The organism is Streptomyces sp. NPDC043427 (assembly GCF_056436655.1).
Map to the genome: position 1 here is coordinate 114,254 of NZ_JBWKCC010000021.1, position 54,693 is coordinate 168,946.

Consider the following 54,693-nt stretch of genomic DNA (forward strand, 5'->3'; position numbering starts at 1 on the left):
ATGCTCACGCCACCTTTCGGGTGACCTGCGGCACACCTGCTGATCAGCGCTCTTTACGACGCCCTTAACCTACGGCTTCGTAACCTACGGGTTCGTAGCCTACGATCCCGTAAGTTCCCGCGCCCCCAGCCGGGTTTGTTCCGCTCTGCTAGACGTCCCCCTGGAGTACCACGTGACGATCGCCACCCCTCACCTTGGCAGCCCCGCCGTCTGGACCGACGCCAAACTGCTGTACGCGCTGGAGGAAGTGGTCGAGAACGAACTCAATCGGCATCTGAAGGTCACCAAGGACTGGATGCCGCACGAGTACGTGCCGTGGAGCGACGCCCGCAACTTCCCCGGCTTCTTCGAGGACGGCGAGGCCTGGGACAAGGAGCAGTCCAAGGTCACCGAGATCGGCCGTATCGCCCTCGTCGTGAACCTGCTCACCGAGGACAACCTCCCCAGCTACCACCACGAGATCGCCAGCCTCTTCGGCCGTGACGGCGCCTGGGGCACCTGGGTGCACCGCTGGACCGCGGAGGAGGGCCGGCACGGCATCGTGATGCGCGACTACCTGCTCGCCTCGCGCGCGGTGGACCCGGACAAGCTGGAGCAGTTCCGCATGTCCCACATGAGCGAGGGCTTCGAGTCCGACAACCGCCACTCGATGCTGCACTCGATCGCCTACGTCTCCTTCCAGGAGCTGGCGACCCGCATCTCCCACCGCAACACTGGCCACCAGTCCGGCGACCCGGTCTGCGACCGCATGCTGGCGCGCATCGCGACCGACGAGAACCTGCACATGGTGTTCTACCGGAACCTGCTGAAGGCCGCCTTCGAGCTCGCCCCCGACCTCACCATGCAGGCGGTGCGGGACGTCGTCGTGAACTTCCGCATGCCCGGCCACGGCATCCCCGGCTTCGAGCGGGCCGCCGCGCAGATGGCGATCGGCGAGGTCTACAACCTGCGCATCCACCACGACGACGTGCTCCAGCCCGTCCTGCGCTTCCTGAAGGTCTTGGAGATCGACGGTCTCGGCCCCGAGGGGCGGCAGGCGCAGGAGGAGCTCGGTCTGTTCATGGGCGGTCTGGACGCGGAGGCCCTGAAGTTCGACGAGAAGCTGGCCGCGCGCAAGGCGCGGATGGCGGCACGCGCCGGCGCGTGATCGCTCCGCTCGCGGCGAGCGAGCGGACGGACAGGCGGACGGACCGTCAGACAGACGGACGTGCAGCCGCAGTTCGCGAGTGACGCGGGCCGCGGGCCACGGGCGGGCCGCGGCTCAGTGTGAGGTGCGCCGGAGTTGCAGGCGCTCCTTCTCGGAGAGGCCGCCCCAGACTCCGAAACGCTCGTCGTTGGCCAGGGCGTACTCGAGGCAGGCGGGGCGGATCTCGCACATGCCGCAGATGAGCTTCGCCTCGCGCACCGAGCTGCCCGGCTCGGGAAAGAAGAAGTCCGCCCCGGTCTGCGCGCACAGGGCCTCGGCCTGCCAGGCGGGGGCGGTCGGGGTGATCGGGGTGATCGTGTCGATGTGCATGGTCGAAATCGTGCCCGGCGCCGAAAAACGTTCGATCAACGCGGGATCAACGCCGTCGTCCCGGTGTTTCGCTCGCGGGCTCCTGCGGTCGCTCGATGATGCCTTTGCCCTACCGGCCGGCGCACGGCGGCGCGCGGGGACGGATCGCGGACGGCGGGAAGCCCGCCGTGACGGAGGGCGCCTCCGGCGCGTGGCCGCACTCCGGCGGCGATTGTCAGTGGGCGGTGCGAGACTCGGCAGTGCTGCGGAATTCGGCAGTGCAGGCAACGGGACCCTTCCGAGGAGGGCGAAGATGCTCACCACCCGTTTCGTCAACGGCGCCCCGAACTGGATCGACGTCGGCACCTCCGACATCGAGGGCGCGACCGCCTTCTACAACGCCCTCTTCGGCTGGCAGTTCCAGTCGGCGGGGCCCGAGGCCGGCGGCTACGGCTTCTTCCAGTTGCACGGGAAGACCGTGGCGGGCGGCATGCAGACCGCCCCGGACCAGGGCCCGCCGTCCTGGACGGTGTACTTCCAGACCCCGGACGCGGAAGCCACCGCCAAGGCCGCCGAGCAGGCGCACGGCAGGGTGCTCATGCCTCCGATGGACGTGATGGGCCAGGGCACCATGGCGATCCTCGCCGACCAGGCGGGCGTGCCCTTCGGCATCTGGCAGCCGGCGCAGACCAAGGGCGTGGACGTGGCGGGCGATCCCGGCTCCCTGTGCTGGGTCGAGCTCTACACGCCGGACATCGCGGCCGCGGCCGCCTTCTACAACACCGTGCTGGGCCTGGAGACCTCCGCCGTCCCCTTCCCCGGCGGCACCTACACCTGCCTCAATCCCGCCGGTGCCGGGGAGGACGCCATGTTCGGCGGCCTCGTCCCCCTGGCCGACGACCCGACGGAGGCGGCCTCCGGCCCGTACTGGCTGCCGTACTTCGAGGTCACCGGCCCGGACGTGATCGCCGGCAAGACCCAGGCCCTGGACGGCACGGTCCGCATGCCCCCGACGGACATGGAGGGCGTCGGCACGATCACCAAGCTCACCGACCCTTACGGCGCCCGCTTCGCGGCGATCAAGAGCGCGCCACAGCAGGGCTGAGGGACGGGGCGAGGCGCTCGCCTGTGCGAGGGCCGGGGGCGGCGGGAGGAGGCGCCCAGGGCCCTCTGAGCGACGGTGAGCACGGGGTTGGGCCGATCTTGACGAGCGTGCCGCAGCGAAGACGCAGGGTGCCGCGCGCCCGCAGGCGGTACGAACTGGAATCAGCGCCGACGACACACCCGCCGACGGCCAGGCACAGTCCCGAGAGCGCTCCGCCACCAGCCCGGGGTGACGGCACCGGCCTCACGTCCGCCGCGCTGCGGCTACGCCGAGGCGCGGCGCACCAGCGTCGTCGGCAGAACCACGCCCGCCGGCATGCCGACCGCACCCGCCGACGCCTCGCCCGTACGCCCCGATGCTTGGCCCACACCCGCCGGCACCTCACCCGTGGGCGCCGATACCGCACCCCCACCCGCCGACGCCTCGCCCGTACACCGCGAGCCCTGGCCCGTCGGCACGGCACCCGCACGCCCCGACACCTCGCCCGTACCCACCGACCCCTCGTCCAGAAGGCCGCTCGCACCCGCATCCGCACCCAGCGCGTGCCCGCCCCCGCCACTGAGGCGGCGCAACAACAGGCGGGCCATCAGGCGGCCCGCCTCCTCGATGTCCTGGCGGATGGTGGTCAGGGGCGGGTCGGTCTGTTCGGCGACGGCGAGCATGTCGTCGAAGCCGATGACGGCCACGTCGTCGGGCACGCGGCGCCCGTGTTCGCGCAGGACGCGCAGGGCGCCCGCGGCGGTGAGGTCGTTGGCGGCGAACACGGCGTCCAGGTCGGGGCAGCGGTCGAGGAGTTCACGCATCGCGCGCTCCCCACCGGCCGGGGTGAAGTCACCATCGGCGACGAGCCGCGGGTCGGCGTCGGGCAGCACGTCCCGGTAGCCGTCGAGCCGGTCCACCGCGGACGTCTGGTCGAGCGCCCCGGTGATGTGCGCGACGCGCCCGCGGCCGAGGCCGAGGAGGTGGCGCACGGCCTCGCGGGCGCCGCCGCGGTTGTCGCTGTCGACGTAGGTCACCCCTCCCCCGCTGCCGTCGCTCCAGCCGGGTCGCCCGCCGAACACGGTCGGCACCCCCGCGCCCTGGATCAGTCCGGGCAGCGGGTCGTCGAGGTGGAGGGAGAACACGAGGGCACCATCGACGTGGCCACCGGCGAGGTAGCGGCCGACGCGGGCGTGGTCGTCGCGCCCCTCGGTCAGCAGCAGCACGAGTTGGTTGTCGTGGGCCGTCAACTCCTTGCTGATCCCGCGCAGTTGCAGCGCGAAGAAGGGGTCGGCGAAGACGCGGGTCTCCGGTTCGGCGATGACGACGGCCACGGCGTCGTGCCGCCTCGTCACCAGACTGCGGGCGGCCTGGTTGGGGACGTACCCGAGCTCTTCCACCGCCCGCCGGACGCGCTGGACGAGAGGCTCCCTGACGCCGTCCCCACCGTTGACCACCCGGGACACGGTGGCTCGCGACACGCCCGCCCGCGCGGCCACGGCCTCCAGGGTGGGTCGCGGGGCTGTGTCGGTCACTTCGGGGCTCCTCATCGATGGGTGCGGATCAGGATAACTCTGGCAACGCGGGTGAGGTGAGAGCGCTCTCCGAGCATCGAAATCCGGTTGCGCGCGGGGCCGGACGCCCTGAGGATCACCGTATGACCATGCGAAAGGCTCATGGCCGCTGACCGCCGCCTCGCCCCGTACGCCCGCCTTCCCCGCGCCCACCACGGCCGGACCGTCCTGCACAGCACGGTCGACGCGTTCGGGCGAGCGCATTGGCTGCTGCGCGGGACGCCTGTCCTGGCCGACCTGTACGACGCGGTGGTCGTCACGGTCGACGACGACGGATCGCAGGAGACGCACCTCAGCTCCGTACGCGCGCGCTTCCCGCTGATCGACGCGCTGCCCGACGGCGGCTTCGTCGTCGCGGACGCGCGCAGCCGCGCCGACGCTGATCAGGTGCAGGTCTTCGACGCGTTGGGCCGTCCGACGTGGGGCTTCACGGTCGGCGACGCCGTCGAGCACCTGCTGACCGACGAGTCGGGCGACCTCTGGGTGGGCCACTTCGACGAGGGCGTCATCACCGACCCGCTCAGCGAGCCGGGCGTCCGGCGCTGGAGCAGCACGGGCACACCGGTGTGGCAGTACGGTCCACCGCCCGGGACCGGCGGGTGCCTGTGCTGCTACGCCCTCAACGTGGACCGGCGCGCGACCTGGGTGTATCCGTACACGGACTTCCCGCTGGTGGAGGTGCGCGACGGCCGACCCGCGCAGGTGCGCAGCACCCCGGTCGACGGGGCGTCCGGCGTGGCCGTGCACGGCGAGCGTGTCGCCTTCTACGGCGGGTACGGGGAGGACGGCGACCGGCTCGTCCTCGGCAAGCTGACCGACTCGGCGGTCGAGCCCGAGGAGGAGGTCCGTGTGCTGCGCCCCGACGGCAGCCGATCGGACGGCAGGAGACGGGTCGTCAGCCGGGGATCACGCCTCTACGTCCAGGAGGAGCCCTTCACCGAGTGGGCCCTCCTCGACATCGGTTGAGGCCGACGCGCCCTCTCAGTGCTCGTGTGTGCCATGTGGACCGTGCGGCTCGTACCCCGGGATGGTTCCGTCCGGCTTCTTCACCAGGAACAGGCCCACCATCCCCATGTCGGAGTGGCTCTGCACATGGCAGTGGTACATCCACGCCCCGGCGCCCACCCCCTCCCCCGCGATCACCTGGAAGCCGAAGGAGTCCGCCGGGCCGACGATCTTGTTGTCGACCACCTGGCTGGGGTCGTCGGGGCCGGTGAGCAGGCCCGTGCGGTTGTCGGCCCAGCGGTGACCGTGCAGATGGAAGGTGTGGTAGTACTCACCGTGCGTGATCATCACGAACTCGACGCGGTCGCCCACGGTGGCCTCGAAGTTCGGGCCGGAGTGCGCGGGCCTGTTGTTGATCGTCATGTCGTTGAAGACGACGGTGTGGGTGCGGTCGGGCAGGACGTCGCCCTTGCGGCGGACGATCACCGGGCCGTAGAGGCCCTTGCGGATGCCGCCCGTTCCGTGTTCCGTGCCGACGACGTGGTCGTGGTAGTGCCAGTAGCCCGCGCTGCCCGCCCGCCAGGTGCCGTCCGCGCGTCGGCCGGGGGCGTGGGTGCGCCACGTGTAGGTGCGGGTGCCGCCGGGTGCGACGTCGCTCTTGTTCAGCTTCGTGCCGTCGCTGGAGATCTCGTAGTCCAGGCCGTGGACATGCAGACTCGCGGCCACGTCCATCGTGTTCTCGACCTCGATGTGCAGGGTGTCACCCTCGTTGAGCTCGATCAGCGGCCCTGGGACCGTGGCCGCGCCCTTCTCGAGGCCGTACCCCATCTGCCCGTCGGGGAGCTTCTCGGCGTACAGCTTGAGGTGCCTGACCGCACCCCCGGCCGGTGCGGTCCGGGCCGGTGCGGCGGCGCTCACGGCCTCGGAACTCAGGGACAGCGATGTCGCTGCGACCGCCCCACCCAGCAGCACCCGCCGGTTGAACCCGCGTCTGTCCATGCGGAACTCCCCACCCTGGTACGGATTTCGCGGAGACGGACCTGTGATGAACCTGTGAGACCGTACCGGCCCCACGGCCGTTTCTCCACTCCCTGGACAAAGTTCGTGCCATTCCAGCTATAGGTATTGGCGCGCCGGTCCTTGGGGTCTAGCTTCCTTGGCGCTGCCGCTGTGACCGAGGAGGTGCCCATGCACTTACGAGGGTTGAGCACGACAAGCGCGAGAAGACGGGCCTGGGTGACGGCCCTGACCAGCGGGGTCCTCGCCGCCGGACTGGTGTCCGGCCCGCCCGCCGGGGCACTCCCGGCGCCGGACCCGTCCGGGACAACGATGTCCGTAGAGTCGCCACCGGGCGGCGCGAACGTACGGGTGCTGATCTTCCACGGCTCCGCCGCGGCCGGGGACGAGTCGCCGGTCGTGAACGCCGGTATCGAGACGATCGAGCGGATCGGCCTGTCCGGCCCGGAGAACCAGCGCTTCGACGTGGCGGCCACGGACGACGCCTCGGTCTTCACCGACGACACGGAGTTGGGCCGCTACAACGCCATCGTGTTCCTCACCGGCGGTGGCGATGTCCTCGACCCCGAGCAGGAGGCCGGCCTGGAGGCGTACATGGAGGCGGGCGGCGGTTTCGTCGGCATCCATGACGCGGCCCGAGCGGAACCGTACTCGGACTGGTTCACCGGACTCGTCGGCGCCCGCCCGGCCGCCTCCAGCCCGACGGCCGTGCAACGGGCGACCGTTGAGGTCGGCGACCGACGGCATCCGGCCACCAGGGACCTCCCGGTGCAGTGGAAGCGGCCCGACCAGTGGTTCAACTGGGTGAAGAACCCGTCGGGCGACGTGCACACCGTCGCCCGGGTCCGCGAGTCGACGTACCAGCCGGGCACGAGCAAGAACGGCTGGGACCACCCGGTCAGTTGGTGCCGGGACTACGACGGCGGCCGCTCCTTCTACACCGGCATGGGCGGCACGGTGTCGTCCTACGACGAGACCGAGTTCCGTCAGCATCTGCGCGGCGCCCTGCTGTGGACCACCCGGCTCGTGCGGGCCGACTGCAAGGCGACGATCACCGGCAACTACAAGGCGGAGCGGCTCACCCCTCCCAACCAGCCGGGGCTGAACGACCAGATCGGCGAGCCGCACGGCCTGGTCACCGCACCCGACGGGCGCGTGTTCTCCATCGGCCGGGGTGGCGCCGACTCCTCGCAGCCCGTGATCACCGACTGGAACAACCCCGACGTCGGCAAGGGCAAGGGCCAGGTCCACGTCTACGACCCGAAGACCAAGAAGGTGACTCTGGCAGGCGAGTTGACCGTCTTCGGCAACAAGGGCGGCGGCGACGAGCTGGTCAAGGTCGAGGAGGGCCTGCTCGGCATCGAGCTCGACCCGCGGTTCGAGCAGAACGGCTGGGTGTACCTGCACTACACCCCGCACGCGCGGATCAACCGCGACACCCGTATGGCCGAGCGGCGCGTCTCCCGCTTCACGCTCGACCCCGCGACGAACAAGCTCGACCTCGGCAGCGAGAAGGTACTGCTCAAGTGGCCGGTTCAGGTTCACAGTTGCTGCCATGCGGGCGGCGGGATGGCCTGGGACTCGAAGGGCAACCTGTACATCGCGACCGGCGACAACAACTCCAGCCGCTTCAGCGACGGTTACTCCGGCAACAACCCCGAACCGAACTACAAGGGCGTCTCGTTCGCCGACGCGCGCCGCACCGCCGGCAACACCAACAACCTCAACGGCAAGATCCTGCGCATCCACCCGGAGCCCGACGGCACCTACACCCTCCCGGAGGGCAATCTCTTCACCGGCAGGGAGACCGCCGAGGGCGGTGGCAAGACCCGCGGCGAGATCTACGTCATGGGCGTCCGCAACCCCGCGCGGATCTCCGTCGACAAGAAGACGGACGTCCTGTACGCGGGCTGGGTCGGCCCGGACGCGAGCGCGCCGTCGACGACCTGGGGCCCGGCGAAGTACGACACCTTCGCGGTCATCACCAAGGCGAGCAACCGGGGCTGGCCGTACTGCATGGGCAACAAGCAGCCCTACCGGGACCGGAACCTGCCGGATCCGTCGAAGCCGCTGGGCTGGTACGACTGCGACCACCCGAAGAACGAGTCGCCGAACAACGACGGCCTGGTCGACCTCCCGCCGGTCACGGGCAACAACATCTGGTACTCCCCGCAGGGCGGCGCCCCGGACTACCCGCGCGACGCCGGCGGCGTCCCCTCCTACAAGCAGGAGGAAGCCACCTATCTGCTGCCGTGGCTCAAGGGCGGTGGACAGGCCGCCATGAACGGGCCCGTCTACCGCTACGACACGACAGCCGCCGGTGCGTCCGCGTGGCCCGCGTACTGGGACGGCAAGTGGTTCGTCGGCGACTTCTACGACGCCGACCAGCCGCGCAACGCCGTGCTCACCGACCCGAGAACACAGGGCGACGGCGGCCTGCCGGTGCACGCGGAATCACTGAAGAAGATCGTGCCGATCGGCAACGACGGCATCAAGAACCTCATGGACTGGAAGTTCGGCCCGGACGGCACCCTGTACGTCCTCGACTACGGCCGAGGCTTCTTCACGTCGGACGCCAAGTCGGCGCTGTGGCGGGTGACTTATCAGGGCGGCGGGGCGACACCAGCGGCCGCCCAACTGGCGAGGGGGATCCAGTGAGACGCCAACGCGCAGTCTGGTCGACTCTGTTGGCCGTTCTGCTCATGACGCTCGGCATGCAGGCGACGACGCCGGCCGCAGCGGATCAGCCGGCCGCCGCGCAGGTGCTCACCTGGACCGCGGGGGACGACATCACCAAGTACACCTCGGCCCCCACGACAGCGGTGGCGGGCAGGGCAACGATCGTCTTCGAGAACAGCACGGCGACCGGCAACACCACCGGCATGCCGCACACGTTGACGTTCGAGACCTCCGACCCCGAGTTCAACGACGACGTCCAGCTCAACATCCTCGCGAACCCGAACGACGACCAGGGCGGCCGCCACACGGCCGAGGTCACCCTCACCCCGGGCCGCTACTTCTACCACTGCACGATCCCGGGCCACGGGCAGATGCAGGGCATCCTGGTGGTGACCGAGGGCGGCGGTGAGGACACCACGGCGCCCGAGGCCACGGCGAAGGTGACCGGGACGCAGAACGCGCAGGGCGCGTACATCGGGTCGGCGAGCGTGAGCGTCGCGGCCACCGACGAGGGCGGGTCGGGGGTCGACAGGATCCAGTACGCCCTCGGCACCGCCGGCGACTGGCTGCCGTACACCGCACCCGTCGTCGTCGACCAGGCCGGCGGCCACCAGGTCCGCTACCGGGCCTTCGACAAGGCCGGCAACGTGTCGGCGGAGAAGAGCGTCGCGTTCACCGTGGTCGCGCCGCCGACAGGCGACACGGCGCCGCCGGAGACCTCGGCGACGGTGAGCGGGGAGCGGAACGCCGACGGTGCGTACATCGACATGGCGACGGTCACCGTCACGGCATCCGATGTCGGGTCCGGCGTCGACCGTATCCAGTACGCGGTCGGCACCACCGGCGACTGGCTCCCGTACACCGCGCCCGTCATGGTCCATCAGCTCGGCACCCACACCGTCCGCTACCGCGCCACCGACAAGGCGGGCAACGTCTCGCCCGAGAAGAGCGTCCAGTTCACGGTGGTCTCCGCGCCGCCGCGGGACACCACTCCCCCGGTGACGGGCGCGACCCTCGACGGTACGCGCAACTCCGACGGGGCGTACGTGGGGAAGGCCCGGGTCACCGTCAACGCGACCGACACGGGTGGCTCCGGGATCGCGCGCGTCGAGTACTCGCTCGACGGCGGGCCCTACCTGGCGTACACCGCGACCGTGGTGGTCGACCGGGTGGGTGCGCACACGGTGGCGTACCGGGCGAGCGACCAGGCCGGGAACACGTCGCAGGCGCGCACGGTGAGCTTCACGGTGGTGGCGGGCGGTGGCGTGCCCGCGCCCAACTGCCCGGAGTTCGACGAGCGGTTGACCGTGATCGTCGGCACGGTCGACTCGGGCGTACCGAACCGGGTGACCAACAACCGATGCCGGATCAACGAGTTGATCGAGGACGAGAAGGAGTGGACGTCCCACGCGCTGTTCCTGAAGCACGTGAGGACGGTCCTCGCCAGGCTCCTCGACGAAGGGGTCGTCGACCGGCGTGAGTACGAGGCCGTGCGGGAGGCCGCCGGCGCGTCCGGAATCGGCAGGCCGGGGCAGACGGAGGGCTATCGCAAGCTCTTCGACGGCAGCGCGGACTCCTTCGCCAAGTGGCAGCAGGTGGGCGGCGGTTCGTTCGCGCTGAACGCCGACGGCACGATGACCAGCGGCACCACCAGCGCGGGCCTCGGCATGCTGTGGTTCCCGCAGCGCAAGTACGGCGACTTCTCACTGAAGCTGCAGTGGCGTGACGACGCCCCGGGCACCGGTAACGCCAACTCCGGTGTGTTCGTACGCTTCCCGTGGGTTCTCGACCACCCGGAGGAGTCACGGCCGGAGTGGGTCGCCATCAAGTACGGGCACGAGGTGCAGGTGTTGGACCGGCCCGACGGCGACATGTACAAGACGGGCTCCGTATACGGCTTCGACCGGGTCGGACTCGCCGGTGCGGGCGTCACCCAGAAGGGCAGCTGGAACGACTACGAGATCCGCGTGGTCGACCAGCACTACTCGGTGTACCGCAACGGTGCGCTGATCAACGAGTTCGACAACATCGGCGGCCTGGACTTCTCCCCGCCCCGCGCGGACGATCCGGGCACGGACGGGCGGCGGTTCGCCTCCGGCTACATCGGGCTCCAGGTGCACAGCACGACGGATGTGGTCTCGTACCGGGACATCCGGATCAAGGAGCTGTAGGGGGCGCCTTCCTGGCCCGGCTCGGCTGTACCCGTCTGGGTTCGCCCGGCATCTTCGGATACTCGGGCGGGTACGGCAGATCGCCGAGCCCGTGTTCGCGTTCGTCCTTCGTCGCGAGTTCCAGCAGCGCGTCGAGGGAGTAGGCGTGGTCGTCCATGTCCGCGTGCACGTCGCCGAGTTCGGCGAAGCGCGCGGGCATGGTCGCGAGGTCGAAGTCCTGGGGGTGTGCCTCGCCGACCTCCTCCCAGCGCAGGGGCGCGGAGACGGGGGCGTGCGGGCGGGGCCGTACGGAGTAGGCGGAGGCGATGGTGCGGTCGCGGGCGGTCTGGTTGTAGTCCAGGAAGATGCGTGCGCCGCGCTCCTCCTTCCACCACTTGATGGTCACGTGCTCCGGCATCCGGCGTTCCATCTCCCGGCCCACGGCGATGGCGGCGCGCCGGACCTGGGTGAAGGTCCAGCGGGGTTCGAGCGGAACGAAGACATGCAGACCGCGGCCGCCGGAGGTCTTGGGCCAGCCGCGCAGTCCGCCGAACTCGTCGAGGACGGCGCGCAGTTCGTGGGCGGCGCGGACGGCGTCGTCGTAGTCCGTGCCGGGCTGCGGGTCGAGGTCGATGCGGAGTTCGTCGGGGCGGTCGACGTCGTCCCGGCGCACCGGCCACGGGTGGAAGGTCAGGGTGCCGTACTGGGCGGCCCACACCACGGCCGCCTCCTCCGTGGGGCACATCTCGTCGGCGCTGCGGCCGCTCGGGAAGGTGATGTGGGCGGTCGGGATCCAGTCCGGCATGTTCTTCGGCGCCCTCTTCTGGAAGAACGACTCGCCGGCGACGCCTTCGGGGTAGCGCTCCAACGTGGTGGGGCGGTCGCGCAAGGCGCGCAGGATGCCGGGGGCGACGGCCTGGTAGTACCGGGCGAGGTCCAGCTTGGTGAAGCCGCGCTCCGGGAAGAACACCTTGTCGGGACTGGACAGCCGTACCGTCCGGCCGCCCACCTCCAGCTCCACCGCGTCGCCCATGCGAGCCACGGTAGGCGTGCGGCGCACATCTCGCACACCGGGACATCAGCGAGCAGAATCGGACCATGGATCTGCCGCTCATGCCCCCCGTGAAGCCGATGCTCGCCAAGTCGGTGGCGAGGATTCCGCCGGGGATGCAGTACGAGGCCAAGTGGGACGGGTTTCGGGCGATCGTGTTCCGGGACGGGGACGAGGTGGAGCTCGGGAGCCGTACGGGGAAGCCGTTGACCAGGTATTTTCCGGAGCTGGTGGCGGCGCTGCGGGAGCGGTTGCCTGAGCGGTGTGTGGTGGACGGGGAGATCGTGATCGCGCGGGAGGGGCACCTGGACTTCGACGCGCTGACCGAGCGGATCCACCCGGCGGACTCACGGGTGCGGATGTTGGCGGAGCGGACACCGTCCTCGTTCGTGGTGTTCGATCTGCTGGCGTTGGGGGACGAGTCGTTGGTGGACGTGCCGCTGAGCGACCGGCGGGCGCTGCTGACCTGGGCGTTGGCCGACGTGACACCTCCCGTGCATGTGGCACCGGCGACGACCGACGTCGAGGTGGCGCAGGAGTGGTTCGAGCGGTACGAGGGGGCGGGCCTGGACGGGGTCATCGCCAAGCCGCTCACCGTGCGCTACCTCCAGGACGAGCGGGCCATGTTCAAGGTGAAGCACGAGCGCACGGCGGACGTCGTCGTGGCGGGGTACCGCTTCCACAAGAGCGGTCCGGTCGTGGGGTCGCTGCTGCTCGGCCTGTACGACGACCGGGGCGCGCTCCAGCACGTCGGCGTGTCGGCCGCCTTCGCCATGAAGCGGCGCGCCGAGCTGGTGGAGGAACTGGAGCCGCTGCGGATGGACGACGTGGCTGGGCATCCCTGGGCGGCCTGGTCGGACGAAGCCGCTCATGAGACGGCCCGGCTTCCCGGCGCGCCGAGCCGCTGGTCGGGACGGAAAGACCTGTCCTGGGTACCGCTCAGTCCGGAGCGGGTCGCTGAAGTGGCGTACGACCACATGGAGAACGGGGCCCGCTTCCGGCACACCGCCCGCTTCCGCCGCTGGCGTCCGGACCGGACCCCGGAGAGCTGCACGTACGCGCAGTTGGAGGAGCCGGTCCGCTACGACCTCGCGGAGATCTTCGGCGACAGCAACCGGTGACCGGGCTGATTCACGCCTGGATGATTCACGGCTGCATGAGGACCTTGATCGCGCCGTCCTTCTTCTGCTGGAACATCCGGTAGGCGTCCGGCGCCTCCGAGAGCGGCACCCGGTGGGTGGCGAAGTCGTCGACGCCGAGCGGGTCCTCGTCCGTCAGGTACGGGATGACGTCGTCGCTCCAGCGGCGCACGTTGGCCTGGCCCATGCGCAGCTGGATCTGCTTGTCGAACATGGTGAGCATCGGCAGCGGGTCGGCCATGCCGCCGTACACGCCGGACAGGGAGATCGTGCCGCCGCGGCGCACCAGATCGATGGCGGTGTGGAGGGCCGCGAGCCGGTCGACGCTGAAGCGTTCGGCGAAGGGGCCGCTCAGCTTCCGCGGCAGAATCGCAGACGCCTGCTGGGCGAGCTTGGCGGCCGCGCTGCCGTGCGCCTCGGTGCCGACCGCGTCGATGACGGCGTCGGGGCCACGGCCGTCGGTCTGGTCGCGGATCGCCTCGACCAGCTCCTTCTCGTGGTCGAAGCTCCGGAGGTCGTACGTCTCCACGCCTCGCTCGTGGGCCCGGCGCAGCCGCTCGGGCACCAGGTCGACGCCGAACACCCGCCCGGCGCCACGGACCTGGGCGATCCGGCAGGCCATCTCGCCGATGGGGCCGAGACCGAGGACGGCGATGCTGCCGCCCTCGGGGATGTCGGCGTAGGCGACGGCCTGCCAGGCGGTGGGCAGGACGTCGGAGAGGTAGACGAACCGGTCGTCGGGCGGCCCTTCGGGGACCTTGATCGGCCCGTACTGCGCCTGCGGGACCCGCAGGTACTCGGCCTGGGCGCCCGGCACCGAGCCGTAGAGGCGGGTGTAGCCGAACAGGGCGGCGCCCATGTGCTCGCTGGTCACCTGGGTGGTCTCGCACTGCGTGGGCAGCCCGGTGAGACACATCCAGCAGTTGCCGCAGGCGATCTGGAACGGCACGACCACACGGTCACCCGCCTGGAGGTCGGGCACTCCGGCGCCGACCTCCTCCACGATGCCCATGGGTTCGTGGCCGAGGATGTCGCCCGGCGTCATGAACGGGGTGAGCACCTCGTACAGGTGCAGGTCGGAGCCGCACAGCCCGGTCGAGGTGATGCGGATGACGGCGTCCGTCGGCTCCTCGATCCGCGGATCCGGCACCGTCTCCACCCGCACGTCCCGCTTGCCCTGCCAGGTCACTGCCCTCATCGCGCCGCGCTCCCTCCGTCGCGTCCGGATAATCCGTTCTCATCCGGCCTGTCCGGTTCTGCGGTCCCGCCCGGGTACCCGAACGCCCCACACCGAATCACCGTCCGCCCGGAACCACGGCACGCCCCAGCCGCCCCGTCCGCCGATCAGCCCAGGAGGCGCGCACGCATGAGATCGGTCGGACATGTGCGGCAATGAGCAGATAAGCGCACAATGATTGACACATGTGATGGGTGGCAACGGTGGGCACGAGACGCAGGGCGCGCACGCGACAGGCCGCGACGGCAGCGGCGCTGCTGTCCGCGGCCGTGACGTTCTCGCTGGTCGCGGGCTGCACCGGGAAGTCCGCCTCGCCCGACGACAGCCGGGGCACGAGCCGGAGCCGGACCACCACGCCCACCGCCACGGGCTCGGTGCTCGCCGTGAAGATCGACAACGCGAGCGCGGCCCGGCCGCACACCGGTCTGAACGCCGCGGACGTCGTCTACGCCGAGCAGGTCGAGGGCGGGCTCAGCCGGCTGATGGCGATGTACGCCACCCGGCTGCCGAAAGAGGTCGGGCCGGTGCGCAGCGCCCGCGAGTCCGATCTCGAGCTGCTGCGCCAGTTCGACCGGCCCACGCTGGCGTTCTCCGGCGCGCAGGGCAAGCTGATGCCGCTGATCGACAGGGCGCCGCTGGTGCCGGAGCCGCCGGGCCGGGTGTCCGGCGCCTACTTCCGCGACTCCGCGAGGCCCGCCCCGCACAACCTGTACCTGCGCCCCGACCGACTGCTGCCCACCGCGCCGGGCGCGGCCGCGCTGACCACCGGCTTCCACGTGGGGCCCGCGCCTTCGGGCGGCACGGCGGAGACCTCGTTCACCGTGCGCTACCCGGCGGCCCGCTTCGCCTTCACCTGGTCCGGGAGCGAGAGGGGCTGGCGGGTCGCGATGGACGGGGCCGCCGCCCGGACGACCGACGGCACAGCGTTGGCTCCGCCGACGGTCGTCGTGCAGCACGTGAAGATCCGCGCGTCCGCCTTCCGCGACTTCCTCGGCAACAACACGCCGTACACGGAGACGGTGGGCTCGGGGACGGCGACGGTGCTGCGTGACGGGCGGGCGTACGACGTGGAGTGGAAGCGGCCGAAGGCCGAGGACGGCACGACGTTCACGACGAAGGACGGCCGGCCGATGAACTTCGCCGAGGGCCAGGTGTGGGTGGTGTTCGCGAAGAAGTGACCGCGGACCAGGCGCGCTCAGCGGTCCCAGGCGCTCAACGCGGGGTGACGAGCGGCTCCGCGGGGTTGCGGAGCCCTTCCGCCGCGTCCGACACCCGTCGGATCAGGTCGAAGAACAGGGTCTGCTCCTCGGCGGAGAGCGGGGCGAGGAACAGCTGGTTCATCCGGGCCGTGCGCACGGTCAGCTTGCGATGGGTGCGTACGCCGTCGTCCGTGAGGCGCAGCAGGAACCGGCGGCCGTCCTGCGGGTCGCGCACCTTGTCGAGCAGCCCGCGCCGGCCGAGGCGGCTGATGACCTCGGCGATCGTGGACCGGTCGAGCCCCACCCGCTCGCCCACCGTGCGCTGGTCCAGACCCGGTTCGGCGACGAGCGCGTTGAGGACCGCGAACTGGGGCGAGGTGATCTCCTCCGAGACCATCGTGTTCCACAGCAGGTAGTGCGCCTGCTGCAGTCGCCGGGCCAGGTGCCCGGGGTGGGTGGTCAGATCCACCGCGGCCATGTGCGCTCCCCTGGTGTGCAGTCATCGGAGTATTCGTTGGTGTACTGAACAATACCCGGGGGTGACGGTCTTGACGCCCTTGGTTCCTCAATGGCAGCGTGAGGACAACCTCACTGAAATACTCAGTGCCCTGATTAATTGACGGTCGGGGCGCTCGGAAGAGACGGGGCTTCACGGATGGACAAAGTGGTCGCCACGGCCCTGGAAGCCGTGGCCGACGTGCCCGACGGCGCCTCGCTGGCGGTGGGCGGGTTCGGGCTGAGCGGTGTGCCGAACGTGCTGATCCAGGCCCTGTACGAGCGGGGCGTGGCCGGGGTGTCGGTCGTCTCCAACAACTGCGGGGCGATGGAGTCCGGCCTCGCGGTGCTGCTGGCCGCCGGGCGGATCGCCCGGGTGACCGGCTCCTACATCGGCGCGAACAAGGAGTTCGCCCGCCAGTACCTGGCCGGTGAGCTGGAGGTGGAGCTGATCCCGCAGGGCACGCTCGCCGAGCGGCTGCGGGCCGGCGGCGCCGGGATCCCCGCCTTCTACACCCCGGCCGGGGTGGGCACACAGGTCGCCGAGGGCGGACTGCCGTGGCGCTACGACGGTGAGGGCGGGGTCGCGCTGGCCTCCCCGGCGAAGGAGGTGCGGGAGTTCGACGGCACGGAGTACGTACTGGAGCACGGCATCCGTACCGACTTCGCGCTGGTGCGGGCGGCGAAGGGGGACCGGCACGGCAATCTGGTCTTCAACAAGTCCTCCCGCAACTTCAACCCCCTCGCAGCCATGGCGGGCCGGGTGACGATCGCCGAGGTCGAGGAACTCGTCGAGCCCGGCGAGATCGACCCGGACGCGGTGCACCTGCCGGGGATCTTCGTGCAGCGGGTCGTCGCCCTCACCCCCGAGCAGGCGGCGGACAAGAGGATCGAGCAGCGGACGGTGAGCAGCTGATGGCCTGGACACGCGAGGAGATGGCCGCGCGGGCCGCGCGCGAGCTCGCCGACGGGCAGTACGTCAACCTCGGCATCGGACTGCCGACCCTCATCCCCAACTACCTCCCCGCCGGCGTCGAGGTGATCCTGGAGTCCGAGAACGGCATCCTCGGCACCGGCCCCTACCCCACCGAGGACCAGGTCGACCCGGACCTGATCAACGCCGGGAAGGAGACGGTCACCGTCCTGCCTGGCGCCTCCTTCTTCGACTCCGCGCTCTCCTTCGGCATGATCCGCGGCGGACACATCGACGTCGCCGTCCTGGGTGCCATGCAGGTGTCCGAGAAGGGCGACCTCGCCAACTGGGCCATCCCCGGCAAGCTGGTCACCGGGATCGGCGGCGCGATGGACCTCGTCCACGGCGCCCGCACGGTCATCGTCGTGATGACCCACACCGCAAAGGACGGCTCGCCGAAGATCCTCACCGAGTGCGCGCTGCCGCTCACGGGCAAGGGTTGCGTGAACCGAGTCATCACCGACCTGGGCGTGATCGACGTGACACAAGACGGACTCATGTTGACCGAGGTCGCCCCCGGAGTGAGCGTCGACGAGGTCATCGCCAGGACCGATGCCAAGCTGACCGTCTCGGAGGGCCTGCTGTGAACACGGTCTACATCGTCGACGCCGTCCGCACCCCGATCGGCCGCTACAACGGCGCTCTCGCGAGCGTCCGCCCCGACGACCTGGCCGCCCACGCCATCCGCGAACTCCTCGCCCGCACCCCCGCGCTGGACCCGGCGCGGATCGAAGACGTCTACTTCGGCAACGCCAACGGCGCCGGCGAGGAGAACCGCAACGTCGCCCGCATGGCCGCGCTCCTCGCGGGCCTGCCCACCTGCGTGCCGGGCGTGACCGTCAACCGGCTGTGCGCCTCTGGTCTTGAGGCCGTCATCCAGGCGGCCCGGGCGATCGCGGTCGGCGACGCCTCCATCGCCGTGGCGGGCGGTGTGGAGTCGATGACCCGGGCGCCGTACGTACTGCCGAAGAACGACAAGCCGTTCCCGGCCGCCCACACCGAGCTGTACTCCACCACCCTCGGCTGGCGCATGGTCAACCCGAGGATGGATCCGCAGTGGACGGTTCCCCTGGGCGAGTCCGCGGAACTGATCGCCGACAAGCACAAGATCAGCCGGGAGCAGCAGGACGAGTTCGCCCTGCGCAGCCACCGCAAGGCGGCAAAGGCTCAGGCGGCGGGCCTGTTCGACGCCGAGCTCGCGCCCGTGCCGGTCCCGCAGCGCAAGGGCGAGCCGGTGGTCCTCGGCGCCGACGAGTGCGTACGCCCGGACGCGTCGCTCGAGGCGATGGCCGGGCTGAAGCCGTCCTTCCGTAGGGAGAACGGCACGGTGACGGCCGGGAACGCCTCGCCCCTCAACGACGGCGCCGCCGCGCTGCTCCTCGTCGACGAGGAGGGCCTGAAGGCCACCGGACGCGAACCGCTCGCCCGCGTCAGCGCGACCGGCGTCTCCGCGATCGACCCGCACTACTTCGGGCTCGCTCCCGTCGAGGCCGTCAACCGGGCGCTCGCCAAGGCCGGCAAGGGGTTCGGTGACCTGTCGGTCCTGGAACTGAACGAGGCCTTCGCCGCGCAGGTCCTGGGCTGTGTGGCCGAGTGGCCCGAGTTCGACCCGGCGATCCTCAACCCGCGGGGCGGCGCCATCGCCCTCGGCCATCCGCTCGGCGCCTCCGGTGCCCGCCTCGCCGGCACGGTCGCCCACCAGCTGGCCGCCCGGGGCTCCGGCACCGGCGTCGCCACCCTCTGCATCGGCGTGGGCCAAGGTCTGGCCCTCGTCCTCGAACGCCAGTAAGCGTGAGGAAGCCCCCATGACTCTCACTCAGCACGACATCGACCAGGAGATCGCGGCCGAGCACGCCGCGTACGAGAAGCGGGTCGCCGACGGCGGCCCCGTCGAGCACCACCCGCGCCGCGACTACGCCCCCTACCGCTCGTCCCTGCTGCGCCACCCCCAGCAGCCGCCGGTCGCCATCGACGTGGCACAGGACCCGGAGCTGGTGGAGCTGGCCTCCCCGGCGTTCGGCGAGCGGGACATCACCGAGATCGACAACGACCTGACCAGGCACCACCGGGGCGAGCCGATCGGCGAGCGCATCACCGTCTCCGGGCGGCTCCTGGACCGCTCGGGCCGCCCGATCCGCGGTCAGCTCGTCGAGATCTGGCAGGCCAACTCGGCCGGCCGGTACGCCCACCAGCGCGAGCAGCACGACGCCCCGCTCGACCCCAACTTCACCGGCGTGGGACGCACCCTCACCGACGACGACGGCTTCTACCGCTTCACCACGATCCAGCCGGGCCCCTACCCCTGGCGCAACCACGTCAACGCCTGGCGGCCGGCCCACATCCACTTCTCGCTCTTCGGCACGGCGTTCACGCAGCGGCTCGTGACACAGATGTACTTCCCCCACGACCCGCTCTTCGAGTACGACCCGATCCTGCAGTCCGTCACGGACGACGCCGCCCGGCAGCGCCTGGTCGCCACCTACGACCACAGCCTCTCCGTGCCCGAGTTCTCCCTCGGCTACCACTGGGACATCGTGCTGGACGGCCCGAACGCCACCTGGATCGAGGAAGGACGCTGACCGCCATGACGAAGATCGACACGAGCAGCCCCGAGACCGTGCTGCCCACCCCCTCGCACACGGTGGGACCCTTCTACGGCTACGCCCTGCCGTTCCCCGGCGGCGGGGACATCGCGCCCGTCGGCCACCCGGACACGATCACCGTCCAGGGATATGTGTACGACGGCGAGGGCAAGCCACTGCCGGACGCCTTCGTCGAGCTGTGGGGCCCCGACCCGGACGGCAGTCTGCCGCAGGTGGACGGCTCGATCCGGCGCGACCCCTCGACCGGCGGCTACCTGGGCCGCAACGGTGTGGAGTTCACCGGCTGGGGCCGCATCCAGACCGACGTCAACGGCCACTGGTACGCGCGCACGCTGCGTCCCGGGGCGCGGGGGCAGAGCGCGCCCTACCTCAGCGTATGTGTGTTCGCGCGCGGTCTGCTGGTGCACCTGTTCACCCGGATCTACCTGCCGGGCGACGAGGAGGCGCTGGCAGCCGACCCGCTGCTGGCCCGCCTGGAGCCGAACCGCCGTGACACGCTGATCGCCGCGGACGGAGGCGACGGTACGTACCGTTTCGACATCCGCCTTCAGGGCGAAGGCGAGACGGTCTTCCTGGAGTTCCAGTGACACCTGACGAGTCTGCCGCCGGTCTGCTCGCCCCCGGGTGGACCGACTCCCCCGCCGCGGCCGCCACGAGCGACGGCGCCTTCCTGAAGGCGCTGCTCGACGCGGAGGCCGCGCTCACCCGGGCGCAGGCCGCGCTGGGGCTCGCCCCGGCCGCCGCCGCGACGGCGGTGACGCGGGCGGCCGACGCCGACGGCTTCGACGTACGGTCCCTCGCCGGGCGGGCCCGCGCCGGCGGCAACCCGGTCATCCCGCTGGTCGGCGAGCTGACCCGGGCGGTCGGCGAGGAGTACGGCCCCTACGTCCACCGGGGCGCGACCAGCCAGGACATCATGGACACGGCGACGATGCTGGTCGCGGTGCGCACGCTGCACCTCGTCCTCGCCGACCTCGCCCGCACCGAGCGCGCGCTGGCGAGGCTGGCCGCCGCACACCGCGACACGGCACTGCCGGGACGGACGCTCACCCAGCACGCCGTACCGACGACGTTCGGGCTGAAGGCGGCCGGGTGGCGGTCGCTGGTGCTGGACGCCCGGGACCGCACGACGGCGGTATGGGACCGGCTTCCCGCCCAACTGGGAGGTGCGGCCGGTACATTGGCCGCCTTCACCTCGTACGGCGCCGACGACCCCATCGCACTGCCCGCCGCCTACGCCCGTGAACTCGGTCTCACGGAGCCGCTGTTGCCCTGGCACACCCTGCGCACGCCGATCGCCGACCTCGCCGGCTGCCTGGCCTTCACGGCCGGGGCGCTGGGCAAGATCGCCGCGGATGTGCTCACCCTCTCCCGCACCGAGATCGCCGAGGTCGCGGAGGGCAGCGGCGGCGGCTCGTCCGCCATGCCGCACAAGGTGAACCCCGTACGCTCCAGCCTGATCGCGGCGGCCGCCCGGCGGGCACCGCAGCTCGCGGCGACGCTCCACGCGGCGCTGGTCGCGGAGGACGAGCGGCCGGCCGGGGCCTGGCACGCCGAGTGGGAGCCGCTGCGGGACCTGCTGCGGCTGGTCGGCGGCGCGGCCCGCGACGCCGCCGAACTGACCGAGGGGCTGCGGGTGAACGCGGACGCCATGCGCGAACACCTCGGGCTCACCCACGGGTTGATCGTGTCCGAGCGGCTCTCCGCCGAGCTGGCGGGCGTACTCGGCCGCGCCCGCGCCAAGGAACTGCTCACCGACCTGGCCCGGCGTACCTACACCGAGGGCAGACCACTGGCGGAACTCCTCGCCGAGGAACCCGAGTTTCAGGGTGTCGACCTCGACCTCGACGCGATCACCGACCCCGCCCGCTACACCGGCTCCGCAGGAGCCCTCACCGACCGTGCGTTGGAGCGACCTTGACCGAGCAACTCCTCAACCACCGAACACAAGGCCCCACTTCCGCTCCCCCGCTGCTGCTCGGGCCCTCGCTGGGCACCTCGTACGCCCTGTGGGACAAGGTCGCGCCCGAGCTGTCCGTCACCCACCGGGTCGTACGCTGGGACCTGCCGGGACACGGCGGTTCGGCGCCGGACCTGATCGGTCCCGGTGCCACGGTCGGCGACCTCGCCGAGCGGGTGCTCGCGCTGGCCGACGCGCTCGGTCTGGAACGGTTCGCGTACGCCGGGGTGTCGCTGGGCGGTGCGGTCGGTCTGCATCTCGCGGTGCACCACCCGGAGCGGGTCTCGTCCCTCGCCGTGATCTGCTCCTCGGCCCACTTCAACGGCGCGAAGCCCTGGGAGGAGCGGGCGGCGCTGGTACGGCGCGAGGGGCTGGCCTCGCTCGCGGACAACGCGGACGCCCGCTGGTTCACGCCCGGGTTCACCGTGCCGGAGCTGGTGGAGGACCACCGGCGTGCCGACCCTGAGGCGTACGCCGCCTGCTGCGACGCGCTGGCCGCGTTCGACCTGCGGGACCGGCTCGCGGAGATCTCCGCGCCCACCCTGCTGGTCGCGGGCCGGCAGGATCCGGCGACGCCTCCCGCCCATCTGCGGGAGATCGCGGACGCGGTGCCCGGCGCGACGCTCGTCGAGTTGCCGGGTGCGTCGCATTTGGCGCCCGCGCAGTGCCCCGAGGCTGTCCTGACAGCTGTGCGGGCCCATCTCGGCGGAGGCGCCGGCCGGGGCATGGAGGTACGGCGGCAGGTGCTCGGCGACGCCCACGTGGACCGGGCGCAGGAGCGGCAGACGCCGTTCACGGCGCGTTTCCAGGACTTCATCTCTCGGTATGCCTGGGGCGAGATCTGGACCGACCCGACGCTCAGCCGCCGCGAGCGCAGCATGATCACACTGACGGCACTGGTCGCGCACGGCCACTACGACGAGCTGGCCATGCATGTCCGGGCGGCGCGGCGCAACGGACTCACGCCCGAGGAGATCGGCGCCGTCCTGCTCCAGACGGCCGTGTACTGCGGGGTCCCGGCGGCGAACTCGGCGTTCGCGACGGCGCAGCGGGTCCTCGCGGAGGAGGACGGTTCCTGACGTCCGGTTCAGGGTGTCCCTGCTGGTCGTAGGCTCGGCAGCAGCTCGCTCAGGGCGGTGCCACGTGCCTACGGTGGAGGCATGTCCACCATTCTGATCACCGGCGCCACCTCCGGTCTCGGCCGGTACGTCGCCTTCGAGCTGGTCCGCGCCGGGCACGTCGTCCTCGCGCACGGCCGCGACCCGGAGCGCACGGGGCGGCTGGCCGAGGAGCTGCGTGCCGAGGGCGCCGCCGAGGGGCTCGTCGCCGACCTGGCCTCACTGGCACAGGTACGGGAGCTGGGCGCCCGGGTCGCCGAGGCGCACCCGGAGCTCGATGTGCTGGTCAACAACGCGGCCATGGGAGGGGGAGCGCCGGGCTCGGGGCGTGAGGTCAGCGCCGACGGGCACGAGCTGCGGCTGGCGGTGAACTACCTGGCGCCGGTCGTGCTGACCCGTGCGCTGCTGCCGGTGCTGCGTGCGAACGCGCCCGCGCGGATCGTCAACGTCGGGTCGGCCGGCCAGGAGCCCCTCACCTTCGACGACCCCGAGCTGACCCGGGGCTACAGCGGGCTCTCGGCGTACTGCCGCAGCAAGTTCGCACTCGCCGCCCATACGTTCGCCCTCGCGGAGCAGCTGGCGGGCACCGGAGTCTCGGTGAACGTGCTGCACCCGGCGACCCAGATGGACACGGCGATGGTCCGCGAGAGCGGCTTCCCCCCGCGGAACTCGGTCGCCGACGGCGCGCCGGGCGTCCTCGCGCTCGCCATGACGGAGTCCGGCACGGGCGGCTACTTCGACGGGACGCATCCGGCGCGGGCGCACGAGGAGACGTACGACCCCGCGGTACGCAAGCGGCTGGCGGCGGTGACGGAGCAGTTGCTCGCGATGTGAGGTGCCGCGCGCCGGGGCGCACCCGCATCGCGTGCCTGATCGTCCCGGTCGGCAGCGGAAGGGCGAGGCGGGCTGCACAGCCGGCAACGGCGTCGGCCCCTCGCGCAGAGGTGATCCGGCACAGGCTGGACAGGTCGGTGCCGGGGCAGGCCCGGGTGATCCACCAGTCCGTGGAGCCCCCGCCCGGGTTCGGCTACCGCGCGCCCCGTCCTGTCTCCAGCACCGCCCGCGCGTGGGCCACCAGCCCGTCCGCGCCGCAGGAACGGGCCAGGGTCAGGCCCCGCTGGATCTCCGGGACCGAGCGGGAGAGGATGCCGTACTCGACGCGGGCGGCGGCGTGTTCGTACTGGGAGGGGGAGGCCTCCAGGTAGGCGACGGCCTGGGCTGCCAGGCGGACGGCGCGTTGGCCGGTTTCCAGGGTGGCGGCGCAGCGCAGGGCCTCGCCGATGGCGGTGTCGGTGCCGAAGCGTTCGGCCTGGCGGCGGACATCGGCGGCGAGGCGGGCGGCGCGCTCGGGGTCCTCGACGGCCAGGGCGCGGGCGAGGTCGACCGCCCAGGGGACCAGGACGGGGTTGTGGTGGCCCCGGGCGGCGGCCGCCTTCTCCGCGGCCTCCAGTTCGTTGACGCCGTCCTGGGTGCGGCCGACGGCGAGCAGCAGCCGGCCGCGCACCGAACGGGGGTCGGGCAGCACGATCGTGGACGGGTAGGGCGGCACGAAGCCGTACTGTTCGGCGACCCGCCAGGCCTCCTCGACGTGGCCGCGGGCGAGCAGTGTGTCGACCAGGTTGCAGGTCGCCGTCCAGTACAGGGGAAGCCCGCGGCCGATGCTCTCGGCGAGGCGCAGCGACTCGCGCAGGGAGGTCTCGGCCTCCCTGAGGCGGCCCCGCCGACGGTGCCCGAGGCCGACGTAGGCGTGGGCGAGGGCGATGTGGCCGCCGCTCCAGCCGGCGGACTCGTAGGTGCGCAGGGCCTCCGTGTAGAGGGCCTCGGCGCGGTCGAGGCGGTCGGTGTAGGCGTAGGAGTTGGCGAGCATCAGCAGCAGCTCGATGCCCCACTCGGTGTCGGTCCAGCCGAGGCCGGGTGCGAGGCGGCCGTTGACGAGGGCGCGGTCGCAGAACTCGACGACCTCCTCCGCGTTCTCGCCGTGGGTCATGGCGTCGAAGGCGCGCAGGATGAGCAGAGCGCGCTCGGAGTTGTCGCGGCCGGTGCAGCTGCGGGCGAGCTCGGCGAGACGTGCGGAGCGGCCCGGTGAGGCGGCCTCGCCGGCGTGTATGCCCTCCCACATGTACTGCACGGCCTGCAGCCGCAGCCGGGCGGGGCCCTCCGCGTGCCGGGCGGCCTCTGCCTCGACCGTGCGGACGGCCTCCTCCAGCTGGTCGTTGTGCAGGAGCGCCTGGGAGAGGCGGAAGACGGCGTCGACGCGTTCGGGACCGTCGAGGCCCGGCATGGCGAGCGCGGTCTGGAGGTGGCCGATGGTCCTGGACGGCGCGGTGAGCAGGGTGGCGCAGCCCAGTTCGTACAGCACCTGCGCGTGGACGTCGGGCATGGGCGGTTCCAGCAGGGCGCGTTCCAGACAGCGGCGTGCCGCGTCGGGGGCGCCGACGGCGAGGTGTTCGCGGGCGGCATCGCGCAGCTGCTCGACGAGCTCGTCGTCGTCGTCCGGGTGGACCTGGAGGAGGTGGCGGGAGGCGGCCGCGGCACCGCGCCCGGAGTCGGTGACGACCTGGGCGGCTATGCCGTGCATGGCGGTGCGCAGGGCGTCCGGGATGGAGTTGTAGACGGCGGTCGCGATCAGCGGGTGGACGAACTCCAGGTCGCCGTCCTCGGTCCGGCCGACCGCGGGGTCGGGTGCGGTGAGGATACGGGCCTGGCGCAGCAGTTCGGCACAGCGGGCGGCATCGCCGGGGCTCATCCCGGCGAGCTGGGCGACCAGGTCGACGGAGATCTCCGCGCCGAGGATGGCGGCCGCCCAGGCGAACCGGGTGGCGTCGATGCCGAGTTCCTCCAGGCGGGCGACGAGGCCGCCGCCGCGGGCCGACTTGTTCAGGGGCCGCAGTTCGGCGGCGGAGGACTCGGCCGGCTCCAGCTCGCTGTCGCGCACCTTGGCGAGGAGTTCTACGGTCTCGTACGGGTTGCCGCCGGTGACGGCCCAGACCTCGCGGCAGAACGGGGCGTCGGCGTGCTCGCCCAGGGCGGTGCGGGTGAGGCCGGCGACGGCGTCCGGGGTGAGGGCGCTGAGGGTGGCCACGGGACCGCCCGCGAGGGCGGCGACCGCGTCCAGGTGGCGGGCGCTGTCGCCGCTGACCTCACCGGGCCTGCGGGCGACGACGACCAGGACGGACAGGTCGTCGAGGCGTTCGGCGAAGGCGGCGAGCCAGCGCAGGCTCTCCTGGTCGGCCCAGTGCGCGTCGTCGATCAGCAGGACGAGCGGCCAGTAACGCTTGGCCAGGCGGCGCACCGCGGCGACGAGGCCGTCGCACACGCCCTGCGGGTCGGCCCGGCGTTCGCCCGGTTCCGTGAGGCCGAGGGCGGGTCCCGCGATGTCGAACCAGTCGCCGAGGTACTCGCGGGCCTCCTCCGGCATCAGCGAGACGAGGGCGGGCTGCAGCAACTGGCGTACGACGTTGAAAGGGACGGACTTGAGGGTCTCGCCGCCGCGGGTGGACCACACCGTGCAGCCGCGTGCCTCGGCGATGCGGCGGATCTCGGCCAACAGGGCGGTCTTGCCGAGTCCCGCCTCACCCCGGAACACCAGCAGCCTGCCCCCGGACGACCGGTCGGCGCAGAGCGTGTCGACCGCCCGCTCGACGGCCGCCACTTCCTCGTCGCGCTCCCACAGGGAAGCCGAAGCGGCCGCACCGGGCCGTACCTCCGTCATCCCGCTACCTCCCCAAGTCGCCCGAACGACGTACGACCTTGAGCGTAGCCCTCCGACGTCACAACCGGAGGCCGGTCCGACCACCTGTTGCCGCGAGGGGTGAAAGCGAGCGCGGGCCGAGGAGGGGGCGGGCCTGCGCGGAGACGGAATACGTCAACTTGAGGAAGGAGTACCCGAATTGACGTGGACCTTCTTCCGGAGTCCGAGATCAGCACCTTCAGGGGCGCGGGGAACTGCGCGAGCAACCCTCCACGACCCGCAGCCCGCCGCCGGCCGGGATCAGTCACCCCGAACCCGGCACGGCCCAGCCGCCGGCAGGCCCTCTCATCCCCCTTTCACAGACACCTCATACCGTGGAGGTATGACGCAGGTGACTCCTCCCGGGTGGTACCCCGACCCCGGACAGACAAATGACGGTCCCGCCACCGAGCGCTGGTGGGACGGCAGTGCGTGGACGGACCAGACCCGCGCCGCGGGCTCGCCCGCCGCATGGGGTCCCCCGGTGCAGCCGCCGACCGTCGGGGCGTATCAGGCATATCCGGCCTACCCCGGCGCACCCCCGGCCCCCGGCCCCCGCCGCGCCGTCCGCAACGGCATAGCCGTGGCCGCGGCCGCCGTGGTCCTCGCCTGCATCGGCGTGGGCGTGTACGCCCTGTCCGACAACGGCGACTCGGGCGGCACCACGGCCAACTCCCAGCAGGGCCCGGGCGGACAGGGCGGCCCCGGCGGCCCGGGCAGCGGCGGCCAGGGCGGCCCCGGTGGGAACTCCGGCGGCAACTCCGGTGGCGGCTCGGGCGGACAGGACGGCCCGGGGGGGCAGAGCCCCTCGCCGGGCCAGTCCGAGGCTCCGAAGATCGAGAGCGGCTCGGTGTCCGACCGGATCAGCGGGATCAGCATCCCCATCCCGGACGGCTGGTACGGCCAGCAGCTCAGGGCGGGTGCGGGGGTCACGTCGAACGACTCGTACGACTGCCCCGGCGACACCTCCAAGTCCTGCACGAAGGGCGGCGCGTACTCCGCGCCCGCCGAGCTGCTGGGGCTTGACGGCACGCCGGAGGAGGTAGCCAGGGCGGACATCGCGAAGAACGCCGAGGACTCGTACGGGGGCACCACCTACGGAAAGATCACCTCGCACGACGTGCTCGCCGCCAAGGCGGTGACCGTCGCCGGACAGAAGGGCTACCTGGTCCGCTGGAAGGCGGTCACGAGCAAGGGCGCCGACGGCATCGTCGAATCGCTCGCCTTCCCCTCGCCCGCCAACTCCAAGCGGCTGGTGGTGGTCCGCTTCGGCGTGGACGCCGACCAGAAGGAGTCCGTGATCGACGAGATAACGAAGGGCATCAAGGTGTCGAAGGGCGGCGGCGACGGCCAGAACGTCTGAGCCGCCCTGACGCAACGCCTGAGCCACCTTGACACACGGAACCGGCCGGGCGGGGCGCCCCTCCGCTCAAGAGGAGCCCCGCCCGGCCGGGTGTGCGCGCCGCCCCCGTCCCCACGGTGCGGCGCGATCAGGTCGCCGTCCGGTCATCCCACGGGCGGCGGCCTGGGTCTCAGGTGAGGCCGAGTGCCGGGAGCACGACGACTTCCACGAACCGGACGAGGTAGTCCGGGTCGGCGTGCTCGCCGTCCAGAATCGGCCGGGCCCGCACCAGGCCCAGCAGCTGGGTCGGGATGTACTCCAGCGCCGGATGCTCGGCGGGGATCTCGCCACGCTCGACCCCGCGCCGCAGGATCTCCCGCAGCGCGGCGATCTCCGGGTCGACGAGCGCCTCGCGCAGCGCCCGTGCGAGCTCCTCGTCCTGGGTGACGGCGTGACCGAGCGCCTGGAGCAGCCTGGTGTCGCTGCTCGACCAGCGGCCCGCGGCCCGTGCGGCCTCCCGCAGGTCCTCCGCGAGGGACCCGGTGTCGATTCCGGCGAGCGGGGAGCGCCGACGGGAGCGCAGGGCGGCCACCACGAACTGCGGCTTGGTCTTCCACTGCCGGTACAGGGTGGACTTGCTGCACTTCGTGCTGGCGGCGACGCCCTCCATGGTGAGGGCTTCGTACCCGCACTCGCGGAGCTGGTCGAGGAGGGCGTCGAAGAACTCCTGCTCGCGCTCCGGCGTGAGTTTGGAGCGGCGCGAGGCGGCGACCGTCCCCGGGTCGTCCGCGGCCTGCGACGTCATCGGCTGTCTCCTCGTTCGAGTGGTGCTCAAGGCTTCCCACTCAGTGTGGCGTACGTCAATCGATACGGCAGTGTACCGGTACGCAATCGTATCGGTACACTGTCGTATCGGTACGCTTCCGTATCGATGGTGTCCGCGCGGGCCACGAGCCCGCCGAGCACCACCGCACGCACCGCCGTCAGCAAAGGGGCCGGGGGATGAACGCCCGCACCGCGCCTGCAGCGGCGGAGGCCGACGCGACAGCTCGGCCCCCGCTCGTCCGTGAACTCCTGCTCGTCGCAGGGCTCTTCCTCGTCTACAAGTTCGGCCGGCAGCTGGCGACGGGCCACACCGCCGAGGCCTTCCGCAACGCGGACCGCGTCCGGGACCTGGAACGAGCCGCCCACCTGCCCGGCGAGGGCGCGGTGCAGTCCTGGCTGCTGCACGGCGACACCCTGGTGCACCTGGCGAACACCTACTACGCGACGGTCCACTTCCCCGCCACCGTGGCCTTCCTGGTCTGGCTCTGCCTGCGCCGCCCCGCCCACTACGTCTGGGCCCGCCGGGTCCTCGCGGCCCTCACCACGGCCGCGCTCCTGCTGCACCTCGCCCTCCCGCTGGCCCCGCCGCGCATGCTCGTCGCGACCGGCCTGATCGACACCGCGCGCGCCTACGGGCCCTCCGTGTACGGCCCGCCGCGGACCGACCATCTGTCGAACCAGTTCGCCGCGATGCCGTCGCTGCACTTCGGCTGGGCGCTGATGGTGGCGATCGGCCTGATCGTCGCCACCCGGTCCCGGTGGCGGTGGCTGTGGCTGCTGCATCCGCTGGTGACGCTGCTGGTGATCGTCGGGACCGCGAACCACTACTGGCTGGACGCGATCGTCGCGACGGCCATGCTCGGCATCGCGCTCGCGGTGATCCACCAACCGCACCGCACGACGACGTCCGCGCCGACCGCGGAGCGGGTACCGCGGCAGCCGGCACCGGCCGAGGAGAAAGTCCTGGTCGGAGCGGGCCGATGAACGCCACGCTCGTCGCCGTCGTCCTGTCCCTCTTCTCCGCCGCCGCCTACGCAGCCGCGGCCGTCGCCCAGGAACGGCTGGCCTCCCGCCACCCCGGTTCGGGGACGCTGCGGCTGCTGGCCTCCGGCGCCTGGTGGTGGTCGGTCGGGCTCAACGCCTGCGCCGCGCTGCTGCACGTGGTGGCCCTCCGGTACGGTCCGCTCACCGTGGTGCAGCCGCTCGGCGCGCTCACTCTCGTCGCGGCGGTCCCGATGGGCGCGCGTGTCGCGGGGCGGCGGGTCACCGCGGCCGAGTGGCGGGGCACCGCGTACACACTGGCCGGCCTGGCCGCGATCCTGGTCACGGCGTCCGGGTCGGCGCCCGACGAGGTGATGAGCGTGTCCGAGGCGCTGGCGGTGGCCGCCGTGACGGCGGGGCTGATCGGGCTGCTGGCGCGGCCCGGCGCCCGCCCCGGCCTGCGCCACGCGAGCGCGTCGGGCTTCGCCTCCGGTGTCGCCTCGGCGCTCACGCAGACGGTGACGGTGGCGGCGACCGACCGCTCGGGTCCCCCGCTGAGCGTGCAGGTGGTCGGGGTGGCGCTGCTCGTCGCGGCCTTCGCGACGGCCGGGCTGATGCTGTCGCAGACCGCCTACCGGGGTGGTCTGGGCGCGCCGCTCGCGGTGGTGACGCTGGCGAACCCGGTGGCCGCCGCGGTGATCGGCCTCACGCTGCTCGGCGAGGTACTCCAGGGCGGCGCGGAGGGCGTGCTCCTCGCGCTGGCGGGAGCGGGCCTGGCCTCGTGGGGCGTGGTGCTGCTGTCGCGGGCGACACCGGACCCGGCGCGCGAGGAGGAGCACCCGGTGGCCGCGGTGCTGGCCCTGACGCCCGAGTCCGCGTCACCCGAACCGGCGCTGCTGCCCCGGCCGACGTCGGAACCGGGGCGTCTCACACCGCTGTAGGACCCGAAGAAGCGTCAACCGATACCGCGCGCGTCCTGCTTGAGCGCCGTGTCGACGGTGAGCGCCGTGGCGACGACGAGGCTCAGCAGCGGCTCGGGCAGCTGGTAGTGGATCTGCAGGACGTAGTTGTCCGCGGTGGTGAACAGCGTCTTGGCGAGGCCTTCCCAGGTCTTGGTGATCCGGGCGACCTCGTTGTCCGCGTGGTCGACGATCGCGAAGTTCCAGGCCCGCCAGTTCTCCGCCTTGATGGCGCCGACCTTCTGACCGCCCGCGTTGATCGCGAAGTTGATCTTCCCGAAGACGTTCTGCTGGACGATCTCGCCGACCTGCTGCCCGTCCGGGCGCTCCACGATCACCCGGGACTTGAATATCTTGCGCGGGCGGGTCAGCTTCAGCACGGGCTGACCGTAGGCGTCGCGGATCTCCAGCCTGTGGGTCATGTACTGGTCGAGGCTGGCGACGAAGCGCAGGATCTTCTTCAGCGCGCTCTGCCCGACCTGGACCACCGAGCCGATCTGGTTGCCGTTCTGATCCATGACCTTGTACTCGTTGGTCAGCTCGATCAGCTTGGCCTTCTGGTTGACCACCAGCACCGGCTCACTGAAGAGGGTGCCGCCGCCGGGGCCACCGGCAGCGACCCCGGCCTGCTGCTGCACCTGACGCTGCACGCGCGGGTCGGGGCCGGCCGGCTGCTGCGGAATGTGCTGTGCCGCCACACCCTGCTGCTGGTCGGCGTTGGTGTGCTGGGTCCACTGCGCGCCGTCCCAGTAACGGAGTGTCTGGGGCGCTCCGTGCGGGTCGGGATACCAGCCTGCAGGTGTGTTCGAATGCGTGGTCACCGGGGCACACTATCCCGACCCGACCAGGACCTGAACAGCCCCGGCGATCCGGCATGGTTCAGCCTTTACCCGACGGCAATCGCCGGGTCACTCACCCCTGGCCGGCCGTTCTCCACATGCCCGGCGAACCGCCGCAGGAACGCCGGGTCGGCGTCGGAGGTGACGGTCAGGTCGTACCAGCGCGCGCTCGCCGCGAGGTCGACGGTGTGCCGGACGGTGGCGCCGGGCCGCACGGTGAAGGTCCTGGCCGGGCAGCCGTAGCCGCCGCTCAGCTTCAGCCGCACCGTGCCGGGGCCCCGGTTGGTGAGGGTCAGTTCGACGTCGTCGCCGATGTGCCGCGCGGTGACCTCGGGTCCGGCGGTCCTGCCCGGGCCCCTGAAGACGCGCAGGAAGCCGTTGGGGCCGTGCACGGTCAGGTCGTACGAGCCGCCCGAGTACGCCGAGTTCCAGGCGTCGACGACGGTCTTGCCGGCCTCGGTGGTGTAGGTCCACGGACCGTCGGCGCGGTTGCCGGAGGTCACCAGGAAGGCGGCGCCGGTCTTGGCGCCGGAGGCGAAGGTGAGGGTGAGTTTCCCGGCCGCCGGGTCGGCCGAAGCGTCCACGTACGGTGCGTACCTGAGCGGGCGGGCGGGTCGCCGGCCCCGCTCCTGCTTGGGGAGCACCGGGTTGGCGGGCGGGGTCGGCACGTAGTCGGGGTGGCGTTCGCGGTCCGGCGGCAGGTAGCCGTCGGTTGCGGGCAGCGCGGCCGGGCGGGTGTCCGTGCGGGAGAAGTCGAACGCGGCGGTCAGGTCACCGCAGACGGTCCGCCGCCAGGGCGAGATGTTGGGCTCGTGGACGCCGAAGCGGCGCTCCATGAACCGGATGATCGAGGTGTGGTCCAGCGTCTCGGAGCAGACGTAACCGCCCTTGCTCCAGGGCGAGACGACCAGCATCGGCACCCGCTGACCGAGCCCGTACGGCCCGGCGACGTGACCGGAGTCCCCCTTGAACAGGTCCGGGCCGACGTCGACCGTGGACCGGCCCTGCGCGGCGGAGGCGGGCGGGAACGGCGGGAGCAGGTGGTCGAAGAAGCCGTCGTTCTCGTCGTACGTGATGAACAGGGCCGTCTTCGCCCACACCTTCGGGTCGCAGGTGAGCGCGTCGAGGACCTGGGCGATGTACCAGGCGCCGTAGTTGGCGGGCCAGTTGGGGTGCTCGGTGAAGGCCTCGGGGGCGACGATCCAGGAGATCTGCGGCAGCTTGCCGCCCTTCACGTCGGCCTTCAGCTGGTCGAAGTAGCCCTCGCCCTTGCGGTAGTCGGTGCCGGTGCGGGCCTTGTCGTACAGCGGGTCGCCGGGCTTGGCGCCCCGGTACTGGTTGAAGTAGAGGAGGGAGTTGTCGCCGTAGTTGCCGCGGTAGGCGTCCTCGATCCAGCCCCAGCCGCCCTGGGCGTCCAGTCCGTCGCCGACGTCCTGGTAGAGCTTCCAGGAGATGCCGGCCTTCTCCAGACGCTCGGGGTACGTCGTCCAGCCGTAGCCCACCTCGTCGTTGCCGAGGACCGGGCCGCCGCCCGTGCCGTCGTTGCCCGTGCAGCCCGTCCACATGTAGTAGCGGTTGGGGTCGGTCGAGCCGATGAACGAGCAGTGGTAGGCGTCGCAGATCGTGAAGGAGTCGGCGAGGGCGTAGTGGAACGGGATGTCGTCGCGGGTCAGGTACGCCATCGTCGTGGAACCCTTCGAGGGCACCCACTTGTCGTACTTGCCCCCGTTGAAGGCGGCGTGTCCGTCGTTCCAGCCGTGCGGAAGGTCCTGGAGGAACGCCATGCCCAGGTCGTCGGCGTCGGGGTGGAACGGCAGGACGTCCTTGCCGCTGCCGTCCGCCTGGTGCCAGATCGGCTTGCCGTTCGCCAGGGTCACCGGGCGCGGGTCGCCGAAGCCGCGGACGCCCCTCAGCTTGCCGAAGTAATGGTCGAAAGAACGGTTCTCCTGCATCAGGACGACGATGTGCTCGACATCCTCGATCGACCCCGTGCGGTGGTTCGCGGGCAGTGCGGCGGCACGCTGGATGCTGTTCGACAGCGCGGTGAACGCCGTGGTGGCGCCCGCGAGTTGGAGGAATCTGCGCCGGTTGACGTCGGGGCTGGCTTCGGACATGGCTGAGGAACCTCTCGCCTGGAGTAGGTGCGACCGGCCGGATCGTGACGGAATGCGCGCGGAAGGAGTGTTCCAGGAGCACCAAACGTCAGGGAAGGGTCTGATGGCTTGGGTGTGAAAGTCGTGCGTACGTGAGGGGTGCCGCCGACGCGGCCGGGGAAGGGTGGCGCTCATGACGCAGACGCACCCGGCCCACACGCCGACGAAACGGCCCGTACGACAGCTCCTCGCCGCCTCCGTGGGCAACGCCGTGGAGTGGTACGACTGGTACGCCTACACGTTCCTCGCCACCTACATAGCCGCCGCTGTCTTCCCCCCGGGGGCGGACAACTCGCTGGTGCCGCTGTTGTCGACGTTCGCCGTCTTCGCGGTCGGGTTCTTCATGCGGCCGGTCGGCGGACTCCTCATGGGTGCGATCGCCGACCGGCACGGACGGCGCGCCGCGCTGACGGTGACGATCCTGCTGATGGGGGGCAGCAGCCTGCTGGTCGGGCTGACCCCGACGTACGCGGCGGTCGGCGTCGCCGCCCCGGTGGTGCTCGTACTGGCCCGGCTGCTCCAGGGGCTGTCCGTGGGCGGCGAGTTCGCGGCCTCGACGACCTTCCTCGTGGAGTCGGCGGGACCGGGCCGACGCGGGCTGTTCTCCAGCTTCCAGTACGTCTCGACGACCGCCGGACAGCTCTTCGCCTCCGGCATCGCGACCCTGCTCGTGGACACGCTGAGCGAGGGGCAGATGGACGGCTGGGGCTGGCGGGTCCCCTTCGTCCTGGGTGCCGTGCTGAGTCTGGTCGGCTTCTGGATCCGGCAGGGCGCGCAGGAGACCCGCAGCGAGGAACAGCGGGAGGCACCGCGTCCGGCCCTGCTGGAGGCGCTGCGCAGGCACCCGCGCGAGTCCCTGCTGATCTGCGGCATCACCGCGGGCGGCACCATCGCGTACTACACCTGGACGTCGTATCTGCCGACGTACGCCGAACTCAACGCGGGCATGGCCAAGTCGGACGCGCTGCTCGCGGGCACGCTCTCGCTGGCCTTCTTCGGTCTGCTCCAGCCGCTCGGCGGCCTGCTCTCCGACCGCTTCGGCCGCCGTCCGCTGCTCCTCTTCTTCGGGCTGGGCTTCGCGCTGCTGAGTGTGCCGCTGCTGCACGCCCTGACCGACTCCTTCGCCGTCCTGCTGCTGGTGCAGTGCGCGGGCATGGTCCTGCTGACCGGGTTCACCTCGATCAGCGCGGCGGTGAACGCGGAGATCTTCCCGCCCCGGGTGCGGGCGGCGGGCATCGGCTTCCCCTACTCGCTGACGGTGGCGCTGTTCGGCGGGACGGCCCCGTACGTGGGCACGCTGTTCAAGGAGTGGGGGCACTCCGGGCTGTTCCCCTGGTACGTGGCCGCGCTGTGTCTGGTGTCGTCACTGGTGTACCTGCGGCTGCCGGAGACGGCCCGCGCGGAACTGGCTCGATAGGGCTCTGACCTGCGTTTCGACGCCGTGAAGTGACGCACTTCATAGGGCCGCAGGCAAAATTTTCCGTTCCCTGTGATCAGTTGGTGCAACCGATCCGTATTCCTCTGCGTCCGTCGTCACTTCACGCCAGGGAGCAGTCATGCGCATTTCACGGACCAAGGCGGGAACCGTCTTCGTGATCGGCAGCCTGACGTTGACCATCACCGCTCTCGCCTATCCCGCCATGCTCGGTCTGCAGAACACCAGCACCACCCAGGACCGCGTCGTCGCCAACACCCGGTACGGGCCGATCACCGAGGCGGACCGCGACTTCGTGGTGAAGGTCCGCGCGGCGGGGCTGTGGGAGTACCCGCTCGGTGAGATCACCATGCAGAAGGGCACCACGCCGGAGATGAAGGAAGCCGGTGCCCACCTGATCGTGGGACACGCGGGCCTCGACGAGCTGTGCCGCAAGATCGCCCCCGAGCTGGGCATCACCCTGCCCAACCAGGCGAGCCCGCAGCAGCAGCAGTTCGTACAGACGGCGTCGTCGGCCAACGGCAAGGAGTTCGACCAGGTCGCGTCGAACATCATGCGGGTGACGCACGGTCAGATCTTCCCGACCGTGGCGAAGATCCGCGCCAACACCAAGAACACGCTCATTCGCGAGCTCGCCGACCTCGCCAACGACACCGTGCTGGACCACATGACCGTGCTGGAGAAGACCGGGATGGTCAACTTCGAGCAGTCGGTCTTCCAGCAGACCACGCCGCCGAAGCTGCCCGCGGACCAGATGACCCCGCCGCCGCCGCAGCCCGGTTCGCCGGTGGTCGTCCTGACCCCGCGTCCGGACCTGAATGTCCAGACCAGCACCCCGAAGCCGACGGGCTCGGCGGCCCCGGCACCGGCCGCGACCCCGACCGGGGGCTGACGCGGGGCGCCCCGGGCGTGGTCACCGCAGCGGGTGGAACGCCGGTGGCGGCGCGGACGTGCCGCACCAGGAAGCGAGTGCCGGGCGCGCAGCCGCGGGCCGTGAGCCGTTCGGCGTCGGCCCCTGTGAGCAGGTCGGCGGTGCCGGCGGCGAGGACCGCGAGGACGTGGTCGACGATCTGCGTGGTGGGGTGGGAGGCCGCGCGGTACCGGCGCGCTTCAGCGAGGGCCGCGACGACGTGGTGGCCGCCTTCAGCGCCGCGGGTCCGACCGGCTGCGGCTGGGCTGAGCGCACGTACTCAACAGTCGGACGGGAGGGGCACGTACGCGGCCGCGATCCGGTACACGCCCGGTTCCCGCACCGTCAGACGCGTGAACCCGCCCTGCTCGCGCAGGCAGCCGCCCGCCGTGCGCAGCCACGGCGAGTAGGCGATCCGCACGGTCACCGAGCCGGCGCGCGGCATCCGCACGGACAGGTCGGCGCTCGAGGTGCGCAGCACGGTCGCGGGCGCCGACACCAGCGGTACGGCGTCCCGCACCCGGTACACCCGCCAGTGCGGGTCGCTCCACACCGGCTCCAGCCACCCGGGCCGGCCGCGCACCAGCCGGGCCTCGGCCGCACCGTGACGGTCGGGCTCGGCCGAGGGCAGCACCACGAAGCCGACGGCCCAACGGTCCACCCACGCCCGGTAGCGCGACTCGGTGAGCGTCCCGTCGTAGAAGAGGCGGCCGCGCTCCATGTCGAGCTGGGTGTTCCAGCCGCGCGCCAGGTTGACGTACGGGGAGAGCAGGGCGGCCTCGCGGTGGTCGGCGGCCGGGACGGCCTCCACACGGGCGCGGTCGGCGCCCATCCGCTGCAACGCCCGTACGACGGCGGTCGAGTCGGCGGCCCACGCGGGGACCTCGGCCGAACCGCGCAGGAAAGTGAGCGGCGTCCCCGATCCGAGCCACGCCAGGGACGCCACGAGCGCCACGGCGAGCGCGGCACGGCGGTACCGTCGACGCCGCTCCACGGTGAGCAGGGCGGCGAACAGCACGGCGGGCGCGAACAGCAGCGCGAGCCGTTCCACGTTGGTCCCTATGGGCGAGGGGATCAGGTACGTCAGTCCGACACCCGTCGCGTACACGGCGCCACCCCACCGCACGACCCGCCAGTCACGCGGCGCCAGTACGGCGACCGCCACGCCGAGCAGCCCGGGCCAGAGCGTCCGCACCGCCGGCATCGGCTGCTCCCCGGAGTAGGGGAAGAGCAGCGTGGTCGCCGCCACCACCGCGAACGGCGGCACCAGGAGCGCGGCGGCCCGCGTCCGGTCCCGGACGAGACCGTGGGCCGCGCCCGCCACCACCAGGAACAGCCCGGCCACCGGACTGGCCGCCGTCGCGAGCACCGTGTACCCCGTCGCGATCCCCGCCCGGCCCTCCCCCACGAGCGCCACACACGCCGCGAGACCGAGGGCGACCCCGAGCGCGAACGTCTCCCGTCCCGCCGCGACGTTGCACCACAGTCCGAACGCCGCGAGCAGAGCGGGCCCGAGCGGACGCCGGATCCCGCACCGTACCAGCAGGACGGCGGCCAGCCAGCCGCCCACCAGGCCGGAGGCGACGGCGACGGTCCGCACGCCGAAGGCGCCCATCAGATACGGCGAGATCACGCTGTAGTTCGCCATGTGCAGCCCGCCGAACCAGAACAGACCGTACGCCGAACCGCCGTGCTCCGCCGCGAAGCGCGCCCATGTCTCCTGGGCCGCGAGGTCGCCGCCGCCGGTGGCTCGGAAGAACGCCCAGGCGAGGTACAGCGGAAGCATCGCCACCGTGGCCCACAGCGGGACGCGCCAGCGGCGGACCATCGCCCGGAGTCGGTGGCCGGGCGCCTCGCCACCGGGCGGGGCAGCGTCGCGTGCCGGGACTCGGACCGACTCGACAGCGCCTGTCATAGGGGCGGCCTCTCCGTCTTTCAGAGGGGTCGGCGGCCCGGTTCGCGTGGGACAAGGGGCGAAGGGACAGGCGCCGAGAAGCGTTCCCTGCCGATTCTTGGTCGCGGCAGCCGTGGCGGACATCGGCCGTTCGGCTGAAGGCACCGTTCAGTTGAAGGCACCGTTCGGCTGAAGGCACCGGCGGAGATCGCGTCCCGTGGCGTCCCGGTGACCGAGGGCGCGGGCGGTGGTGCCCGCGCCTCGTCGTCACACCGTGAGCCGCCGCCCCTCCGACGGCTCGTCACCGTCCGGCACCAGGTCGTCGAGCAGTTCGGCCGCGGCCCTGCCCCAGGTGCGCTCCCGCGCCATCACGGTGCGTACGGTCTCGGCGTCGGTGAAGGCGGCCCCGGGGCGCTGGAGCACGGCCGCCACGGCGGAGCCCCAGCGCAGCGTGTCGCGGTCGGGCTCGTCCGTCACCGGAAGGACGGTGCGCGGGACCAGCTCTTCCGGCAGGCACTCCTTGAGCAGGTCACCGAGCCCGCTTCTGCGGCTGACCAGCACGGGCACGCCGTGGACGATCGCCTCGAGGCCGACGAGGCCGAACCCCTCCGCCCGCGACGGCATGAGCACGAGGGTCGCGAGGCGCAGTTCGTGGTCGAGGCGCTCCTTGTCGGTCGTGAACGGCCGGAGCACGAGATTGAGCGACGGCTGACCGGCCCACTGAAGGATCTTCCGGTACAGCTGGTCGGCCTGGCCCTGGGTGACCCCCCGGACCATGAGCCGTACCTCGGGCTCGTCCGGGTCGCGCAGCGCGAGGGCATGACCGACCGCCCGGGCCGCGAGATCGAGCCCCTTGACCGCATCGTCCTCCATGCGTCCTGTGAGGAGGATCCGCGGCGGACCCTGGACCGGCTCGCGCGGCCGGGCCAGCGGACTGTCGAAGCCCGGATCGAGTCGCAGCGGCCGGGGCACCTCCGGCCACGCCGAGAACTCCTGGACGCACAGGCCGTGCAGCCGAGGGCCGACGGCCACCACCCGCGTCGCGCCGCGCCCCAGCTTCAGATCCGTCCACTTGCGGTCCTCGGCCCGGGCGTGGAGATCGACGCCACGTGCCCCCTTGTACCGGTCCGTCTCCTCCGGCCAGTCGTGGACGAGGTGGAGCCGGGCCGCACCCTCGAAGTTCTGCACCACCTGTACGAAGGCGGCCGGTCCGGTCACGCGGCCGTGGCCGATGATCACATCCGGGGGCAGACCGCCCGGGAGGGCCGGCTTGAGCATCAGCCGGTCACGCTCCGAGGCACCGGGGAGCGAGGGCGCGGGGACAAGCCGTACGGGGCCGGCGTCCTCGATCTCCTTCCCGGGGTCCGACGGGAGCAGGCAGAACACCTCGTGGCCCGCCTCGGCCAGCGCCCGGCACAGCGACTGGTTCAGGGCGCTGATCCCGCCCTTCGTGGGGAACCACTCGTCGGCGACCGCCAGGATCCGCAGCCGTCGGCGGCGTGGTCCGGCGGGCGCCACGCTCCCCTGTCGCAAGGAACCCCGGAACACGCCGGGCGCGGCCGCGGCGCCGAGCTCACCGGTCGCACCGGGGCCCTCGCTCGGGCGCCGGCCCCCGGCACTGGCCGTCTCCATCGCCGTGACCAGCTCGATGAGTTCGTCCAGGGCCACCTCGTGCCGCAGATGATCGGGCAGGCCCTCCCACAGCTCACGGACCTGCTCCCGGGAGTCGAGCCGGGCCCGCAGCGCGGCGAGCACCAGCTGCTCCCTGGTGTCCACCCGCACGCGGTCGACGTCGAAGAGGAAGGGTGTCAGCGCCGCCAGGACCAGGTCCGCCGTGCCGTTCACCCCGGCCCGCTTCAGCGCGGTCACCAGCAGCGCGGAGGCGAGTACGGTCCTGAACCGCGGGGCGGGGATGCGGATCCAGCGACCGCCGCCGCCCCGCATGGTCAGGGGTTCGTCGAGCTCGTCGTCGAGGCCGAGCCGGAGCATCCCGTCCACGCCGTCCCGGGTGGAGTCCTCGGTCAGACCCAACTCCGTGAGGAGACGGTCGATTTGTTCGTCGTCGACGGTCATCTCTCCGTCGGCACCGGTCAGGGGCGCGGTGAGCGACAGCAGGTCAATGTCAGGCATGCGAACGTCCGCCCTGTTGGTCGATGATCCACCAGGCGCTCACGACGTGCTGGACGGCCGCGTCGATGCCCGGCAGCAGCTCGGTGAACGCCTCCGGCCGGTGCTCAGCCTGGTCAGGTCCGAGCGAGGTCAGCCAGCGCTGCGTGTACTGGCGTCCCGCCTCGCCGGTCAGTTGGAGCCAGACGATGCCCGGCAGCACGCTGACGGTGTACGAGAACAGGTGCAGTTTCCGGTCCCCGTCGACCTCGGAGCGCATCCAGGTCACCCGGGCCTTCTGCCGGAAGGTGTGCACGAGTTGGGACACGATCGGCAGGTCCGCCACCGCGTGGATCGTGTCGATGCCGTCGGAGCGTGCGGTTCCCGGGGCGTCCGTGAGACTGGCGGCGGTGCTGAGGCAGACCACCGGCAGGGTGAAGGCCTTCACGGCCTCCGCGGGGTTGTCGGTCTCCAGCAGCCCCAGCCGCACCACGGCCCGGCCCTCCACGTCGTGGCCGGCCGCCTGGAGCGCGACGACGAATCCCTCGTGCTGTTCCAGGGCGTTGGGGCGCGCGAACTGGCGGGCCAGCAGGTCCGCCCGCGCCCAGACGAGCAGGACGTGCTTGCCCAACCGGTCGTGGTAGCGCCCGAAGTCGGCCGCACGGGCGGCGATCTCCGACTGGGGGACGATCTCCAGCGGCAGGGGCCCGGTGTCGTGGAGGCGGATGCGCTCCCGCTGGTGCTCCTCGATGTCGTCGGGAACGGGATCGCGGACGGTGTCCAGTTCCATGCGGGCGCGCAGCTCGGGGCTGAGCCGCCCGACGTCCTCGAACAAGTCGTCGATCAGGGCCCGTACGGGGGCCGTTCGTAAGGTGGGCAGGCCCTGGCGGGTCAGGCAGTCGGCCACCTCGTCGAAGAAGACGCCGAGTTCGTCCGGGCCGGAGTGCGGCCCCAGGCCCTGCGGCCCGAACTGCGGCAGGTCGAGGGCGAGGATCGTCTCCAGGCGGGCGTCGGGCCGCGCGTCCGGAGCGTTGAGGTCGCGTGTCCGGACGGCCTCGAATCCCCCGGCGTACGCCACTTCGAGCGCGGCCGGTGCCATCGCCGCCCGCAGCAGGGCGTCGATGCGGAACCGGCCGGTCTCCCAGTCCAGCCCGCCGAGCAGACGTCGGCCCCGGTCGAAGTGGCGCCGGTAGGCGGAGCCTTCGTCGAGGAAGCGCAGGGCGGCGGAGTCGTCCCCGATGGACAGGGTCGTGGCGTAGGTCTCGTGCACGAGCCGGGACGACTCCCGGCAGAAGCGGAACAGCAGCCTCAGCCGCTCCGTCAGGACACCGAGCCGGGAGAGGTCCGCCGAGAAGCGGGCCACCAGGCCCCAGGGCGTGGTGTGCTGGAGTTCGTGGTGCAGTCGCTCGTGGAGCGAGACGACGACCTGTTCGTCGCGGTCGGTGAGCGCGGTCGCGTGCAGTGTCCAGGACTCGAGGCCGTCGTAGGCACCGAGCACGTCGGACACATCACCACGAGCACACCAATAGGATGATTCATCAGTGGACACACAGGCAGCGTAACCGACGACACGGCCCCAACTACGGCCCGCCGACGAGGAGATGCTTCCCGTCCCACCTGCGTTGCCGTCACCCCCTCTCGTGCGCCGCCTGCTTGATCGCCTCACGGATCCGGGAGTACGTGCCGCAGCGGCAGACGTTCTCGATGCGGTCGATGTCGGCGTCGGTCGGGCGGGTCGTCCTCTTCAGCAGGGCCGCCGCGGCCATGATCTGGCCCGGCTGGCAGAAGCCGCACTGCGCCACGTCGCAGGCGAGCCAGGCCTGTTGGACGGGGTGCAGCTTCTCGCCGTCGGCCAGGCCCTCGATCGTGGTGACCTCGCGGTCCACGCAGTCGGCGACCGGGACGACGCAGGGCTGGATCTCCGCGCCGTCCAGGTGGCTCGTACAGGCACGGCAGACGCCCACGCCGCAGCCGTACTTGGGTCCGGTGACGTTCAGCAGGTCCCGCAGCACCCACAGCAGGGGCATGTCGGCCGGTGCCTCGACGGTGACGGGCTTCCCGTTGAGCACGAAGGAGTAGGACGGCATCGGGACCTCCTCTAGAAGTTGATCGGGAAGCGTCGGGGCTTGGTTCCGGTCGCCCGGGCGTAGGCGTTGGCGACGGCACCGGCCGCGGCCGGCACACCGAGTTCGCCCGCGCCGCCCGGTTCCCGCCGGGAGGGCATGATGTGCGCCTCGAACCGCAGCGGGGCGTTCTGCTGGCGGGCGTAGTGGAAGTCGGCGTAGCTGCTCTCGCGGACGGCGCCCCGGTCGATGTGCAGTCCGGCGGTGAGGACGGTGGAGATGCCGTCGATCGCGGTGCCCATGAGCTGGGCCTCGAGGCCGCGCGGGTTGACTGCCGTTCCGACATCGGCCGCCATCACCACCTTGGTCACCCGGGGCTTCTTCGGGTCGGTGGCGTCGATCTCGACCAGACAGGCCACGCAGGAGCCGTACTCCTCGTGGACGGCCACGCCCTGCGCCCGGCCGGCCGGCAGGGGGCGGCCCCAGTGCCCGGCGGCCGCGACCTTGTCGAGCACCGCTTTGACGGCCTTGCTCCTGAGTGTCGTACGCCGGAAGGCGACCGGGTCCTTGCCCAGGCTCCTGGCCACCTCGTCCACGACGATCTCCTCCGCGGTCCGCGACGTCCCGGAGTCCACCGACCGCCAGGGCCCGAGCGGGATCGCCAGGTCGACCGAGCCCCCGTCGCCGTCGAGGCGGCCGAAGTTGTACAGGCCGCTGTCGCTGGGCAGCGGCCCTGCGGCCCGCGCGAGGACGGGGGCCGCCCCGCCCTGGGCGGACAGGCCCTGCCCGTCGTACGACTCGCTGACCGAGGCCGTCGAGTGGGTGAACGCCACCACCCTGCCCCGGGCGTGGCTGGCCCGGATCCGGTGGTGGCTGGCCGGGCGCATTCTGCCGTGCCGGATGTCGTCGGCGCGGCTCCACATCAGCTTGACCGGCCGGCGTGCCGCCTTCGAGATGAGGGCCGCCTCGATGGCGGCGTCGTGGTTGAGCCGACGGCCGAAGGAGCCGCCGCCCCGCACCACATGGACCCGTACCTTCGACGCGGGCAGTCCGACGGCCGAGGCGATGGCCTCCCGCGCGTCCATCGGTGTCTGGGAGGCGAACCAGATCTCGGCCCGAGTGGCCCGCACGTCCGCCACCGCGGTCAGCACCTCCATCGGGGCGTGGCTGACGAAAGCGAACTCGAACTCGCGCTCCACCTGCGTCGATCCGCGCGGCGGCGCGGGGAGCCGGGGGACGGCGGCCCGCAGCCGGGAGCGGATCGCGGCGTCGGACAGCGATGCCAGCGGGCCCGGGGCCCAGGTGATCCGCAGGGCGTCCCTGGCCTTGAAGGCGTGGTGGAAGGAGTCCGCGACGACGGCGACCCCGCCGGCGACCTTGACGACGGCGTGCACGCCGGGCATCGCGCGGGCCGCGCGGTCGTCGACGGAGACGATCTTCCCACCGAGCGTCGGCGGCCGCGCCACCACGGTCGGCTTCGCCCCGGGCACCGTCAGGTCCCCGGCGTACTCGGCCTTGCCGGTGACGATGTCCCGGGCGTCGATCCTGGTCGTCGGCCGCCCGATCACACGGTGCCGGGACGCCGGCTTCGGGCTGCTCGACACGGCGGGCCGCTGGATCCCGGCGGCGCTCGCGGTCAGCGAGCCGAACGTGGCGGAACGCCCGTCCGGCGCGATCACCCTCGTGTTCCAGGTGCGCAGGGACCGCGCGGGAAGGTTCCAGCGCCGGGCCGCCGCGGTCACCAGCTTGGCGCGCGCGGTGGCGGCGAGTTGCCGGGCCGGGCCGTACAGCGAACTGACCGAGCTCGAACCGCCGGTGTACTGGTTGCCCTTGGTCCGGGCCTCGGCGAGCGGGAGCTCCACGTCGACGAGCCGCGCGTCCAGCTCCTCGGCGATCATCATCGCGACCGCGGTGGTGACCCCCTGCCCGACCTCGAGACGCGGCAGCCGTACGACGACCTTGTTGGCCTCGGTGACCTCGAGGACCAGCATCTCCTCGTCCGTCCCGGTCACCAGGACGTCGGACGGCCTGCGCGCCCGCTCGGCGCCCTCCGCGGGTTCCGCGTCACAGCCGAGGGGGGCCGCGACGGTCAGGGTGGATGCCGCGAGCGAGTAGACGATGAACCTGCGGCGTGACAACTGGCCGGCCAACAGACGCTCCTCTCCGAGTTCCCGGACGTTCGGTTCGACTCCTATGAGGGGCGGGCGGGGTCGGGGGTTGCTTGCGGGCCCCCTCCATCGGAGTTCCAGGGACGGCCGACCGTCGGACACGGCGTCTTGCAAACGTCCCGTCGTCCGCCCGCAGGGCAGGAGGACTGTCGCGACACGCCCTAGGGCCTCTCGTGTGGATCATGCCGGGCTCGCGGGCCCCGGCACCGCGCCTCGCCGCGTTGTCGTCGGCCGGCAGGGCTCCGCCCTGCCGCTCTCCTCCGCCTTGCGATGCACGGCACCGGACCCCGCTCCCTGATCCGGCCTGATCCAAACGAAAGCCCCTAGGTGTCGCCGTCGGCCACCAGTTGGTCGGTCAGCCGGCGCAGGACGGCGAGGTGGTGGTCGCGCCGGTTGGCGTCGCCGACGAGGGGGGAGACGAGCAGGGCCATGACGTCGTCGACAGCGGCACGGGCGTCCGCCGTTTCCGCCCCGGCCTGCAGGCGAACCGTCGCGAAGTCGTCGACGATCCGGACCAAGGTGCCGACGCTGTCCGGCCTGGCCCGGTGGAACTCGCGCTGTCGGTCCAGAGCCTCACGCGTGACGGTCAACGCCTCGGTGTGACGGCCGCTTTCCGACAGAACGCGGCCGGGTTGGGGGTCACGAGGCGACGTAGGATCCCCACGGCCTCCTCGGCTGCGGCCAGCGCGTCCTCCCGCAGGCCGGTGCCGGCCTGGCGCACGCTCAGGTTGCTCAGCGCCCGGGCCAGGTCGTCCTCGTACGCCACGGGGTTGGTGCGGGCCAGCTTCCGGAAGAGGGCCACCACCTCTTCGGCCGCCGCGACGGCGTCCCGCACCCGACCCGAACGCAGCGGCAGCATGCCGTAGTTGCTGATGGCCGCCGCGAGGAGCGCGGAGTAGACGGACGGCCGTTCCGTCGCCAGTTCCCGATAGACCCGTACGCTCTCGAGAGCGTCGGTCAGCGCTTCCTCGTCGCGGCCGAGCGCGGCCAGAACGGAGCCACGCTGACTGACGGCGCGCGCCGCGTAGTCCCTCGGGTCCGCTCCCTCTTCCGCGGCAGTCGGGTCCGCCGACCCGCCGATCGGGCTCCGGTGCCCTGTCACGGCGCGCTCGGCCGCCGCGAGCGCCTCCGGGAGCCTGCCCAGGCGCATGAGCAGCACCGAGTGGTCATGGGTGGAGACAGCGAGTTCACCCGCGTACGTCGCAGGCTCCTCGCGGTGCAACTGCTCGTGCAGGCCGGCGGCCTCCTCCACGGCCGCCAAGGCTTCCGGCAGCCGTCAGCACCACGACGGTCGGCATGCCGTGACGTGCCTGGCTCACCCTCTGCCCTCTTCGTCCACACTGTCGGCGTACGCCGACACCGCAACGATAATGGCACGGTGGGACATGAGGCCGATCCGCCTGCGGGGGACGGCCCGCCGGGCCGGGACCGCCACATCCAGCGGATCCGTGCCGCACGCGGCAGCGCCGTCGTCACCGTTCTCCACGGTGACATGTACATCGACGGCAGCGCCCCGCCTCATCACCTCGCTCCCTGGCCACCGGGCCCGACACTCCCCCGGCGCCCCCACCCCTCCTCGCGCCCCTCCAGGACAGGTTGGACACCGCCCCCGCCGGCCTGTCCGTGCTCCTCCTCCAGGGCGGTACGGCCGGCAACCGGACCGAACTCCTGCACCGTCTCGCTGCTGTCGCCCCGGACCTCGGCTGGACGGTCAAAGCCGCCGATCGCGCGCCTGGCCCCCGGGCGGATCTCACCGGCACCGCGAACCTGCTCACCGTTGTCGCGGACGCCGGCTTCCTGGCCCTCCGACGCTCTGCTGCTCCTCCTGAGCGACCCCCTTCTGCTGCTGCCCGGCCGGACGTGCGCGCTGCTCACCGCCGGCCATCCCGGCACCTGGTGGCCGACTCTGCGCCACCGCCTGACCAAGGCCGGCCTGCACGACCTCAGCACACTCCGGCTGTGAGGGCGTCCCTGCCGGTCAGCGGTCGCAGGCGATCCGGGCCCTGCGGGGGACCGGGCCGAACGCGCCGGCCGACCTGCCAGAGGCCGCGAACGGCCGGCAGCACCGCTCCGTCGTACGTACTGACCACCACCAGCAGACACAGCGGCTCCCTGACCAGCTACTTTACGAAAGCCCTTCCGTCAGACGGAAGCCGTCTTGCCGAGTGGCCGCGCCCGTCACGACCCTGATTCCAACCACGGCCGCGGGGCGAAGGCGCCCCGCCCTCAGGGACGGGACCCTCATGCCTCACATGACCGCCTTCGCCAGGAACCAGTGGTACGTCGCCGCCTACAGCCATGAGGTCGGGCGCGAGGAACTGCTCGGACGGACGATCCTGGGTGAGCCGCTCGTCTTCTACCGGACCGAGGAGGACGGGACGCCCGTCGCCCTGCACGACCGCTGTGTGCACCGCCGGTTCCCGCTGCACGAGAAGCCCAGCCGGCTGGACGGTGACCGGATCGTGTGCGGCTACCACGGCTTCACGTACGACACGACCGGGACGTGTGTGTACGTGCCGGGGCAGAAACGTGTCCCGCGCACCGCCCGCGTCACCTCCTACCCGGTCGTGGAGCAGGACTCCCTGGTGTGGGTGTGGATCGGCGACCCGGCGCTCGCGGACCCGCAGACCATCCCGCGCGCCCGTCATCTCGACGCCCCCGGCTGGACCACCGTGCGGGGCATGGAGCCGATCGACGCCGACTACGGGCTCCTCGTCGACAACCTCCTCGACCTCTCCCACGAGACGTACCTGCACGGCGGCTACATCGGCACGCCCGAGGTCGCCGAGACGCCGATCACCACCGAGGTGGACGAGGGCGCGGGGATCGTGCGGGTGAGCCGGCACATGGACGACGCCGAGTGCCCGCCGTTCTACGCCCGGTCGACCGGCATCGAGGGCCGGATCACGCGCTGGCAGGACATCGAGTACCACGCGCCCTGCCTGTACCTGCTGCACAGCCGGATCGCGCCGGTGGGCGTGCTGCCCGAGGCTGACGGCAGTGACCCGAACGGCTTCCACACCGAGATCACGTACGCGATCACGCCGTCCGCCGACGGCAAGGTGTACGACTTCTGGATGGTCTCCCGGGACTGGGCGACGGACGACGACGAGGTCACGGAGTTCCTGCGGGGCAACAACCACACCGTCGTCATGCAGGACGTCGACGCGCTCAACCTGCTGCAGAAGACGCTCGGCACCGAGCGCACCGGCTACCAGGAGCTGAGCATCAACATCGACACCGGTGGCCTCGCCGCCCGCCGTATCCTCGCCCGTCTGGTCGAGGAGGGCGACAAGCCGGTGGAGAAGGTCCTGTGACCAGCCCGACCGGCGAGATCTACCGCATCGACTGGCTGCCGGGCACGGACATCCTGCACGGCACCTGTCACTGCGGCCGCGAGCACACCTCGCAGGACCCCATCGAGATGTGGGAGTGGATGCTCGCCCATCCACAAGGACACGAGCCGCAAGGGCACGAGCCGGCAGCACACGAGCCGCAAGGAAACAGCTCATGACCGTCTACGAAGCCGAACTCGTCGTCGGCCGCAAGGAGTTCGCGGCCGACGGCGTGCTCGCCCTCACCCTGCGCCACCCGCTGGGCGAGCCGCTCCCGGCCTGGGAGCCTGGTGCCCACATCGACGTCGTCCTCGGCCCTGACCTGGAGCGGCAGTACTCGCTGTGCGGCGACCCGGCCGACCGCGACGCCTGGCGGATCGCGGTGCTGCGCGAGCCGGCAGGGCGGGGCGGATCGGCGTACGTGCACGCACAGTTGGGGCAGGGCGACAAGGTGCGGGTGCGCGGTCCGCGCAACCACTTCGCCCTGCGGTCCGCGCCCCGCTACCGCTTCGTGGCGGGCGGCATCGGCATCACCCCGATCCTGCCGATGCTGGCGGCCGCGGAGGCGGCGGGCGCCGAGTGGACCCTCCTCTACGGCGGCCGTACCCGTGAATCCATGGCGTTCGTCGGGGAGTTGGAACGCTACGGAGACCGGGTCACCGTCGCTCCGCAGGACGAGACCGGTCTGCTGGACCTCCCCTCGGTGCTGGACGCGCTGCCCGACGGCACCCTCGTCTACTGCTGCGGGCCGGGCGCCCTGCTCGACGCGGTGGAGGAGCGGTGCCCGGCCGGGGCCCTGAACATCGAGCGGTTCCAGCCCAAGGTGCAACAGACGGACGAGAACACCGAGTTCGAGGTCGAGCTCGCACAGAGCGGCCGCACGCTCACCGTCCCACCCGGCGTCTCCGTGCTGGACACCGTGCGCGAGGCCGGCGTCGAGGTGCTGTTCTCCTGTACCGAGGGCACCTGCGGCACCTGTGAGACAGATGTCCTCGACGGCACCCCGGACCACCGGGACTCCGTCCTGACGGACGAGGAACGAGAGGCCGGCGAGACCATGATGATCTGCGTGTCCCGGTGCCGGGGGAAGCGGCTCGTGCTGGATCTGTGAACCGTCGAGACGGGTTGACCACGGCGCACGGCTTCCCGCTGAGCACCGGTGAGCACTACTGTGCGAGGTGCGCACAGCCTGTCGGAACGTCGTTGTCTGCACAGGGGGAGCCATGCGTCGTCTGTTCACCGGTCTCGCGGCCGGCTTGTTGTTACTCGGCACGGCGGCCTGCGGCTCGTCCGACGGCTCCGGCGCGTCGGACGCGGACGCCGCGTCGGGCGGCACCACCACGCTGAAGGTCGGCGTCATCCCCATCCTGGATGTCGCGCCCCTCTACCTGGGCCAGAAACAGGGCTTCTACGCCAAGCGCGGCCTCAAGTTACAGCTGATCCCCGCCCAGGGCGGGGCGGCGATCCTGCCCGGCGTCGTCTCGGGCCAGTTCCAGTTCGGCTTCAGCAACACGACCTCCCTGCTGGTCGCCCAGTCCAAGAAGCTGCCCGTCAAGGCGGTGGCGAACGGCGTCGCCTCCACGGCCGAGGACGGCGCCGACTTCGCGGGCATCACCGTGAAGAAGGGCAGCCCCCTGAAGTCCCCCAAGCAGTTGGCGGGCAAGAAGGTCGCGGTCAACACGCTCAACAACATCTGCGACACCTCCATCAGGGAGTCGGTCCGCAAGGACGGCGGCGACGCCTCGAAGGTCGAGTTCGTCGAGATGCCCTTCGACCAGATGCCGGCCGCGCTCGCCGGCGGACAGGTCGACGCCGCGTGCACCCCCGAGCCCGCGCTCGCCACCGTCAAGGCCGCGGGCGGCAGGTCCATCGCGTCCAACTTCTTCGACGTGTCGCCGGACCTGACCGTCGCGATGTACTTCACCTCGCAGCAATACGCCCAGAAGAACCCCGAGTTGGTGAAGAGGTTCCAGGAGGCGACCATCGAGTCCCTCAAGTACGCCGACAGCCACCCGGACGAGGTCCGCAAGATCCTCACCACGTACACGAAGATCCCCGACACCCTGCTGGACCGGCTCACCCTGCCGCACTGGCCCGCCGAACCGGACCGCGCCTCCATCGAGCGGCTCGCCCGACTGGCCCAACAGGACGGCCTGTTCGAGCAGAGCCCGGACCTGGACAAGCTGCTGCCGTGAGGGGCTCGGGTGCCGTCCTGGGCGCGGCCGGGCTCGCGGGCTTCCTCGCGCTGTGCGAGGCCGTCCCGCGCCTCGGCATCGTCGACGAGGACTACTTCCCGCCGGCCGCCCGTGTCGCCGACGCGCTCCGCACCGAGTTCGGCGACCCGGCGTTCTGGACCGCGCTCGGGGACACCCTCACCGGCTGGGCGCTGGGGCTGTCCATCGCGGTGACGGCCGGGATCCTCGCCGGGGTCGTGATCTCGGTCGTGCCCCTCCTGCGCGAACTCACCGCGTCCACCATCGAGTTCCTGCGCCCGATCCCCTCGGTCGCCCTGATCCCGCTCGCGGTGCTGCTGTACGGCACGCAACTGCGCTCGGTGCTCCTGCTGGTCGTCTACGCCTCCTTCTGGCAGGTGCTGATCCAGGTCCTGTACGGCGTGCGGGACGTCGACCCGGTCGCGGAGGAGACGGCGCGGTCGTACGGCCTCGGCACCTGGGCGCGGATCCGGTACGTGCTGTGGCCGACCGCGCTGCCGTACGTCATGACCGGAGTCCGCCTCGCCGCGGCTGTCGCGCTGATCCTCACCGTCACCGCCGAACTCGTGATCGGGGCGCCGGGGTTGGGCGCGCGCATCGCCGTCGCGCAGACCTCGCAGGCGGTGCCCGAGATGTACGCGCTGATCGTGGTGACCGGGCTGCTCGGGCTGCTGGTCAACGTGGGCGCCCGAGCGGTGGAGCGGCGGGCGCTGGCCTGGCACCAGTCGGTGCGCGGGGAGGTGACGGTGTGAGCCGTGTCCTCGTGCGGCTGCTGTACGCCCTCGCCCTGCCGGCCGTGCTCGTGGCGCTCTGGTGGCTGGCGTCCGCGGACAGCACGGACCCCTACTGGCCGCCCCTGCGGGCCGTTCTGGAGACCTTCCCGGACGTCTGGACGTCCGACCGACTGCGCGCGGACGTGGTGCCGAGCCTGCTGCGACTGACGGGCGGCTATGCCACGGCGGCCGTCGTCGGGGTCGCGCTGGGCACGGTCATCGGCTCGTACCGGCGGGTGCGCGCGGTGTGCGAACCGGTCCTGGAATTCCTGCGGGCCGTGCCGCCGCCCGTCCTCGTCCCGGTCATCATGCTGTTCGCGGGCATCGGCGACACCATGAAGGTCCTGGTGATCGCGAGCGGCTGCGTGTGGCCGGTCCTGCTCAACACGGTCGAGGGCGTACGGGCGGTGGACCCGGTGATGGCGGAGACGGCCCGCTCCTACGGGGTGACGGGCCTCGCACGGCTGCGGAAGGTGGTCCTGCCGTCGGCGGGCCCGCAGATCTTCGCGGGACTGCGGCAGGCGCTGTCCGTCGGCATCATCCTGATGGTCATCAGCGAGATGTTCGCCGCCGGGAACGGTCTCGGCTTCACCGTCGTGCAGTTCCAGCGGGGCTTCGCCATCCCCGAGATGTGGACCGGGATCCTGGTGCTCGGCATGCTGGGCTTCCTCCTCTCGGTCCTCTTCCAGCTGGTCGAGCGGCGGATGCTCGGCTGGTACCACGGTCTGCGCGCCGCCGGCCGGCGGTCCGAAGGGCGCTCGTGAAGGGGCGGGGCTGATGGGGGACGGGATGCTCGTGGTGCGCGGCCTGAGGAAGGTGTACGAGGGGTCCGGGCGGCGCGTGGAGGCGGTGCGCGACCTGACGTTCGCCGTGGGCGACGGTGAACTCGTCTGTCTCGTCGGCCCGTCGGGCTGCGGCAAGACGACCCTGTTGAAGTGTGTGGGCGGTCTGCTCGCGCCGACGGCGGGCGAAGTGCTCCTGAAGGGGCGCCGGGTGACCGGGCCGCCGCCGGGGATGGCGTTCGTGTTCCAGGAGTACGGGCGCAGCCTGTTCCCCTGGATGCGGGTGGGTGAGAACGTCGAACTCCCGCTGAGACAGAATGGCTTGGGGCGGCCGCAGCGGCGCGCACTGGTCGCCGACGCACTGCGCTCCGTCGGCCTGGCGGACGCCGCCGGGGCCTACCCGTGGCAGCTCTCGGGCGGTATGCAGCAACGTGTGGCGATCGCACGGGCGTTGGCGTACGAGCCCGACGTGCTGCTGATGGACGAGCCCTTCGCGGCGGTGGACGCGCAGACCCGCGCCGATCTGGAGGACCTCGTCCGGGGGCTGTGGCGGGAGCGCGGGATCACGATCCTGTTCGTCACCCATGACATCGACGAGGCCGTCTACCTCGGTGAGCGGGTGGTCGTCCTGACCGCCTCCCCGACCGTGGTCCAGGAGCAGCTGGAGGTCGATCTTCCCGTCGAGCGCGACCAGTTGACCACGCGGGTGGCCCCGCGCTTCGCCGAGCTGCGGACCCGGGTGTACCAGCAGATCCAGGCGGCGAAGCGGGGTGCTGCCACGGAGAAGACGGCCACGGACGCCCCCGCCGACCAGGCGCCGTCGGCGACCTGAACGCCGACGGTGCCCGGTCAGGCCTCGGGGGCGGGGACCACGCTGAGGTGACCCGCGGCCCGGCGAACCCGGCGGGGTCCGCGCGGTGCGTGCGCGGGCCTGCGGGACTCGCGCAGGACCATCGTCAGCCGCGTGTAGTCCAGCTCTCGCAGGGTCCTCGGGGTCTCGTCGACGATACGGCAGTCGGTGGCGCCCCAGCGCGGGTCGGGGTGGAGCACCGAACGGACCGCGCCGTCCGGTTCGACGGCGCCCTCACCGACCGCGCGGATCCAGTGCGGCAGGCCCTGCCGGTAGGCGGCCTCCATGATCGGGTCCTGGGCGATGTCGCGGCGGATCGCCTGCAGTTCGTGGTCGTGGCCGTGTCGCTCCAGGGCGGCTGCGAAGTGCGCCAGCATCGGCAGGCACCAGCTCGACTCGTGATCGCCGAGGACCGTGGCCGCGTCCGGGTGGAACAGCACGAACCGGAGGAAGTTGTCGCCCGGCATGGCCGTCGGATGCGGACCCACCCCGCGGAAGAGTGACGCGAAAGCGGTGTTGGCCACCACGACGTCCCAGCGGTGGTCGAGCACGACGGAAGGGAAGGGGACGGCTTCCAGGAGCGCGGTGTAGTCCTGGAGATACGCCTGGGCCTCGCCACTCTCGGGGACGGGCCGCGGTGCCGGCCGCTGCCCTCCTGCCTGATACGCCATCGGGAGGTCACCCCTCTTGCCTGATGCGGCCTTACGCGGCGCCCCGATCCTGCGGCCCCGACACGAGTCGTGTCAACTATCGTGGCATTCCACGCCCGTTGACGGCTGAAATTGGCCACAGTTGTGGCGAGACCTGGATGTGAGTTCGAACCACCCGCTACTCTCCGGTCAGTTCACGGCGCACGTCCGTGCCCGTGAAGGGGGCTGGGAGAGACGTAGGAGACCTGTCGGTGACGGATGGCTACGAGGTCCCGGGCGCCACGGCGACGGTTTCGCTGTCCGCCGTCGTCGCCCGTGTCACGGCACTCGCCGGCCGGCTCGGGATCCCGCACGCGGAGGTCTTCGACACCGGCCGCCTGTCCGTCGGCTGCGGTGTGCCCGAGCCCGTGGTCAAGGCACTGCTGAGCGGTCGGCTCACGGGCGAACCGGATGTGCAGGCCCGCTTCCTGCAACGCCTCGACCTGCTGCGCCGTACCCGGCTCAAACCCAACGGGCGCAAGTACACCCAGCAGGAGATCGCCGACGGCGCGGGCATGTCCCGGCAGCAGGCCGGCGCCCTCCTCAACGGCGACCGCAGGCCCACCATGGAGCACTGCGACGCGCTCCAGCGCTTCTTTCGCGTGCACGCGGGCTTCCTCACCGCGGAGGACCCCGAGGCGCTCGCGGGCGCGCTCCAGCGCACCGAGCAGGAGCTGCTGCAGAAACTCGCCGACCGGGAGCGGGAGGCGGCCGCGGCCGCCGCGGACCCCCTGGAGCGGCTGCTGCAGGACCACGGCGTGCGCGGAATCGCCTGGCGGGCCGCGCAACTGCCCACCGACCAGCACCGCGACAAGGTCGCCGAGTGGCTGGACATGCTCCTGGAGAGCGTCAAGCGGCCCGAGTCGTGAACCTGTGAACCTGGGGAGGACCGTGGGCATCGGTAGGCACATGCGGCGCCTGTGCGGCGAGCTGGTCTCGGAGCTGACCGTCCCGGCCCCTGCGCCGCCCGCCGACCTGTACGCCGCGCTGTGCGAAGCGATGAGCCGGCGCCGCGGCCGCCCCGTCCACTTCCGTACGGCCGCCTTCCCGCCCGGCACCGCCAGCGGGCTGTGGGTCGACATGGCCGACCAGGACCTCGTGGTCGTCGAGGAACGCACCGCGCCCGACCACCAGTTGGTGATCCTCGGCCATGAACTGTGGCACATGAAGGCCGGCCACTGCGGCCACCACGTCGAGGGCGCCAGGGTCGCGGCGCGTCTCCTCCAGGACGGCGCCGACCTCGGCCCCACCGTCCTCAAGGTCGCCGCCCGCACCCACTTCGACCTCGCCGAGGAACAGGAGGCCGAGAGCTTCGGCCTGCTGCTCGCCAGCAAGTGCAGGGCGTGGCTGGCCGGGTCGTCGTTGCGGGGGCCGGTGCAGCGGGACGACCTGGCGGGGCGGATCGAGGCGTCGCTCGGGTACGTGGGGCTGTAGCCGACCACGTGTTCCGGTCAGTTTCACCTCCGCTGAGCGGGCGAACGGAAGCGGAGCGGGACCCGATTGTCAGTGGTGGACGGCAAGCTGGGGGTGCGCCGCCGTACGGGGGCGTGCGCGCCCGTGGGCGCGCGGAAGACGAGACGGGGAGAGGCGACCGATGCGCACTGCCGTACTGACCGACCGCGAGCGCACCGCCGTACAGGCCTATCTGCGGCTGCTGCACACCGTGCGGGCCGCTTTCGACGACGCGTCCGGCCCGCCGGACTGCCCCCGACCACCCCTCGTCCCGCCCACGGTGCTCGCCGAGGCGGAACGGGCCCTGGCGGAGGCGGGCCTCACAGGCAACGAGGAGGCGTTCTTCCGGCTGTTGCAGGGGTGGTGCCCGGAGGCTTAGAGGCCTGGGGGGGGGGGGGGGGGGGGGGGGGGGGGGGGGGGGGGGGGGGGGGGGGGGGGGGGGGGGGGGGGGGGGGGGGGGGGGGGGGGGGGGGGG

48 protein-coding genes and 1 pseudogene are annotated in these 54,693 nt (G+C 71.8%); 31 read left to right on the plus strand and 18 right to left on the minus strand.

Annotated features, from left to right (window positions below):
* The first annotated feature begins 172 nt into the window (after positions 1-172).
* A complete protein-coding gene (locus AC067M_RS29270) occupies positions 173-1,147 on the plus strand; it encodes an acyl-ACP desaturase (protein WP_478700034.1) in 975 nt (324 codons plus the stop codon).
* Positions 1,148-1,261: 114 nt separating this feature from the next.
* On the opposite strand, the gene AC067M_RS29275 is transcribed toward AC067M_RS29270, so the two are convergent.
* Entirely contained in the window at positions 1,262-1,516 is a 255-nt protein-coding gene (locus tag AC067M_RS29275; protein WP_478700035.1) for a WhiB family transcriptional regulator, read from the minus strand.
* 292 nt (positions 1,517-1,808) lie between these two features.
* On the opposite strand from AC067M_RS29275, the gene AC067M_RS29280 reads away from it, so the two are divergent.
* A complete protein-coding gene (locus AC067M_RS29280; protein WP_478700036.1) occupies positions 1,809-2,600 on the plus strand; it encodes a VOC family protein in 792 nt (263 codons plus the stop codon).
* 521 nt (positions 2,601-3,121) lie between these two features.
* Here the strand turns inward: AC067M_RS29280 and AC067M_RS29285 are convergent.
* Positions 3,122-4,114, minus strand: a pseudogene (locus tag AC067M_RS29285) (LacI family DNA-binding transcriptional regulator); the annotation flags it as partial.
* Between the two features lie 141 nt (positions 4,115-4,255).
* Between AC067M_RS29285 and AC067M_RS29290 the strand changes: the two are divergent.
* On the plus strand, positions 4,256-5,119 hold the full coding sequence (locus tag AC067M_RS29290) for a hypothetical protein (protein WP_478700037.1): 864 nt from the start codon (positions 4,256-4,258) through the stop codon (positions 5,117-5,119).
* A 15-nt stretch (positions 5,120-5,134) separates the two neighbouring features.
* Here AC067M_RS29290 and AC067M_RS29295 read toward each other — a convergent pair whose 3' ends face one another.
* Positions 5,135-6,097, minus strand: coding sequence for a multicopper oxidase domain-containing protein (locus AC067M_RS29295; protein ID WP_478700038.1), 963 nt, complete (start codon positions 6,095-6,097; stop codon positions 5,135-5,137).
* A gap of 189 nt (positions 6,098-6,286) precedes the next feature.
* On the opposite strand from AC067M_RS29295, the gene AC067M_RS29300 reads away from it, so the two are divergent.
* Positions 6,287-8,773 (plus strand): ThuA domain-containing protein, encoded by a 2,487-nt coding sequence (locus AC067M_RS29300; protein WP_478700039.1) that lies wholly within the window; start codon positions 6,287-6,289, stop codon positions 8,771-8,773.
* Between the two features lie 44 nt (positions 8,774-8,817).
* Positions 8,818-10,965 (plus strand): OmpL47-type beta-barrel domain-containing protein, encoded by a 2,148-nt coding sequence (locus AC067M_RS29305; RefSeq protein ID WP_478700082.1) that lies wholly within the window; start codon positions 8,818-8,820, stop codon positions 10,963-10,965.
* On the opposite strand, the gene ligD is transcribed toward AC067M_RS29305, so the two are convergent.
* Positions 10,952-11,977, minus strand: a complete 1,026-nt coding sequence (gene ligD, locus AC067M_RS29310) for a non-homologous end-joining DNA ligase (protein WP_478700040.1) — start codon at positions 11,975-11,977, stop codon at positions 10,952-10,954. The genes AC067M_RS29305 and ligD overlap by 14 nt on opposite strands.
* A 65-nt stretch (positions 11,978-12,042) precedes the next feature.
* On the opposite strand from ligD, the gene AC067M_RS29315 reads away from it, so the two are divergent.
* Positions 12,043-13,116, plus strand: a complete 1,074-nt coding sequence (locus AC067M_RS29315; RefSeq protein ID WP_478700041.1) for an ATP-dependent DNA ligase — start codon at positions 12,043-12,045, stop codon at positions 13,114-13,116.
* 25 nt (positions 13,117-13,141) lie between these two features.
* On the opposite strand, the gene AC067M_RS29320 is transcribed toward AC067M_RS29315, so the two are convergent.
* A complete protein-coding gene (locus tag AC067M_RS29320) occupies positions 13,142-14,332 on the minus strand; it encodes a zinc-dependent alcohol dehydrogenase (RefSeq protein ID WP_478700042.1) in 1,191 nt (396 codons plus the stop codon).
* 233 nt (positions 14,333-14,565) lie between these two features.
* Between AC067M_RS29320 and AC067M_RS29325 the strand changes: the two genes are divergently transcribed.
* Positions 14,566-15,549 carry a DUF3048 domain-containing protein gene (locus tag AC067M_RS29325; protein ID WP_478700043.1) on the plus strand — a complete coding sequence of 328 codons (984 nt, stop codon included), beginning with the start codon at positions 14,566-14,568 and terminating at the stop codon, positions 15,547-15,549.
* A 34-nt stretch (positions 15,550-15,583) separates the two neighbouring features.
* Here the strand turns inward: AC067M_RS29325 and AC067M_RS29330 are convergent, their stop codons facing one another.
* Positions 15,584-16,048, minus strand: a complete 465-nt coding sequence (locus tag AC067M_RS29330; RefSeq protein WP_478700044.1) for a MarR family winged helix-turn-helix transcriptional regulator — start codon at positions 16,046-16,048, stop codon at positions 15,584-15,586.
* A 177-nt stretch (positions 16,049-16,225) separates the two neighbouring features.
* Here AC067M_RS29330 and AC067M_RS29335 point away from each other — a divergent pair, with 177 nt between their 5' ends.
* From AC067M_RS29335 to AC067M_RS29370, 8 genes are all read left to right on the plus strand, one after another.
* Positions 16,226-16,981: a CoA transferase subunit A gene (locus AC067M_RS29335; protein ID WP_478700045.1), complete on the plus strand. Its 756-nt coding sequence runs from the start codon at positions 16,226-16,228 to the stop codon at positions 16,979-16,981.
* Positions 16,981-17,625: a CoA transferase subunit B gene (locus tag AC067M_RS29340; RefSeq protein ID WP_478700046.1), complete on the plus strand. Its 645-nt coding sequence runs from the start codon at positions 16,981-16,983 to the stop codon at positions 17,623-17,625. Before AC067M_RS29335 ends, AC067M_RS29340 begins: the two co-directional genes overlap by 1 nt.
* A complete protein-coding gene (locus AC067M_RS29345) occupies positions 17,622-18,827 on the plus strand; it encodes a thiolase family protein (RefSeq protein ID WP_478700047.1) in 1,206 nt (401 codons plus the stop codon). The genes AC067M_RS29340 and AC067M_RS29345 overlap by 4 nt, the downstream gene beginning before the upstream one ends.
* Positions 18,828-18,843: 16 nt before the next feature.
* Positions 18,844-19,617 (plus strand): protocatechuate 3,4-dioxygenase subunit beta, encoded by a 774-nt coding sequence (pcaH, locus tag AC067M_RS29350; protein WP_478700048.1) that lies wholly within the window; start codon positions 18,844-18,846, stop codon positions 19,615-19,617.
* 5 nt (positions 19,618-19,622) lie between these two features.
* Entirely contained in the window at positions 19,623-20,228 is a 606-nt protein-coding gene (pcaG, locus tag AC067M_RS29355; RefSeq protein WP_478700049.1) for a protocatechuate 3,4-dioxygenase subunit alpha, read from the plus strand.
* The gene (gene pcaB, locus AC067M_RS29360; protein ID WP_478700050.1) at positions 20,225-21,562 is read left to right on the plus strand and encodes a 3-carboxy-cis,cis-muconate cycloisomerase; all 1,338 of its coding nucleotides are present in this window, start codon (positions 20,225-20,227) and stop codon (positions 21,560-21,562) included. Before pcaG ends, pcaB begins: the two co-directional genes overlap by 4 nt.
* Positions 21,559-22,680 (plus strand): bifunctional 3-oxoadipate enol-lactonase/4-carboxymuconolactone decarboxylase PcaDC, encoded by a 1,122-nt coding sequence (pcaDC, locus tag AC067M_RS29365; RefSeq protein WP_478700051.1) that lies wholly within the window; start codon positions 21,559-21,561, stop codon positions 22,678-22,680. The genes pcaB and pcaDC overlap by 4 nt, the downstream gene beginning before the upstream one ends.
* A gap of 81 nt (positions 22,681-22,761) precedes the next feature.
* Positions 22,762-23,553 carry an SDR family NAD(P)-dependent oxidoreductase gene (locus AC067M_RS29370; RefSeq protein WP_478700052.1) on the plus strand — a complete coding sequence of 264 codons (792 nt, stop codon included), beginning with the start codon at positions 22,762-22,764 and terminating at the stop codon, positions 23,551-23,553.
* Between the two features lie 193 nt (positions 23,554-23,746).
* Here AC067M_RS29370 and AC067M_RS29375 read toward each other — a convergent pair whose 3' ends face one another.
* Positions 23,747-26,431, minus strand: a complete 2,685-nt coding sequence (locus tag AC067M_RS29375) for an ATP-binding protein (RefSeq protein ID WP_478700053.1) — start codon at positions 26,429-26,431, stop codon at positions 23,747-23,749.
* Positions 26,432-26,792: 361 nt separating this feature from the next.
* On the opposite strand from AC067M_RS29375, the gene AC067M_RS29380 reads away from it, so the two are divergent.
* Positions 26,793-27,812, plus strand: a complete 1,020-nt coding sequence (locus AC067M_RS29380) for a DUF2510 domain-containing protein (protein ID WP_478700054.1) — start codon at positions 26,793-26,795, stop codon at positions 27,810-27,812.
* A 169-nt stretch (positions 27,813-27,981) separates the two neighbouring features.
* On the opposite strand, the gene AC067M_RS29385 is transcribed toward AC067M_RS29380, so the two are convergent.
* A complete protein-coding gene (locus AC067M_RS29385; protein ID WP_478700055.1) occupies positions 27,982-28,596 on the minus strand; it encodes a TetR/AcrR family transcriptional regulator in 615 nt (204 codons plus the stop codon).
* A 197-nt stretch (positions 28,597-28,793) separates the two neighbouring features.
* On the opposite strand from AC067M_RS29385, the gene AC067M_RS29390 reads away from it, so the two are divergent.
* The gene (locus AC067M_RS29390) at positions 28,794-29,600 is read left to right on the plus strand and encodes a phosphatase PAP2 family protein (RefSeq protein ID WP_478700056.1); all 807 of its coding nucleotides are present in this window, start codon (positions 28,794-28,796) and stop codon (positions 29,598-29,600) included.
* The gene (locus tag AC067M_RS29395; protein WP_478700057.1) at positions 29,597-30,538 is read left to right on the plus strand and encodes a DMT family transporter; all 942 of its coding nucleotides are present in this window, start codon (positions 29,597-29,599) and stop codon (positions 30,536-30,538) included. The genes AC067M_RS29390 and AC067M_RS29395 overlap by 4 nt, the downstream gene beginning before the upstream one ends.
* 14 nt (positions 30,539-30,552) lie before the next feature.
* Here AC067M_RS29395 and AC067M_RS29400 read toward each other — a convergent pair whose 3' ends face one another.
* Positions 30,553-31,377, minus strand: coding sequence for an LURP-one-related family protein (locus AC067M_RS29400; protein ID WP_478700058.1), 825 nt, complete (start codon positions 31,375-31,377; stop codon positions 30,553-30,555).
* Between the two features lie 65 nt (positions 31,378-31,442).
* Positions 31,443-33,509, minus strand: coding sequence for a phosphocholine-specific phospholipase C (locus tag AC067M_RS29405; protein WP_478700059.1), 2,067 nt, complete (start codon positions 33,507-33,509; stop codon positions 31,443-31,445).
* A gap of 172 nt (positions 33,510-33,681) precedes the next feature.
* On the opposite strand from AC067M_RS29405, the gene AC067M_RS29410 reads away from it, so the two are divergent.
* Together AC067M_RS29410 and AC067M_RS29415 are read left to right on the plus strand one after the other, a co-directional pair.
* Positions 33,682-34,965, plus strand: coding sequence for an MFS transporter (locus tag AC067M_RS29410; RefSeq protein WP_478700060.1), 1,284 nt, complete (start codon positions 33,682-33,684; stop codon positions 34,963-34,965).
* Positions 34,966-35,104: 139 nt separating this feature from the next.
* Positions 35,105-35,875, plus strand: coding sequence for a DUF4142 domain-containing protein (locus tag AC067M_RS29415; RefSeq protein WP_478700061.1), 771 nt, complete (start codon positions 35,105-35,107; stop codon positions 35,873-35,875).
* A 298-nt stretch (positions 35,876-36,173) separates the two neighbouring features.
* On the opposite strand, the gene AC067M_RS29420 is transcribed toward AC067M_RS29415, so the two are convergent.
* The 7 genes from AC067M_RS29420 to AC067M_RS29450 form a co-directional block, all read right to left on the minus strand.
* Positions 36,174-37,808: a hypothetical protein gene (locus tag AC067M_RS29420; RefSeq protein WP_478700062.1), complete on the minus strand. Its 1,635-nt coding sequence runs from the start codon at positions 37,806-37,808 to the stop codon at positions 36,174-36,176.
* Between the two features lie 246 nt (positions 37,809-38,054).
* A complete protein-coding gene (locus AC067M_RS29425; protein ID WP_478700063.1) occupies positions 38,055-39,917 on the minus strand; it encodes a glycosyltransferase family 4 protein in 1,863 nt (620 codons plus the stop codon).
* Complete coding sequence (locus tag AC067M_RS29430) at positions 39,910-41,400, minus strand: hypothetical protein (protein WP_478700064.1); 1,491 nt, start codon at positions 41,398-41,400, stop codon at positions 39,910-39,912. Before AC067M_RS29430 ends, AC067M_RS29425 begins: the two co-directional genes overlap by 8 nt.
* A 121-nt stretch (positions 41,401-41,521) precedes the next feature.
* The gene (locus AC067M_RS29435; protein WP_478700065.1) at positions 41,522-41,980 is read right to left on the minus strand and encodes a (2Fe-2S)-binding protein; all 459 of its coding nucleotides are present in this window, start codon (positions 41,978-41,980) and stop codon (positions 41,522-41,524) included.
* Positions 41,981-41,991: 11 nt separating this feature from the next.
* A complete protein-coding gene (locus tag AC067M_RS29440) occupies positions 41,992-44,076 on the minus strand; it encodes a xanthine dehydrogenase family protein molybdopterin-binding subunit (protein ID WP_478700083.1) in 2,085 nt (694 codons plus the stop codon).
* Between the two features lie 371 nt (positions 44,077-44,447).
* Positions 44,448-44,714, minus strand: a complete 267-nt coding sequence (locus AC067M_RS29445; protein ID WP_478700066.1) for a hypothetical protein — start codon at positions 44,712-44,714, stop codon at positions 44,448-44,450.
* Positions 44,711-45,376 carry a hypothetical protein gene (locus AC067M_RS29450; RefSeq protein WP_478700067.1) on the minus strand — a complete coding sequence of 222 codons (666 nt, stop codon included), beginning with the start codon at positions 45,374-45,376 and terminating at the stop codon, positions 44,711-44,713. The genes AC067M_RS29445 and AC067M_RS29450 overlap by 4 nt, the downstream gene beginning before the upstream one ends.
* A 525-nt stretch (positions 45,377-45,901) precedes the next feature.
* Between AC067M_RS29450 and AC067M_RS29455 the strand changes: the two genes are divergently transcribed.
* From AC067M_RS29455 to AC067M_RS29490, 8 genes are all read left to right on the plus strand, one after another.
* A complete protein-coding gene (locus AC067M_RS29455) occupies positions 45,902-46,087 on the plus strand; it encodes a hypothetical protein (RefSeq protein WP_478700068.1) in 186 nt (61 codons plus the stop codon).
* Between the two features lie 280 nt (positions 46,088-46,367).
* Positions 46,368-47,441 (plus strand): Rieske 2Fe-2S domain-containing protein, encoded by a 1,074-nt coding sequence (locus AC067M_RS29460; RefSeq protein ID WP_478700069.1) that lies wholly within the window; start codon positions 46,368-46,370, stop codon positions 47,439-47,441.
* Positions 47,438-47,638, plus strand: coding sequence for a hypothetical protein (locus AC067M_RS29465; RefSeq protein WP_478700070.1), 201 nt, complete (start codon positions 47,438-47,440; stop codon positions 47,636-47,638). The genes AC067M_RS29460 and AC067M_RS29465 overlap by 4 nt, the downstream gene beginning before the upstream one ends.
* Entirely contained in the window at positions 47,635-48,570 is a 936-nt protein-coding gene (locus AC067M_RS29470; protein ID WP_478700071.1) for a PDR/VanB family oxidoreductase, read from the plus strand. Before AC067M_RS29465 ends, AC067M_RS29470 begins: the two co-directional genes overlap by 4 nt.
* Before the next feature lie 112 nt (positions 48,571-48,682).
* Complete coding sequence (locus AC067M_RS29475; RefSeq protein ID WP_478700072.1) at positions 48,683-49,654, plus strand: ABC transporter substrate-binding protein; 972 nt, start codon at positions 48,683-48,685, stop codon at positions 49,652-49,654.
* On the plus strand, positions 49,651-50,424 hold the full coding sequence (locus tag AC067M_RS29480; protein WP_478700073.1) for an ABC transporter permease: 774 nt from the start codon (positions 49,651-49,653) through the stop codon (positions 50,422-50,424). Before AC067M_RS29475 ends, AC067M_RS29480 begins: the two co-directional genes overlap by 4 nt.
* A complete protein-coding gene (locus tag AC067M_RS29485; RefSeq protein ID WP_478700074.1) occupies positions 50,421-51,209 on the plus strand; it encodes an ABC transporter permease in 789 nt (262 codons plus the stop codon). The genes AC067M_RS29480 and AC067M_RS29485 overlap by 4 nt, the downstream gene beginning before the upstream one ends.
* 13 nt (positions 51,210-51,222) lie before the next feature.
* On the plus strand, positions 51,223-52,059 hold the full coding sequence (locus AC067M_RS29490) for an ABC transporter ATP-binding protein (protein ID WP_478700075.1): 837 nt from the start codon (positions 51,223-51,225) through the stop codon (positions 52,057-52,059).
* A gap of 17 nt (positions 52,060-52,076) precedes the next feature.
* On the opposite strand, the gene AC067M_RS29495 is transcribed toward AC067M_RS29490, so the two are convergent.
* On the minus strand, positions 52,077-52,748 hold the full coding sequence (locus tag AC067M_RS29495; RefSeq protein WP_478700076.1) for an MmyB family transcriptional regulator: 672 nt from the start codon (positions 52,746-52,748) through the stop codon (positions 52,077-52,079).
* Between the two features lie 230 nt (positions 52,749-52,978).
* Between AC067M_RS29495 and AC067M_RS29500 the strand changes: the two genes are divergently transcribed.
* The 3 genes from AC067M_RS29500 (at position 52,979) to AC067M_RS29510 (ending at position 54,597) form a co-directional block, all read left to right on the plus strand.
* On the plus strand, positions 52,979-53,635 hold the full coding sequence (locus tag AC067M_RS29500) for a helix-turn-helix domain-containing protein (RefSeq protein ID WP_478700077.1): 657 nt from the start codon (positions 52,979-52,981) through the stop codon (positions 53,633-53,635).
* Positions 53,636-53,675: 40 nt separating this feature from the next.
* Positions 53,676-54,200, plus strand: a complete 525-nt coding sequence (locus tag AC067M_RS29505; RefSeq protein ID WP_478700084.1) for a toxin-antitoxin system, toxin component — start codon at positions 53,676-53,678, stop codon at positions 54,198-54,200.
* A 160-nt stretch (positions 54,201-54,360) separates the two neighbouring features.
* Complete coding sequence (locus tag AC067M_RS29510) at positions 54,361-54,597, plus strand: hypothetical protein (protein ID WP_133925649.1); 237 nt, start codon at positions 54,361-54,363, stop codon at positions 54,595-54,597.
* Positions 54,598-54,693: the final 96 nt, after the last annotated feature.

Excerpts from the sequence above, each read along its gene's own strand:
- AC067M_RS29275 (WP_478700035.1), bottom strand. The coding sequence starts at position 1,516 with ATGCACATCGACACGATCACCCCGATCACCCCGACCGCCCCCGCCTGG.
- AC067M_RS29280 (WP_478700036.1), top strand. The coding sequence starts at position 1,809 with ATGCTCACCACCCGTTTCGTCAACGGCGCCCCGAACTGGATCGACGTC.
- AC067M_RS29290 (WP_478700037.1), top strand. The coding sequence starts at position 4,256 with ATGGCCGCTGACCGCCGCCTCGCCCCGTACGCCCGCCTTCCCCGCGCC.
- AC067M_RS29295 (WP_478700038.1), bottom strand. The coding sequence starts at position 6,097 with ATGGACAGACGCGGGTTCAACCGGCGGGTGCTGCTGGGTGGGGCGGTC.
- AC067M_RS29300 (WP_478700039.1), top strand. The coding sequence starts at position 6,287 with ATGCACTTACGAGGGTTGAGCACGACAAGCGCGAGAAGACGGGCCTGG.
- AC067M_RS29305 (WP_478700082.1), top strand. The coding sequence starts at position 8,818 with ATGACGCTCGGCATGCAGGCGACGACGCCGGCCGCAGCGGATCAGCCG.
- ligD (WP_478700040.1), bottom strand. The coding sequence starts at position 11,977 with ATGGGCGACGCGGTGGAGCTGGAGGTGGGCGGCCGGACGGTACGGCTG.
- AC067M_RS29315 (WP_478700041.1), top strand. The coding sequence starts at position 12,043 with ATGGATCTGCCGCTCATGCCCCCCGTGAAGCCGATGCTCGCCAAGTCG.
- AC067M_RS29320 (WP_478700042.1), bottom strand. The coding sequence starts at position 14,332 with ATGAGGGCAGTGACCTGGCAGGGCAAGCGGGACGTGCGGGTGGAGACG.
- AC067M_RS29330 (WP_478700044.1), bottom strand. The coding sequence starts at position 16,048 with ATGGCCGCGGTGGATCTGACCACCCACCCCGGGCACCTGGCCCGGCGA.
- AC067M_RS29335 (WP_478700045.1), top strand. The coding sequence starts at position 16,226 with ATGGACAAAGTGGTCGCCACGGCCCTGGAAGCCGTGGCCGACGTGCCC.
- AC067M_RS29340 (WP_478700046.1), top strand. The coding sequence starts at position 16,981 with ATGGCCTGGACACGCGAGGAGATGGCCGCGCGGGCCGCGCGCGAGCTC.
- pcaH (WP_478700048.1), top strand. The coding sequence starts at position 18,844 with ATGACTCTCACTCAGCACGACATCGACCAGGAGATCGCGGCCGAGCAC.
- pcaG (WP_478700049.1), top strand. The coding sequence starts at position 19,623 with ATGACGAAGATCGACACGAGCAGCCCCGAGACCGTGCTGCCCACCCCC.
- AC067M_RS29370 (WP_478700052.1), top strand. The coding sequence starts at position 22,762 with ATGTCCACCATTCTGATCACCGGCGCCACCTCCGGTCTCGGCCGGTAC.
- AC067M_RS29375 (WP_478700053.1), bottom strand. The coding sequence starts at position 26,431 with ATGACGGAGGTACGGCCCGGTGCGGCCGCTTCGGCTTCCCTGTGGGAG.
- AC067M_RS29380 (WP_478700054.1), top strand. The coding sequence starts at position 26,793 with ATGACGCAGGTGACTCCTCCCGGGTGGTACCCCGACCCCGGACAGACA.
- AC067M_RS29385 (WP_478700055.1), bottom strand. The coding sequence starts at position 28,596 with ATGACGTCGCAGGCCGCGGACGACCCGGGGACGGTCGCCGCCTCGCGC.
- AC067M_RS29390 (WP_478700056.1), top strand. The coding sequence starts at position 28,794 with ATGAACGCCCGCACCGCGCCTGCAGCGGCGGAGGCCGACGCGACAGCT.
- AC067M_RS29395 (WP_478700057.1), top strand. The coding sequence starts at position 29,597 with ATGAACGCCACGCTCGTCGCCGTCGTCCTGTCCCTCTTCTCCGCCGCC.
- AC067M_RS29405 (WP_478700059.1), bottom strand. The coding sequence starts at position 33,509 with ATGTCCGAAGCCAGCCCCGACGTCAACCGGCGCAGATTCCTCCAACTC.
- AC067M_RS29410 (WP_478700060.1), top strand. The coding sequence starts at position 33,682 with ATGACGCAGACGCACCCGGCCCACACGCCGACGAAACGGCCCGTACGA.
- AC067M_RS29415 (WP_478700061.1), top strand. The coding sequence starts at position 35,105 with ATGCGCATTTCACGGACCAAGGCGGGAACCGTCTTCGTGATCGGCAGC.
- AC067M_RS29420 (WP_478700062.1), bottom strand. The coding sequence starts at position 37,808 with ATGACAGGCGCTGTCGAGTCGGTCCGAGTCCCGGCACGCGACGCTGCC.
- AC067M_RS29425 (WP_478700063.1), bottom strand. The coding sequence starts at position 39,917 with ATGCCTGACATTGACCTGCTGTCGCTCACCGCGCCCCTGACCGGTGCC.
- AC067M_RS29435 (WP_478700065.1), bottom strand. The coding sequence starts at position 41,980 with ATGCCGTCCTACTCCTTCGTGCTCAACGGGAAGCCCGTCACCGTCGAG.
- AC067M_RS29460 (WP_478700069.1), top strand. The coding sequence starts at position 46,368 with ATGCCTCACATGACCGCCTTCGCCAGGAACCAGTGGTACGTCGCCGCC.
- AC067M_RS29470 (WP_478700071.1), top strand. The coding sequence starts at position 47,635 with ATGACCGTCTACGAAGCCGAACTCGTCGTCGGCCGCAAGGAGTTCGCG.
- AC067M_RS29475 (WP_478700072.1), top strand. The coding sequence starts at position 48,683 with ATGCGTCGTCTGTTCACCGGTCTCGCGGCCGGCTTGTTGTTACTCGGC.
- AC067M_RS29490 (WP_478700075.1), top strand. The coding sequence starts at position 51,223 with ATGGGGGACGGGATGCTCGTGGTGCGCGGCCTGAGGAAGGTGTACGAG.
- AC067M_RS29495 (WP_478700076.1), bottom strand. The coding sequence starts at position 52,748 with ATGGCGTATCAGGCAGGAGGGCAGCGGCCGGCACCGCGGCCCGTCCCC.
- AC067M_RS29505 (WP_478700084.1), top strand. The coding sequence starts at position 53,676 with ATGCGGCGCCTGTGCGGCGAGCTGGTCTCGGAGCTGACCGTCCCGGCC.
- AC067M_RS29510 (WP_133925649.1), top strand. The coding sequence starts at position 54,361 with ATGCGCACTGCCGTACTGACCGACCGCGAGCGCACCGCCGTACAGGCC.